The sequence below is a fragment of the Exiguobacterium sp. PvP048 genome (genome assembly GCF_040549175.1).
GTDB classification, from domain to species: Bacteria; Bacillota; Bacilli; order Exiguobacteriales; family Exiguobacteriaceae; genus Exiguobacterium_A; species Exiguobacterium_A artemiae.
The window spans coordinates 57,672-115,342 of record NZ_JBEPSU010000006.1; the positions used below are offsets into that span (position 1 = coordinate 57,672).

A 57,671-nucleotide genomic window follows, 5' to 3' on the forward strand; every position below is an offset into this window, starting at 1 on the left:
AATAAGCAGCTGATTCAGGAAAAGTTGACGCCGCATGTTTTTTGAACTTAAAAATGAAAGCGCTTACTAAAGTTAGGAGGATGTTTTTATGAACATGTTGAACCCATCCACAAATCCATCGCTATCGATCATGGAAAAAATCTCAGGTCACGAGCAGGTCGTTTTTTGTAATGATCCTGTGTCCGGTCTGCAAGCCATCATTGCCATTCATGATACGACACTCGGTCCCGCCTTAGGTGGTTGCCGGATGGCACCGTATTCGACCGTCGATGAAGCTCTCGATGATGTCTTGCGGCTGTCACGCGGCATGACGTATAAATGCGCTGCAGCCGACGTTGATTTCGGCGGCGGGAAAGCTGTCATCATCGGTAATCCGGCAACAGACAAAACACCTGAATTGTTCCGTGCTTTCGGACGATTCGTCGATTCGCTCGGCGGACGGTTTTATACCGGAACGGACATGGGCACGACGATGGACGATTTCGTCCATGCCAGCCGGGAAACGTCACGGATCGTCGGGATTCCGGAAGCCTTCGGCGGCAGCGGCGATTCATCGATTCCGACGGCAGAAGGTGTCATTTACGGTTTGCGGGCAACGGTCGAAACCTTATACGGATCCGATGACTTGAGCCGGGCCAGTTATGCCGTCCAGGGACTTGGAAAAGTCGGCTATAAAGTTGCCGAACAGTTATTGTCCGCCGGCGCGAATCTGTATGTATCCGATTTGAGCGAAGCCGTTCTCGCTGCTCTCGTTGAGCAGGCGGAAAAAACACCGGGAACGGTCCGTGTCATTGCTGCCCATGAAATTCATCTGACAGATGCCGACATCTTTGTCCCGTGTGCCTATGGTGGTGTCATCCAGGCGGCGAATATCGGACAGTTGCAATGTAAAGCCATCTGCGGATCGGCCAACAACCAGCTGGCCGACGATGCGCTGGCACTCGAATTACAGCAACGCGGGATTTTATATGCACCCGATTATATCGTCAACGGCGGCGGTCTGATTCAAGTCGCTGACGAACTGTACGGGGCAAACCATGAACGTGTCCTGTTAAAAACGAAACATATCTATGATGCGGTGCTAGAAGTGTTTAACGAGTCGCATGCAGAATCAATCACGACACTCGAAGCCGCCAACCGGATGTGCAACAAACGGATTCAGATCCGGTCTCGTCATAACAATATCTTTACGAATACGATCAAACCGAAATGGAACATCCGGAACGACTAAATGGAGGTGACACCAATGGAAACCGAATTTCCGATTTACCGAATCCTTGATGATGCAGGACACGTCCTCGATACATCTAAAACCGATTTGCTGACAAAAGACTTGAGCCTCGCCTTATTTACACATATGAACCGAATCCGGACGTTTGACCGGAAAGCGATCAATCTCCAACGTCAAGGGCGGCTTGGCACCTATGCACCGTTCGAAGGACAGGAAGCCGCACAGGTCGGCAGTGCGTATGCGTTGCAGGACAAAGACTGGGTCTTCCCGACATACCGGGATCACGGAGCAACACTGACGTTTGGCGCCAACATGGTCCGGACGTTCTTATATTGGAACGGACGCGTCGAAGGCTGTGTCCCGACGGATGAGTTGCATATCTTTCCACCCGCTGTTCCGATCGCCACACAAATTCCGCACGCAGTCGGTGCGGCATGGGCGGAAAAACGAAAAGGATCGACCCAAGTTGCCGTCGCTTACTTTGGCGACGGAGCGACGTCGGAAGGTGATTTTCATGAAGGCATGAACTTCGCCAGCGTCTTCCAGGCTCCGGTGATCCTGTTTAATCAAAACAACGGCTATGCGATTTCCGTCCCGATTCAAAAACAGATGCATTCGGAAACGATTGCCCAAAAAGCATTGGCATACGGTATGCCAAGTGTACGGATTGACGGCAATGACGTGTTCGCCGTGTATTTCACGATGCAAAAAGCACTGGAGCGGGCCCGTTCCGCTGGCGGTCCGACATTGATCGAAGCCGTCACGTGGCGCTTCGGTGCCCATACGACGGCGGACGATCCGTCGAAATACCGCGATCAGGAACGCTCCCGGGACCGAGTGGATCCTTTCGAGCGACTAGAAGCATTCATGAAGGAACAGGGCTTTTATGATGAGCAGGAGATCGAAACGATTCGGTCCCGTCATCAGGAAGAAGTCGAAGCCGCCGTCAAGACGATGGAATCCTTCCCGCCGCCTGACGTCAATGATTTATTTGACCATACGTTTGCAACATTACCGGACGATTTAGTCCGTCAAAAAACGGATTATCTGACTGCAAGGGGGAATTAACATGGCGACACCTATCAATCGGCAAACAGAGATGACGCTTGTCCAGGCTGTCACCGATGCTTTACGGACAAAACTGACGGACGATGAGACGACGCTTGTACTCGGAGAAGATGTCGGAAAAAACGGCGGTGTCTTCCGGGCAACGGACGGTTTGCAGGAAGAGTTCGGGGAAGACCGGATCATCGATACGCCGCTTAGTGAAGCCGGCATCGTCGGAACATCGATCGGTCTCGCGGTCAACGGATTTAAGCCGATTGTCGAAATCCAATTTCTCGGTTTTATCTATCCTGCTTACGAACAGATCATGACCCACGTCTCACGGATCCGGATGCGGACAATGGGACGTTACGGTGTACCGATGGTCATCCGTGCACCTTATGGCGCCGGCATTCGGGCACCGGAAATCCATTCCGACAGTACGGAAGCGCTGTTTACCTCGATGCCCGGCCTGAAAGTCGTCTGCCCTTCGACGCCGTATGATGCGAAAGGATTATTGATTGCCGCCATTGAAGATCCGGACCCGGTCCTGTTCCTCGAGTCGATGCGGAGTTACCGGGCCTTTAAGGAGCCGGTTCCGAGTGAAGCGTATACGATTGAAATCGGTAAAGCCAACTGCATCACCGAAGGGCAGGACGTGACCCTGATTGCCTGGGGAGCAATGGTTCAAGTCGCACAAAAAGCCGCGACGGAAGCCGCGACCCGTGGTATCTCCTGTGAAGTGATTGATTTACGGACCCTTTATCCGCTGGATCGTGAAACGATTTCAGCATCGGTCCAAAAAACCGGCCGGGCTGTGATCATTCATGAAGCCCAGGCAACGGGTGGTCTTGGAAATGATCTGCTTGCGCTGATCAACGATACTTCGTTCTTATATTTACGGGCACCAGTTGCCCGCGTCACCGGGTTCGACGTTCCTGTTCCATTATTCGCCCTGGAGGACCATTACATCCCGACGCCGACGCGTGTGCTTGAAGCGATCCAGCGTACGGTCGATTTTTAAGGAGTGAATGTGATGATTGAAGTAAAGCTGCATGACGTTGGTGAAGGGATGACGGAAGGTGAAATCGCGAACTATCTGGTCCGGGTCGGGGATCGTGTCACAATTGATCAGCCTGTCGTCGAAGTGTCGACCGATAAAATGGTCGCTGAATTACCGGCACCGGTTTCCGGTGTCGTTACGGACCTCATCATCCCTGTCGGTCAAACCGTCTCGGTCGGTACGGTCCTATTATTGATTGAAGCCCTTGAAACAGAAACGGCCGTAACTGCGGAACAATCGATCCAGCAGACGACGGAACAAATCAAAGTCCGGCCGCCTGTTGTCACACCGGCTGTTCCGTCAAATAATCGGCGTGTCTTGGCTACACCGTACACGCGTAAAATCGCACGTGAACATGGAATTGATTTGGAACAAGTTCCGCCTTCCGATCCGTCAGGTCGTGTGACAGAGGAAGATGTCCGGCGGTTCCTCGATACCGATACTTCCGTCGAGAAAACCGATGTCGTCGAACAGACAAGTACACTTTCCGCTAACCCGGTCGAAACGATTCCGTTCCGAGGCATCCGGAAGCAGATCGCTAAAAAAATGACACAGTCGCTCTTTACGATTCCGCATGTCACGCATTTCGAAGAAGTCGATATGACCCGCCTGCTCGCCTTACGCGAAGAATTAAAGACGGCCGATAAACCGATCAGCTTCAACGCCTTTTTCATTAAAGCCTTGATCGTCGCACTGCAAGACTTCCCGGTCTTTAACGCTAAACTTGATGAGGCCAACGAACAGATCATTCTCGAGCAACAGTTTCATATCGGCGTCGCAACCGAGACGGCGGATGGACTGATTGTGCCGGTCGTCCGTGACGCTGACAAATTGACGATGCAACAGTTGCACACGCGTGTCGCAGAACTGTCGGCCCGTGCCAAGACAGGCGATTTACGCGCTGCAGACCTGAAACCAAGCACGTTCACGATGAGTAATGTCGGTCCCCTCGGAAGTACGGGAGCGACGCCAATCATCAACTATCCGGAAACTGCTTTGATTGCCTTCCATAAAACAAAAAAACGGGTCTGTGTTGACGACCACGATCAAATCGTCATCCGTTCGATGATGAATCTCTCGATGTCCTTTGATCACCGCGTCGCCGACGGCGCAACGGCCGTTGCTTTTACGAACCGGTTCGCCGGATTGATCGAACACCCCACTACTTTATTGATGGAGCTGATTTAAATGGTCGTAGGTGAACTGACGCAAGAACGTGATTTAGTGATTCTTGGCGGTGGTCCAGCCGGTTACACCGCTGCGATCCGTGCCAGTCAATTGGGTCGAACCGTCACTTTGATTGAACAGGCACAAATCGGCGGACTTTGTTTGAACAAAGGATGTATTCCGTCTAAAGTCGTTGCTCATGCCGCAGAAGTCAAACTGCAAACGAAACATATGACTGCTCTCGGCTTCTCGTTTCATCCGACACATGATTTCAGTCAATTGGTCGAGTACCGGGAACGGACCATCCGTCAATTACGAACCGGAGTCGAAGCGCTCTGTCAGGCCAACGCAATTGAAGTCGTTCACGGAACGGCTTCCTTCTTGGCGGATGACCGGATCGGTGTCGAGCTCGGGCATCAGTTTGATACGTACCGGTTTAACGATGTCGTGATTGCGACCGGCAGTCACAGCATCAAGCAAGATGCCCCTTCCGTACTGAATGCCGAACAGTTATATCAATTGACCGAGTTACCCGAACGTCTCGTCATCATCGGACAGGACTATATCGCGATCGAAGCCGCCATGAGTTTTAAAGCCCTCGGGACGTCAGTCACACTGATTGCAGATGCATTCGATTTTGATCCGAGTCTCGACAAAGAGTTGCGGCGTCTCTTTAAAAAACAAAAAATCCAGTTGGTCACCGGTACCGTCACGGCAATCGAAGCTCAGGAGGACGTGACCGTGACTGTTGTCAAACAGGGGCAGGAAACGACCTGGTCCGCTCCTTTCCTGTTTCACTCGTTACCCCGGGTTCCGCATACGTTGGAGCTTGGGCTTGAACGAATCGGTGTGACGTTAGCAGAAGACGGAACGATTCCCGTCGATCCATTCGGACAGACGAACCGTCCTCACATTTATGCGATCGGCGATGTGACACCCGGTCCCGCTATTGCAACACGTGCCATCCACGAGGCAAAACGGACCGCTGAACATCTGAGCGGACAGTCGGCTGATACGACGGTTCCCTATTATCCGACCATCATCCGCTCCCTTCCGCCCATTGTCTCGATCGGCTTGACGGAACAAACGGCGACAGACGCCGGTCATTCGTTCCGGACCGCGCAGTTCGCACTTAACGCCAATGGAGCGACGACCATCGAAGGAGGTAGCGGATTCATCAAAGTGATTTCCGATGCGACGACCAGTCTCATCCTCGGTATTCATATGATCGGCGAAGGTGCGATCGAATTGGCCGGTGTCTTTGCTCAGACGCTTGAACTGCATGCGAAAGAAGAAGACGTCCGCTTCCCGGTCATGCCGCATCCAAGTCGAAACGAAGCCTTTACGGAAGCTATCGAAGCCTTGCTCGGACAGGCAATTCATTTACCGCCTCGTCAGCAGGATGTCTTAGCGAAGTCGTAAGTTGCAACCGGACCGTTCCTTTTCCTAGGTAACGGCCGGTTTGTTGTTTGGATTTTTAGTGCGAAGGAGGTTAGACGATGGAAGTCTACTTTACAAGGTTGAACTGGAACGACACATCCTTTCCCATTGCGGCAACGGGAACCGGACTTTGTTATGTCGGTGCGTTAAATGAACCGTCGGACTTATTTGACGACTGGATCCGAAAGCATTTACCCCGGGCTGAACTGATCGAGCATCCACGTATCATGCAACCGTATCAGGAACAACTCCTAGAATACTTAGACGGGACACGCACCCGGTTCTCGCTCCCGCTTCATTTGATCGGCACCCCCTTTCAATTGGAGGTCTGGCAGGCCTTATGTCAGGTTCCATACGGTGTGACGGTGACGTATTCAGATATCGCCCAACAGATTTACCGGCCGAGTGCGACGCGCGCTGTCGGAACCGCCATCAGTAAAAATCGTGTTTTGATCGTCGTTCCCTGCCACCGCATCGTCGGCAAAAAAGGCGACTTAACCGGTTACTGGGGCGGTCTGAACATGAAACGTCAGCTGTTGGAGATCGAACAGGTCTCGTCCTCGAAACTCCCTTTCCTGTGATTGAAGAATATCGGGAAACACTTGGTTCATACACAAAAAGGGACTGACTCAAAAGTCACTCTCTATAAAAATCAGGGTGGCGGAATGATAGTCCGCCACCCTGATTCCGTAAAAAAAAAAAGAATCACTCGCCTTCACGCCACTCCTACAGAAAAAAGCGCAAACTGGCCGGTGTCTCACCTGAGGAAAAGGCGTGAAAGAAACAGTGTTTGTTCGCTCGAAATCGCTTCCTAGGGAAAAACAAGCAGGAGCGACCCAGCAGCAAAGCGATGCGGCGCGATGCTTGTCCCAGGAAAACGATTCGAAGCGAACAAAAAAGCGGTTCTTCTCGATCAAGAGAAAAACCGCTACTTTGTCTTCAGTCTGAGGCGCCGGATTTTACTCCGACGCCCCTGCTATGAAAAAAGATAATCCCGGGTATCCCGTTGGTTCAATCGTTATTTACACCAAACCGGTAAGTCGTTTCCCAGTAGTAGGTCTGATTTGGTTTAACCAAAATATCTGGGAAACTAGGTTCATTCACTGCATTCGGATGAACCTGCGTTTCAAGACACAGTCCGAGTGAAGGACGGGAACGGACACCGCGGATTTCATAATCCGTCTCGAGTTGCGTCCCGGTGTAGAGGATGACGACGGGTTGATTGGTTGTCACTTCAAGAGACCGGCCACTTACCGGGTCTTCCAACCGAATCGGCTGTCCGGATAAAAGAAACGGATGATCGTAGCCGTTCCCTGCGGCTGCCGTTTCCGGATGACCGGATTCCGCTCCGCTTCGAATCAGTCGTCCCGTTCGGAAATCAAGAGGTGTCCCTGTCACGTCCCGCAACTCACCGGTTGGCAGTAAATCCGCTCCGACAGGCAAGTACATCTCACTTGGAATCGTCAATTGATGGTCGAGGATATCCCGTTGTAAGTTCCCCGACAAATTCCAGTACGTATGATTCGTCAGGTTTAACGGTGTCGTCTGATCCGTCGTCGCGTGCATCGTCAACGTCAAGACGACACCTTCGAGCTGATAGACTGCATCGAGTGTGACGTTGCCGGGATACCCTTCCGCTCCGTCCGGACTGAACAGACGGAGATGAAGTCGATCCGTCGCGGCCTCGACGACCTCAAAAAGCGCTTGATCAAATCCGTCGATTCCTCCGTGCAGATGATGGGTTCCATCGTTTGCTGCCAGTGGATAGAAGGTTCCTTCCACTTCCATTTGCGCTTGTCCGATACGCCCGGCGACCCGGCCGACGATGGCCCCGAAATATGGAGAATGGTCCCGGTACTCCTTTAATGTGTCAAAACCCAGGACGACACTCTCGATCCGGCCATCCCGATCCGCAACACGAATGTCATTGATGATACCGCCATAATTCCAAATCTCGACTTCGATTCCCGGTTGTGTCAGTGTATGACGAATGAGATCCGTTTCCTGAATGAATTGTGTCTGCTTCGTCATCGTCGATCACCTGCCACTTGTCGGCTGACCGTTTCAAGGAAGCGGTCAAGTCCCGCCTGTCCCTCCGGCGTTTGTTTAAAGACACCACAGTCTTCAAGACCACGGACAAATTTTGCTGCGACCGCTTGGCGGACATAGTCCGTCACGTCTTGCCCGTTGTATGCTGCTTTCAATTCCGTTGCCCATTCTTGATGCGACGGAGCTGTCGAATCAGCCGTCCCTACGATGAACTGTTCGACTTGCTCGAGTTCACTTAACAGACGGGCCGGTAACACCGCGAGTCCCATTACTTCAATCAAACCGATGTTTTCGCGTTTGATATGGTGAATGTCGGCATGCGTATGGAAGATGCCGTCCGGATGTTTTTCCGATGTCCGGTTGTTTCGTAAGACGAGATCGAGTTCAAACCGTTCGCCGCGCATCCGGGCAATCGGTGTCACCGTATTGTGGCGGACACCATCCGTCGCTGCGAGAATCTGATGATCGGTATCTTCGTACGTCAACCAGGTCTGATAGACCTCGTCCGCCGCATCGAGTAGTGCGTCAGCATCGGTACTGCTAAACCGAACGACCGTCAACGGCCAATGTAATGTTTCACCGGCCACATCCGGATGATCCGGTAGGACGAACTCTTGGAGCGTCTTCGCCCGATCCATCGCAAATTCATACCGTCCGCCCTGATAATGATCATGCGTCAAAATCGATCCACCGACGATCGGCAGGTCTGCATTGGATCCGGCAAAATAATGCGGGAACTGGGCGACGAATTCAAGTAACCGTGCAAAGGCTTGACGGTTAATGACCATGTCCCGGTGCTCCTGCGACAAGATGATGCTGTGTTCGTTGTAATAGACGTACGGTGAATATTGTAACGCCCAGGGTTCACCGCTGAGTGACAGCGGCACAATCCGGTGATTGGCACGGGCCGGATGATTGCTCCGTCCGGCATATCCGACGTTTTCGACACACAAGAGACAGGTCGGATAGGTCGATTCGACGACCTCCGTTTGTGCTGCCGCGATTTCACGAGGATCTTTTTCCGGTTTCGACAGGTTGATCGTAATGTCGATTTCACCATAGACCGTATCCGCTTGATACTGGATATTTTTGGCGATGCGTTTCGTCTGGATATAATTATTCGCTTGACTGAGCTGATAAAAATAGTCAGTCGCCTGTTGCGGATGTTCAGCGTACAACTGACGGAAAGTCGAAGTAATTTGAGACGGGCGATCGACGAACACATCCATCAATTCTGCCGCCAGCCGTTCTTTTTCATCCAGCCGCGGTGCCAGTTTCCCGGCCGTGATCTGGTGTTCAATCATCTCGTCCAAAAGATCAGGAATCGGACGCGTTCCGACGGTTCCCGGATCCACGTATGCAGCTTCCCCGAGCAAGGATAAGAGACGGTTTCTTGCGTAGACCGTATCTTCCGGTTCGATCAACCGTTGACGGACCGCCTGCTCTGTTAATTGTTTGATGAGTTCATTCATCGCCATTCACTCTCCTAACTCTCTCTTTACCGTACAGGTGTTTTGTAGCCTTGCGGACGCTGTTCATGCCAACGCCATGCATCTTGAATGATGGTGTCGATTTCTGTCCGGCGCGGTGTCCAGCCGAGAACCGTTTTCGCTTTATCAGATCCCGCAATCAATGTACTCGGGTCTCCGGCGCGTCGTGCGACCACCTGTTCCGGAATCGCATGTCCCGTTACACGGCGTGCCGCTTCAATGATTTCCCGGACTGAAAAGCCGCGGCTTGAACCGAGATTAAAGACGTCACTCGTGTTGCCTTGTTTTAAATATTCCAGTGCCAACAGGTGGGCATCGATTAAATCCTCGACATGGATATAGTCACGGATACACGTGCTATCTTCCGTCGCATAATCATCGCCGTAAATCGAAATCACCGGCCGCTGCCCGTTGGCGACTTCGAGGACAAGCGGAACCAGGTGGGTTTCCGGTGTATGATCTTCTCCGATTTCACCCGTTGCGCGTGCTCCGGCAACATTAAAGTAGCGGAGCGCGACATAGTTCAGACCATATGCCGTTTCACACCAACGCATCATCTTCTCCATCATCAGCTTCGTTTCACCGTAAGCATTCGTCGGATTCGTCGTGGCCGTCTCGAGAATCGGCATCTGTTCCTGCTCGCCGTATGTGGCCGCGGTTGATGAGAAGACAATCTGCTTCACATCATGCGCCATCATCGCTTCAAGCAACACTTGTGTGCCGTAGACGTTGTTGTCGAAATAAGCGAGCGGATGCTCCATCGATTCCCCGACTAACGAGAAGGCTGCAAAATGAACGACCTGATCGATTGTTTCCGTCTCAAACACGGTGTCAAGGAAGGCACGATCCCGGATATCCCCTTCGTAAAAACGGGCTTTCGGATGAACGGCTTCACGGTGACCCGACTTTAAATGATCGACCACGACGACGTCCTGACCGGCATCCACCAGTTGATAGACTGCATGTGATCCGATATAACCTGCTCCACCTACTACGAGTACTGCCATTTAAATGACCTCCTGTTCGACTTCTCGTGCTCCATCACCAACAGTTGCCGTATAGAACGATGCCGGATAACCGATTGTCGTCTCGTACGCTTGACCGACTTCCGTCATGAATGTCTCGACCGTTTCGTCTTCGACGATGGCAATCGCACAACCGCCAAAACCGGCACCCGTCATTCGGGCACCAAGGACTCCCGGTTGCGCCCACGCCGCTTCGACCAATGTATCCAGCTCTTTCCCCGTCACTTCGTAATCCACCCGCAACGAACGGTGTGAGGCATTCATCAGTTGACCGAATGCTTCGAGTCTCTCTTCTTTTAGAGCATCGAGCGCCTGCAACGTCCGCTCGTTTTCAGAAATCGCGTGACGTGCCCGTCGTTGCAATCGTTCATCTTCAAAAGAAATCGTTTCGAATTCATCCATCGACCATTGACCGAGTGATGCATACGGACGGTACTGTTGTAGATAGGTCAGTGCTGCTTCACATTCCGAGCGGCGTTCGTTGTATTTCGAATCGGCCAGTTCACGGCGCTTATTCGTATTCATGATGATGATCGTATAACCGGATAAATCGAGTGGTGCATACGTATAGTCAAGTGTCTCACAGTCAAGTAAGAGTCCGTATCCCGCTTTGCCCATCCCGATGGCAAATTGGTCCATGATGCCGCTGTTGACACCGATGTAGTGATTTTCAACCTGTTGACCGTATTTGACAAGTTCAATCCGGTCGACATTCAGATTGTACAGTTTGTCGAGCAAGACACCGATTACCAGTTCAAGAGAAGCGGACGAAGACAGTCCGGCCCCGTTCGGGATATCACCTTTGATTAAAATGTCGCACCCTGTATCAATCCGGTAACCGGCTTCCCGTAAGACATGAATCATGCCCTTGGCATAGTTGGCCCAGCCATCGGCAGATTGATGTGTCAAGTCATCCCCTGCGACTTCGATGATGCCGTCAGCTTCAAAGTTCAGCGAATAAAACCGGAAGACCGCATCATCGCGCTTGCGGGCAACCGCATGCGTTCCAAGCGTCAAAGCACACGGAAAGACATGTCCACCATTGTAGTCTGTATGTTCTCCGATCAAGTTAATACGACCCGGTGCAAAAAAGCGGTGGGTCGACGATTGACCGAATTGTTGTTCGAAAATCTGTTCTAATGTCTGGTCTGTCATACGATCGGCTCCTTTGACTCTGATGTAGGGATGCTGCGATGAACCGGTTGGATCCGCAGGCAACGTGCTTCATAATCGTTCGTGTAGTTCCAGGTCAAACCTTGTTGCATCAAATAAGCACCGCTCAGTTGACGATCTTCAACCTGATAGAGTGTGGTTTCCTCAAGGCCGGCTAACCGGAAACGGTAGTGACCGATTCCGTGTTTACGCATCGGGGCGACCGCCAGGATCACCGTTTGATCGTTTGATGTATACTGCATCAGCGAGGTCGTCACGCGGTCCGCTTTCAACCGGTACTGACGGCCGAATTGAACGGTTTCCCGAATCGTTTTGTACGTCGCAATCCATTCCGCCGCTTCCGCCAATTCTTCCGTTGTCCATTCGCTTAAGTTACCGCCGATGCCGAGCGTTCCCTGCATCGAAGACACAAAGCGTGTTGCAAGCGGTAAGTTCCGACCGTTGAGCCAGTTCGGACCATCCGTCACCCAGCAACTCATCATCTTCGCATTGTAGGCAAAGGAGAAATCGTGTTGGATTGTCAAGCGATCCAGTGGATCCGTATTGTCACTCGTCCAGACTTGTTCCGTCCGTTTGAGAATTCCGAGATCAATCCGTCCGCCGCCTCCGGCACACGCTTCAAAATCAACTTCCGGATGACGGACGCGCAATCCGTCAAAAATCCGGTACAGCGCATCGACATGCCGCTTCCATAATTCCTGTTGTTCTGCCGGTGTCGCACCCGGGAGAGCCGGTTCCGAAAACGCACGGTTCATATCCCATTTGATGTAATCAATGGCGTGGGTTGCGAGCAGTTCATCCATCATCCGGAATACGAATTGTTCCACCTCCGGCAAGCCGAGATTCAAGACAAACTGATTGCGTGAGGTCGTCCGACGGGCACCGGGACTGTGATAAATCCAGTCAGGATGGGTCCGGTATAAATTTGAATCCGGATTAACCATCTCCGGTTCGACCCAAAGTCCAAATGACATGTTTTGTTGTTTCACATAATCAATCAACGGCGTTAATCCGTTCGGAAACTTCTCCGGATTGACGACCCAGTCGCCAAGACCGGCCTGGTCGGAGTTCCGTTCACCGAACCAGCCGTCATCGACGACAAACAGTTCACAGCCGATGGCAGCGGCTTGATCCACCAGTGTTCGTTGACCGTGTTCCGTCACGTCAAAATAGGTCGCTTCCCAGGAATTATAGAGCACCGGCCGAACCTTGTTCCGGTCCGATTCCGGCATGATGACGTCCCGCTGGAAATCATGGGCGCGGGCACTCATTCCGGCAAAGCCGTCTGCCGCGTATCCGATATAAAATTCCGGTGTCGTAAGATGCTGACCGGCTTCAAGTCGCCAGCTGAAATCAAACTCATTCATCCCGCCCGATAGTTGGACGAATCCGAAGGCATCCTGCTCGAAGTGCATCGACCAGTTGCCGGAATAAGCGAAATGTCCGTAAATGACTTCGCCGGCTGATTCCGTTGCGCCGTGTTCCAAAGCGAACCAGGGATTTGCCTGGTGACTCGTCACACCCCGTCGGCTGTCAATCGTCTTACGTCCCGGTGTCAGCGGTGTGACTTGTTTTTGGAATTCACCGGTCCATGTTCCCGCGAAGTGGTGTAAGTTCAAGTCCGGTCGTTGTAAAATCCCCATCGCAAACGATTGGGCCGTCGTCAACCGGACGGATTGTGTTCCTGTGTTTTCAATCACGAGTGATCGCCCGATCATATCGTACGTTTCGTACAGGTCGTATTTGATACCGACCCGGAGTTCCTGTAACGAATCAAACAACCATAAGATCAATCCATTGCCGGATTGTTCGGCGCGTTCAAAAACGAACTGACTGATTCGTTGCCCGTCCTCCCGTTCTGATTTTAAAGTCGGTTCTGTGTAGACCATCTCACCAAATGGAATGAAGTCATAGACCGCAACCCCGTCCGGCGATTCAAATGAGCTGTGTGCCAGGACCGGATTCGGTAAGGCTTCATAGTCGGATGGGTACGGCAGACGCGCTCCAAAATACGTATGCAACACTTTGCCGTGCTGTCCGATTGTCACGACATGCGCGACGTGTTGTCCTTCGAGGACGAAACGCTGATTCGGCAGTTCAAGAATGGCCATGGTCGTTCTCCTCCTTACGTTGTCAGAATCAGCGTCTCGAGTGGGGCGAGCGTCACTGTTCCACTATATGTCTCGTTCGTATTCAACTCTTGATAGGCAGCATCGAGCACAACGTCCCGGCTTGCTTTCGTATCGTGATTCATCAGGAAGAGGAAATCACGTGTCTCACCATGACGGCGTACAATCTCGACTTGATCCGGTGCTTCAAACGTTTGAACACCGGCATCGAGAAACGCTTGACGGTAAATCGTATCGATCATCGCATCGTCAATCGATGCGCCGATATAGGTAATCATTCCTTTGTATTCGTTGCGTGTCACGGCAGCGACGCCGTCATAAAACGTATCGCGGTAGACAGCAAGCGGTTCGGCTGTCGTCGGTGTAATCAAATCACACCAGAGACGGGCCGGTGAGCCTTGTCCCGCGAATTTTCCGATCCCTTCCACCCGGTTTTCCTGCACGGCTTGCAACGATTCGTACTCATCGATTTCGATTCCTGCATACGGTGCGAATTTCCCTGGTAACGTTAACGGCAAGACATTGTTATGCGGGTCCTTGACGCCGGTCCGGTACGTGAAGATGACGTGTCCGCCCTGCTCCATGTAATCAATCAGTGCTTGGTCAAATGTCGGATTCGTCAGGAAATACAGCGGAACGATGATTAATTTATATTGATCCAGTTTGTCACCCGGGAACACGATATCCGTCGATGCTTGACGACGGACGGCACCGCCGTAGAACCGGACGAACTCGGTCCGGAAATCAAACGCATCGCTGTGCGGCTGATGTGTCCAGGCCCAGACATTTTCCTGATCAAAATAGACGCCGACTTCCGCTTGATAGCTGCTCGCATTGATCTCGTCACCAAACGTGTTGAGTTCGGTCATGATCTGTTTGACTTCGTTGAATTTGCGTTTCGGTTTTCCATCGTGATCGATGATACCGTGGCAAAACTCTTCCGTCCCGAACAAAGCAGCCCGGAAGCGGAAATAGACGATTGCTTCGGCACCGCGCGCGACAGCCTGATACGTCCACAACCGGATATGACCGGGACGCGGCAAGTAACCGATTTTGCTCCAGCCTTGCGCTCCACTGAGCTGTTCCATCACCCAAAAACCTTTCCCTTGTTTTGAGGAGCGGCAAAGGTCATGATCGCTCGCCATCTTCTCGAAACGGTTCGGTTCCGGCAAACCACCCCAGACCGGATAGTTATCAAAGGCGACATAATCGAGATCCTGTGCCATCTGCTGTTGATTGACGGCCATATCACTGTAAACGAGGTTATGTGTAATGAAGGCGTCCGGATGAATATGTTCCCGGAGTGCATCGACTTGGAGTTTGTTGTAATGGTTATACCCGTCGGCACAGAAGCGGTCAAAGTCGACGAGTAACGACGGATTATGTTCCTGGTAGACTTTCCGCGGCACCGGGATTTGCTCCCATGCCGTATAGGTCTGACTCCAGAAGACGGTTCCCCATGTTTCATTTAACGCGTCAAGCGTCTCGTAGCGGTTTTTCAGCCACAGCTGGAATGCAGCCCGGTCGATGTCGCTGTAAGAACGATCTGATTTTTCATGACCGTATTCGTTGTCCGTCTGCCAACCGATCACACGCGGATGTTTCCCGTACCGTTTCGCCATTTCAGTCGTAATGGCAACCGAAAACTTTTGATATGTTTCACTGTGAACCGTGTAGTGACGACGGGCTCCGAAGCTGATTGTCACGCCATGCTCGTCTGCCGGAAGAATCTCCGGATACTTGTGGCACATCCATGCCGGCGGTGTCGCCGTCGGTGTCCCGAGTACGATATCAAAATCGGCGGCACTTAAGCGTTCGATGATATCGTCCCAAAACCGGAAGTCGTAAACTCCTTCTTCCGGCTCCATCATCGTCCAGGCAAATTCCGCCAACCGCACGACGTTGACACCAAGTTCTTTCATCAAACGGAAATCTTCCTCCCATAACGCACGTGGAGTTTGTTCCGGGTAATAATCGACGCCTAAATACATTGTGCTCCTCCTGACTGAAAACAAATTATTTTACTGCACCTGCCGTCATTCCTTTTTGGAAGAAACGTTGGAAGAAGATATAGAAGACCATTGTCGGTAAACTGATTAAGACGAGTGACGCATAGATTTTACCCGGGTCACCGCCGAGTGCATCTTTGAAGAAACTTGGTGCCATCGTGACCGTTTGATAAGCCGGATCCGTCATGAACGTCAGGACCATCAAATACTCATTCCACGAGTTGAGGAACGCATAGATCAACGCTGTTGCCAGTGCCGGTTTCGCGAGCGGCAACATGACTTTAAAGAAGACTTCCAGAATCGTCGCGCCGTCAATGTACGCGGCTTCCATTAACTCATTTGGCAGCTCGTCAAAATATCCTTTAATCAGCATCAGACCGAACGGCAGGAAGAAGGCGACTTCCGCCCCGATCAAGCCCCAGTGGTTATTCAGACCGTCAAACGACCGTAATGTGAAGAACAATGGAACGATCATGGAAGCGACCGGTAACATCAGACCGGCAAGTACCATGTTGAACAACAGACGTTTTCCGGCGAATTCGAGTTTTGAGAACGCGAATGCGGCAAACGCAAGAATCGTGATCGAAATGATGATCATGAAGAAAGCGACAAAGAAACTGTTAAAGACGAATGTCGGGAAATTCGGGTTTTGCAGCGTTGCGATATAGTTTTCAAATCCGTTGACACGTAAGCTTTCCTTGAACATGACGAAGATCGGGAACAGCCAGACGATCGAAGCGAGCATCAGGACAAGGTTGATGACCCAACGACTTCTTTTAGATTCTACATTCATGGGACGTTCCTCCTTAGTTATCCATTTTCTTTTGCACACGTAACTGGAAGTACGTGATCAGTAAAGCGATTGTCAGCAGGATGATGGCAACGGCACTTGAAAAACCGACTTCTTGTTGCAGCATCGATTTACGGAACAGGTACGTCGAGATGAATTCCGTTGAAGAACCGGGTCCGCCGGCTGTCGTGATCCAGACTAAATCAAACGTCTTCAGACCACCGATGACTCCGAGAATTGATAACGTAAATGTCGTTCCTTTTAAGTTCGGGAAGACGATGCTCCAAAGCGTCCGGAAGAATCCGGCTCCGTCGATTTTGGCAGCTTCAAAGATTTCTTTTTCAATCGTCAGCATCGCCATGTAGTACATGACCATCGATGAACCTGTCCACTGGAAGATGTTGATGGCGATGACCGAATAAAGCGCGATATCCGGGTCGCCGAGCCAGTTTTGCTCCAGGCTGCCGAGACCGATTGCACGGAGAAACTCATTGATGTATCCGAACTGGAAGTCGTAGATTTGTGAGAACGCGGCTCCAAGAACAACCGGACTCAGGACAACCGGGAAGAAGAAGACCGATTTCATCGCCGTCCGCAACGGTCCCTGTGTGTGCAGGAAGTACGCGAGAACCAAACCGATGAAAGCTTGAATCGTAACCGTCAAGATCGTGAAGATGAATGTATTTTTAAGCGAGAGGTAGAAATCCGGATCACGGAACATTTCCGCGTAGTTTTCAAACCCGACGAAGACTTTATCAAACGAAATGCCGTCCCACGAGAAGAACGAGTTATAGGCGTTATAGAAAATGCCGTAATAGATAAACGCGACGACAAACAGGACGATGGGACCTACGAACGCCCAACCGACCATGTTTTGCTTCATTTTGCCTTTTTTCTTCTGTTTCGGAACGTTCGGACGTGGTGCTGCTTTCAGCGTTTCCGCTTTCGGTTTGATCGGCAATTCTTGTTGCTCTGTCTGCATAACGATTTCCCCACTTTCTTGATCTTTAAAAATCAGGAAGTGGCACGCTGGGCGCACCACTTCACTGTATCGTTCTTATTTTTTCGATTGATCGGCTGCATCCTGAACACGTTGGAGTGCTTCTTTCGGATTTTGACCCGTCGCGATGTTTTGAAGTTCCTTACCGAGGATATCGTTAAGTTTTGTATCACGGATACCACGGCTTGCTACAGCTTTAGAAAGTGTTTCGTTCAGCATTTTGTACGACTCTTTTTCCCCTTCGGATGTGAAGGCTGCATCTGAATCAATTTTGACCTCTTTGATTCCCGGTGCCATTTCGAACTCGCCCATGTAGACTTCCTGTCCTTCACCTTGGCTCATGAAGGCAACGAACTCAGCTGCACCTTCTTGTTGTTTTGATTCTTTGTTGACGGCAAGCGCCATGTCGATTGATGCGATGATTGGTTGTTCTGTTCCACCTGCAAGGTTTGGAAGTGGTGTGAAGCCAAGCTCATCTTTGATTTTCCATTTGTCTTTTTTCTCAGCTGTCGTCATCGAGTGCGCTTCCCATGAACCGATGACCCACATCGCTGCTTTTTTATCGAAGAACTGGTTCATCCCGTCATTGTATGTCGCAAGTCCGAGTGCACCTTCTTGGAAGACTTTCTTTTCAAACAGATCTTGCCAGATTTGCGCTGTCTTGACCATCTCGTCGTCTGTCCATTTCGCTTCGCCAGATAAGACTTTTTGGATGTAACCCGGTGCTACCTGGTGGCTTAAGACGTTGTAGACATCGATATCGATCCAGGCATCTTTTGCTCCGAGCATCAACGGAATGACTTTATCACCGGACGCTTTGATCTTTTTGACAGCATCGACTGTTTCTTTGTAGTTTTTCGGTGGCGTCACGCCGTATTTATCAAGCATCGTTTTGTTGTACATCAAGTAGGCTTGACCCGTAAAGCCGATTGGAACTGCATATTGTTTGCCGTCAATCGTCGTTTGATCAATTCCGAGCTCAACGAATTTATCTTTCCATCCTTTGCCGGCTGCTTTATCCATGTAAGAATCGACCGGTACGACACGGTCTTTGTATTGTTGAATCATTGGTTCTTTTAAGCCGATGATGTCTGGTCCCTTACCAGATAACATCGCGACTTGAAGTTGCTTTTCGTAATCTTCACTGTACCGTTTGAATTCGACGACGTATTTGTCTTGTGATTTATTGAAGGCATCGACGACTTCCTTACCAGCTTCAGGCTGAGGTGCCCAACCCCACCAGGAAATGATCGTTTTTCCGTCTTTGGTTGTGGCTTGTTTTTCATCTTCGCCGCCACAAGCTGCGAGAAGTGCCGATAATGTCAGAACTGATGCAGCTGCGAGAACTTTTGTTTTTTTGAATTTCATGTGAGTGATCCCCTTTGTATGTGAGTGGTCAAGCGTACTTTCTAAGCTGTTGCCCTTCAAACTTTGCGTGTTGACACCATTGTTCGATGACTTCCATGCCAATCGGCATCCGTTGGAGTTGAATCAAGACCCGTGCAATCAGTCGCAGACGATAGTCGAGCGTGTCCACTTCCGGTGTCACGAACAGATAAAATTCTCCACCGAGCGTCAAACAACCGGCTGTGCGCATGTGTTGCATCAACACCCGTAATTCGATGTATCCGTTCTCATTTTTTCGAAGATGAAGTTCTGAAGACCGAATCGTCAGTGCCCCTTGTACGGACGACATTCGAAATTGAAAGACTCCATCTTGTCGTGGCCGAACGAGAACGCCGTCCTGATCTGCAGACCGCTTATCTCCCGGCTGTTGTTCCGTCATATCTCCTGTCAAACGGTTCACGTAAAAGCCACGGATTGCTCCGTAACGCCCGAAAGCTTCACGGTAGGAAACCCATAAATCCTCTGTTTCCATCTGCGCGACGCCCCCTTCTTTCTGTTTCAGCTTAACCGGTCCCTGCCGGTCTGCATCCACCTCCACTAGTTGATGAAAACTTAGTAAATTAAATTTATTATCTAACTTTAAGAAAACTATAGCACATGCTGATTTGTTTTGTAAACGGTTTCAAAAAATATTTTTCAACGTTTATTTCCATCAAAAAAAGCCTGTTGAATCCGGTAAGCAACACCGTCATCCAACAAGCTGATTTTAAATCGTTTGGAAAATACTATTGGTCGCCAAAGCAGCCGCGCTGAGCGCCCCTTGTTTTTCACTCCAAGGAACCATCTTGACGTCGGTTTCACGTGAAGCGGTCGTCAAAGCCGTGTGCTCGACCCGTTCTTTAATTTGATCGACGATGGATGGTGCCAGTTCGAACATCGGGCCCCCGAGTAAAATACGTTTCGGATTGATCAGATGAATCGTATTCAGGACACCGATTCCGATGTATTCGCCGGCCCGGTGGTACGCGGCTTTCGCATACGGATCCCCGTCCGTCAGACGTTTTCTCAGTTCCGTCAGTGTTTTGACTTGCGGGTCAATGGCTTCAAAATCACGCAACAGCGCTTTTTCCCCAGCCAACGCTTCGAGACATCCCCGATTCCCGCAGGAACAAATCGGACCGTCCAAATCAAGCCGCATATGCCCGACCTCACCTGTAATGTGATTTTCGCCGTCAATCAGTTTCCCGTCCAGGACATACGCGCCCCCGATCCCTTCTCCGGCATACAGATAGAAAAATTGATCGACTCCGACACCTTCTCCGAATAACAATTCGAAGGAAGCGAGAGCCCGGACATCGTTTTCGATGAAGACCGGGTACGCAAAATGCTGCTCCAAATGTTCCTTTAAGGCGACATCGTGGAGATGAAAACGAGGAGCAAACAGAATCACTCCGGTCTCCGGATTGACCATCCCATGAACGGATATGCCGATGCCGTGAATCGTTCCGACCTGCTCCGTTGCCTCAATCAGTTCCTCACACAACAGAACGACGGCCTCCATTAATTCTTCGTTTGTATCAAATTTCCCCATCGTTTCCACTTCGTGAATCGTATTTCCGCTTAAATCCGCGATGACTCCGATGAAACGGTGACTTGTCGCATCAATCCCGATGACATATTGTTCTTTCGCCACGAGTTCAAGCAAAATTGGCTTTCGTCCTCCGTTTGAGACACCGAGTTCACGCTCTGTCACGAGTTGATCCGAAATCAATTCTCCGACGATATTCGAAACGGTCGGTTTCGTCAGTTTTGTTTGTTGTGCCAGTTCGACCCGTGAAATCGGTTGATGCATCCGAATCAAACGTAATACCAGTGCCCGATTGTAGGAACGCATCCACTTAGAATTTCGTGGCATCTCTTTCACCATGTTCGTCCCGCATCCCTTCCATTTTTGTCTCTATTCCTATTCTCGCATATTTTGTAAGGGATTTCATGATTAGCTAAAGATTCGTCCTTTTAACTTTTCTCAGAAAAAATCCACGGTATCCTCACGGGAAAATTAAGCTTCATCGTATGGCTGCTCAATGACAAGGATACGGCTTCCATCCGGATTTTCTGTCAGTTCCATTTCGATAATGGCTTTACCGACCAGTAAGACAATTGGCAGATTCGAATCCGTTTTCCGGAAAAATCCGACCCGTCCCTGATACGTATCCATATAGTCTGCAAATAAAAAGGTTCCATTGATATGAACCTCATCCTGATTCGAGTTGAATTCAAGATGAGGAACCTCAAACCGGGCTTCCCCATTCAAATACAACAACGGTTTTTTCCCGATCACTTCGCTTGATTCCCGCCGCATCTCAATCGCTCCTTCCGTCTCATAGTACAATCGATCGGTTCCTCTCGTCGCAATGACAATCGGATTTCCCTGATATAAGACGATTTCTAAAATTTCATCTGCTTGTTCCACGTAGTAACCTGTTGTATCCGCTGTCGCAAAACCTATCGTATAGAGTTGCATCCAGGCGACGATATCCGGTACTTCGACCGGTTTTAAAAAGAGCGCGGATACGAGATGCGCCCCTTCAGAAGTCATCACAAGATTGACATAAATATCTGCCAACTGTATCGTCCGTACTTGGGTCGAAGGATACAATTCATCATAGTTTGATACCAATACCGCTTCGTAATAGTCATCCATCTCTCGCAGTTCAAGTGGTGGCATTCGACGATCAAAGTCGGCAATCTGGATGCGTTTCATAGTTGAAGTGCCTCCTTTTAAGTGAGTTTTCTTTGTGCCCTCAGTTAAGGATTACCCAATATCTGGTTCGCTTGCACTCCCCTAAAACGAAAAAAATCACCCTGAGCTACAGGGTGATCAGTCATTTCACAAAAAATTGATACAGCAGATATAAGGCAAAGCCAATCACTACAAGGATCGTGAAAATGTTAGCTGTTCCAAAAAATACACGATTGGCCGTTTCATTCCGATCTTCAGGCTTACGATCCATTACGAGAACCCCTTTGCTAAAATCCGATTTTTTCCATCTTATACTTATAGGAATTCTCGAATGAACGGTTAAGGACCTGCTGTTTTAATTATTTTTTTGCACCATTCGCAAAAAATACGAGTGTTTCTTCTTCGTCTGTCGTCAAGTCCCGTCCGACCAGATCACGATACAGCCGGCGCATCTCCGATACATGTCCTTCTGCTTGTTTTGTCACTTCGATGATTTGGCGTAAGACGTGTACCTCTTGCTCAAACGCGTCTTTTGCCATCGCTTCGCCGTGAGACCAGACATAATAATCCGCCTCGTATTCAGCAATCGTATCTAACAACCGCGTTGTTTGATTGACCGTATAATTCCACTTGTCGGAGAAAATATCCGCATACATGGCATCTCCTAAAAATAAAACCCGTTCTTCCGGAATATAGACAAGAGCACTCCCTGGTGAGTGGTCATTCTCGACTTGCCGTAACAGACACGTCACGCCCCCGAGGTCGATTCCAAGTTCTCCCGTGAAACGAATCGTCGGCAAGATGACTTCGATCTCCCGATCCTTCCCGAACTCCAGTTTGATGGCATCCGCACAAAACGGAATTTCAATGCCTTGACGGATCCGTTCTTCCAGTGCCTCATCCGTCCATTCGTAGTCCAGCATTTTCTGCATTTCTTCCACTGTCCGGTTCGTCGCGATCGTTGGTACCGCCATCTGTTTTATACCGAAAATATGATCCCAGTGCCAATGCGTCAATGCGACGAGATCCGGTCGTCCTAGCCCCTGTTTTTCCATCTCGTCCAAAAAGAGTATCGCGTGCTGACTTGAGTTTCCGGCATCAATTACAATACTCCGGTCGTCTCCCGTAATGACGGCAACGATCGGCCGATCCGTTTCACTGACCGGCGTTTGATACCAGATCCGGTCCGTTAATTGTTTAAACTGTTGCATTTTCATCGCCTCCTGTTTGTAGTATAACGAAAAAGTCCATCCGGATGATTTCCGAATGGACCAGTCGAATCGACTTACTTCTTATTTTGCTTTTGACGGAACGGCCACCAGACACCCGGTCCGAACGATACCGTGATCGCTGGAATCAGGAGCGGTAAGACAATCAATCCGTACAGGAGCAGACCCGTGATAACGATTGTTGCAATCTGAACCAGACTCAGGACACCCGACGGCATCATCGCACCAAACGTTCCGGCAAGGATGATGGCAGCCGTGATGATGACAGATCCCATTTTCTTCATCGAAATATACATCGCTTCATTCGTCTCGAGTCCATTGATCGTTTCTTCGCGGAACCGGTCGAGCAGGAAGATCGAGTAATCGATACCAAGAGCGACGAGCATAACGAATCCGAAGAACGGAACGGCCCAGCTGATGCCGTCATAACCAAGACCGTTGACGAAGATCAGTTCAGCAATCGATACCGACGTATAGTACGTCAACAGGAGCGAACCGATCATAAACAGCGGCATGATCAATGAACGGAACATGATCGCAAGGACGATGAACAAGCTGATGATCATGATGACGACCGTCCGTGAAAAATCGGCTTTTGACGTATCATTTAAATCACTGTTGATGCTTGAGATACCGCCGTAAGCAACTTGTGCCTGTTCAAGCGGTGTAGCTTTCAGTGTGCTCGCTGTCGTTTTCTTGATGGCAGCGACCGTTTCGATCGCTTCCGGTGAATACGGATCATCATTCAGGATGACTTCGAATTTCAGACCGGTTTGATCATCAATCGTATAACGGTCAATGACAGGTTCGAAGTCTTTACTCGCTAAGGTATCTTTTGGAATGAACATCCCGGTACCGCGAATCGTTTTGGCGTTCCCCATCTCTTTCAGGAAATCGGCAGCTTTCGTTAATCCGTCTTCGATTTTACCAAGCCCTGCATTGGCAGATCCGACACCATCCGCCAGTTGGGTTAATCCGGTACCGAGTTGACCGGCTTGTGCACCTTGTGTTTCAATCCCGGTTGCCGCTTGTGCGATCCCCGTTTGAATTTGGATCAATTGACCGGATAACGCTGTCAATGTCCCGACAGTTTGCGGAATGTTTTCCGCAGATTGTAACCCTTGACCAACAAGCGTTAACTGTTGATTGATTTGACCGAGACCGTCTGCGGCCTGCTGCAGCTGTGCTGCTCCTGCCGACGCTTGATCTCCGGCCGGAAGCTGACCACTGATAGTCTGTAAGTTGCCTTCTACAGTCTGAAGACCCTGACCGACTTCACCGAGTCCATCTTTTGCATCCGTCAGACCAGATGCAACTTGCTTCAGTTGTTGATCGACATATAAATCGTCAATGACATCACCCGTCGGACGTGAGATGGACCGGACAGCTTTGACGCCATCCAGTTTGACCAGTTCGCGGCTCAACTGTTCTGCATAAGGAACCGTTTTTTCAGTCACGATGTTTTGGTCGTCCTTCAGGATAATATTGACCGGCAACGACTCACCCGCACCAAAGCCGTCTGAAATGGCATTTAATCCTTTGACCGTTTCATATTTTGCACCAATCTCATCGACGGTGTTGAACGATAGATCGTCATCATACGTGAACAGGGTCGGGATCGTCACCACAGCGACGATTGCCATCGCAAGCAATGGACGACGAATCGATAATCCACCGTACCGGGCCCACAAACGACTGTCTTGATGACTCGCCGCATTTTTTGACGGCCAGAACAATTTCTCTTTTAACGTCGCCATGAAAAACGGAACCAGTGTAAAGAGAACCAGTAACAAGACTGCGATTCCGACCGCAACGGCGACCGACGATTTAAAGATCGGGAAATCAGCGAACCCGATTGCCGAGAAGCCGACGAGGACGGCAAGACCACTGATGAGAAGAGTCCGTCCCGCTGTTTTATAGGTGTTGACGATGGCTGTCTCGACATCATGTCCGGCAGTCAACTCTTCTTTGTACCGGCTCAGAAGCAGGATACAGTAATCCGTCCCGATCCCAAAGAGAATCGCCACAAGGAAAATCTGCGTGAAGTTCGAGACGGGGAATCCGAACCAATCAACGAAAAAGGCGACAAATGATTGACTCATTAAATACGTGACACCCACCGCAAATAATGGAACGAATGGTGTGACAATCGAACGGAAAACAATTAACAACAGTCCAAAAATCAGACCGACTGTGATTAATTCCGTTCGTTTTAACCCTTCTTGTGAGCTTTTGTTCACATCGGCATTGATGAGTGATTCACCCGTCAGATAGATCGTCCGGTCATCCGGTAAGAGATCACTTCGGATATCTTCAGCGAGTGCCGTGATTTCTTCCTGTGAACCATCAACGGTAATCGGAACGAGGACTGTTTTTTTGTCTTTTGAAATCAGTTGTCCTTCCGTTTCCTTACTCTCAAACGGATTCAGGACTCCAGTCACCGGTTTATCCAGTTTCTCTAAATCTTTAACGATTTGACCGATTTCCATCCGGTCTTCTTTCGTGACGGCTTCCTTTAGCGGAATGACCAGCGAAATCGTTTCTTCACTTGCACCGGCTGCTTTTAAAATATCCGCTGCCCGTTGTGAATCCGTATCACTCGCGAGCTGAATGGCACCCGCATCTTCTGCTTGTTTCGATAAGTTTGGTGCCGCTAAAAATAATCCGACTGTCGCAAGCAACAAGACGATTACGATCGGCCAACGCCATTTGACGATTTGTCGCATTCCCGTTCCACCTCTTCTGTGTCTGTTTTTCTGAATTAATCTTCAATCTTTAAAATAGCTTTGACTTTCCGGAACGTCTCGATGAACTGTTTGATCTCATCATCGTCGACCTTGCCATCAATCAATTGTTCCAAATAACTGTAAATCGCTTGGTCCGACGCTTCGACGACTTCTTTCCCGGCTTCCGTCAAAATAATCCGTTTTGTCCGGTGATCATCTTCCGAACGTTCGACTTCGACCAGGCCGTGTTCATTTAACTTTTTCAGACGATTGGAAATCGCACTTTTATGAACTCCTTGAATGACGGCAATCCGCCCGGAAGCAATCGGTCCATATTTATCGACCAGCTTCAGCAAATGGAGTTGTTCTGGTGAATAGAGACGCCAAACCGGTGAATCAACTGATTTCAGGACACGTTCTGTCCCGTGAATCATCACCTCTTCAAATAATTGAACGGCTTCCCGCAGATTTTCTTTCATGATTAGTTTACCCCCTAAACTCATATCAGTAGTTTAGCCCCTAAACCAGATGGCGTCAACTCCAAACTGTCACAATTATCCTGACATGTAAATCCAATTTTCGTTATGATGGGAGAGAGGATTTATCTTACTGAAGGAGGGCTAAACATGACCGTCTTATTTTGGATTGCTTTAGTAATCTGTGTACTTGGACTTATTTTTACAGTAATGGTCGGACAGAGTCGAAACGAAGAAACGTACAGCAACAGCCAGACAGCCAAAAACATGTCCTGGATGTATCTAGTCTTGTTGCCGGTCATTTTGATCATCTTAGGCATTTTTTATTATTTATTAACTTAAAAACATCACTGAACATCAAACAGGCTGCTTCGATTCTTCATCGAAACAGCCTGTTTGTGTGGTATTCACTTGAGTGTTTTCGGGCGAACGATATAGATATCACACTTCGCATAACGGGTAATGTTTTCAGAGACACTCCCGATCATGATTCGTTCCATTGCATTCATTCCGACAGCGCCACAGACAATCAGCCCTGCCCCGACACGCGGTGCGATGACTTTCGGGATTAATGTTTTCGGTGATCCGCTTTCGATGACCAGTTCAACTTCCGCTACGCCTTCCTCGACCGCCCGTTTTTGATATTTATCAAGGAGTTCCTGGGCGTACTCCGTGACATTTTGATCGATGAAGCGCTGGTTCGCACGGACATTCGCAAAGGTTTGAATATCGATGACATGTGTGATGACGAGTTTTGCTTGATCGAGTTTCGCGAACTGAATGGCTTTTTCAAAAGCTAAGTCTGCTGTTTTGGAGCCGTCGACTGCTACTAAAATCGTGTGATAATGGCTATCCATCGTCGTTCACCCTTTCCACTCTGGCACGGTTACAACATCCGGTCGTTTTCGTTCTCAAGTGCCCGGTTTTCATGGTCAAGCTTCCGCTCAGCCTCAATGCCTTCCGGTTCACTCTCTAAAATACTTTGGGGTTCTGGTTTAGGACGTCTTGCCCCTTCTTCATCCGCCAACAGAACATAAGCCCCGTGTTTGACGCTTGTCACATGTCGTTCCATGTCGCCTTCCGGCAGCCCTAACGATTGGAAGGCTTCACGGGTTTCTTCTTCCGTTACCGGCTTTCCAGTAAATCGTTCGAATAACGTCCGTTTCCCTGAAACAAGCTGTGCTGCCGATTGGCCGCGTAACATCGCCATATCGGTTTTATCTTGCAGGACGATGTATAAGTCTTCTTCCAGATATCCGGCAAAGTGTAAGTCTTCAATCTGACGAATCAAATCCGTCTCATTATCATATGTTCCGATCAACTGCTTTTTCCCCATTGGTCATTTCCCCCTTTTATACTTCTATAAGGGATATACCCAAAAAAACCAAAAGCAATGACACCAACTGCCGCTTTCTTAAGAAACCGGTCTTTTTTCTTGCGCAAACAACCGGTCCCGTTTCCGAAAGACAAGAACTACCGCCACCAGGACTGCTATGACGCTCATGACTGTCACGCCTTGTTGAAAGTCCGTTAAACGTCCATTAAAGAACAGACCGACATAATACCAAATCATGACAAGACCAAATACCCAGTCAGTATGCACGAAAATAAAAAATACGATGCCGCAGGCAAATAAAATTAACATGACGGTCACCCACTCGGATGTCGTCAGCCCAAACAAATCTTCAAACCGGAAATCACGCAGAATACGAAATGGTAAAATTAATATCTGGATACTCGACCAGGCAAGAAAAACGGAAAAAGGAGAACGCATCCACGGGGAACGGTTCGGATGATGTTGTACTTTCATATAGATGATACATAAACTGATAAACGAAATCGTTGTCAATACAAGTTCCCATGGAGGACCGACGATACTACTCGCTCCGTATCCGAGCATCGTCAATATAAACCAGCCGCTGATATCAAAAATTAATGTCCGGTCAGCCGGGTACGCTTGGACAGGCCGGATACACCAAATCAGCAAAGTCGTATAGACAACACCAAACACCGCATCCGTAAACGATGCCGGCACGATGGCAAGAGGCTCTCCCGTCGGCGGTTCATACCAGACGACACGTGCTAAAAGGACAAATAAAAAGCTGATTAAATTTAACAGGCGAAGTCCGGTCAATGATTGCATTCCTGTACACCTCCTCAGGTATTTATTTCCCGGGTGTTACATGAAGAAAACAAAAAAATACCGTTTCACCGAAACCGATTTCGTGAATAAAGAATTACAAAGGGAGCGATATCTTATGGAACCTTTCATTCAACCATTTCAGTACAATTTCATCCGTGGTCAGGTCGATGCGATGATTCAGCAATTGGGTACCGTCCATGATCCCGACGTCCGGGACGCCGTCATTTACAGTGCCTCTAAAAAAATCTTTGATTTGCTTCCGGTTTTGACTGCCGAACAGGAGGCGTTATTGATGGTGGTTCGAACCGTTCAAACCGAGACGGATTCCGCCCGGTACCTCGAGGATATCCAACCGTTCGTCCAATCTTTCCCGTCGATTACCGAACAGCAACTGCAGCAACTGTTTCGAAAAACGAAAAAGTTACGGCATCCGCCCCTTCACTCAATCGATTTTCTTAAGACGACCTATTTAAGTTGGAACGACACCGGGAATAAAAAGAAATTTTTTGTCTATCCTTTAAAAGGAGAATGGATTGGAATCGAAGGCACGTATCTGCCGACGATTCAAAAAGGCATCTGTACAATCTGCAATCAATATAGTGATGTCACCCTTGTCTCCGCCCGGACGAATCAATCAGCTGATCAATACCGGGCAATCGGAAATTATATTTGTATCGACAGTGACCATTGCAATGAGCAGGTGACTAATCCGACCGCTTTGGAGAAATTACTGAGTAAGATGAAATGAGTCAAAAAAAGTCCCCGACAGTTGTCAGGGACTCTTTGCTTGATTCAGACTTCCACATGAAATTGATTTTTCCCGCGCCGCTTCGCTTCATACATCGCGACATCCGCCTGTTCGATCAAAGCTGTCCGGGAGGTCGCATGCGTCGGATAAACAGCGCCGCCAATACTTGCCGTCATGAAGACAGGCGTGTCTTTCAGAATGAACGGCCGTTCGAATAACTGAACCAGCTGTCGGCCACATGCTTCGATGTCCGATTCGTCTTTGACATCAAATAACAGTAAAACAAACTCATCCCCGCCTTGTCGGGAGATGACCGTATTATGCGGCAATTTTTTTTCAAGACGGTTGGCGATATCAATGATCAACTGATCTCCAATTTGATGGCCGTATGTATCGTTCACTTGCTTAAAATGATCAATATCGATGAAAAACAGACCGACAAATCGTTGATGAATTTCCGCCCGGCGAAGTTCCTCTTTGAACAAGCGGGCAAACAAATACCGGTTCGGTAAATTCGTCAGTGCGTCATGATAGGCCATATGCTCCATCTCTTCCAATGCCTGTTCGAGTGCTGCCGTCCGCTCCTCGACTTTCGCCTCAAGATTTTCCCGCAACCGTTGATTGTCCATCACGATCCGAACCTGCCTTGAAATCAATAAAGGAATGGCAATCATTAAACCAATCGTCAAACCATTCCAACTGACGGCTTGACGTGCCATTGTCACAAACAAAATCAACAGGAAGACATACGGTGTCACGAGACGAATCCCGTCTAGAATCCGCCGGTTGACGTTAAATCCGATCGGCTGTTCACCAACGTCGAATATCAGTCCCGCCCCGCCAATTAATAAGACGGTCGCAATCCAAATCGGATCCAACCACATCAAAGAAATCGGAAGACTGGTTCGATCCAAAATGACGTATAATAAATCCGCAATCAACTGCAGATGAAAACCAATCAATATCATCAGAAGCGGGATACTGTTTCCACGTTTCATGACACCAAAGAACAGGATCAGCATCCCACCCAGTAACAACAGATCTCCTAATGGATAACGGAGTAATAACAGTGTTTCCATGCTGAACAGTTCCGCCTGTTCCAAATACGGCGTGACGAGATAATGCCAGGAAATCGCTCCTGTCACAATCAAAATGATGAGTTCATCAAATAGGAAAAATCGTAAATTCACTTCTGAACGGCGACTGATTAAAAAATAACAAAAAGCCAGCAAATAAAATCCGATTTGCAGACTGAATATTAAATCAATTCCATCAAATATTCCGGAACGTTCCAAGTGCTGTTGGGACACGATCAATTCTAACGTTTCGCCAATCGCCAGCGACATATTTCCGAATAAGAGCAGTAAAAATAGATGTTGCGTAAATGGACGATTCGGATGACGCCGCGCCGCTAATACCAACATGATCGTCGAAAGGACAGCGCCTAGAATCATGAACAGGCTGTTCCCTGTTCTCGAAAGGTCCGATGATGTACCGACGATTCCTAACCATAACAAATGAGACATCACCCATCCGCCGATGATGGTATAGATTAGTTTATGCATCGTCCACGCCCTTTCTTTTGTCCTAGTTCGTTTGTCCTATATGTTTATCGGCAAATCTTTCTGTTTTTTAACTATCTTTCTATCTTTTCATTATATTTAAATATTCACTGAACGTCTTGTGTTTTTTCTCAGCGATTGAAAAATTATTGTAAAACAAAAACAGGTACCGGTTGCCGAAGCAATCCGATACCTGTTTGGATTAGACATTTTCCAATGCGTGCAACGGCAGGGCGACCGTAAAGGTGCTTCCCTTTCCGACAGTTGATTCGACATGAATCACACCGTCATGTTCTTTGACGATTTCCTTACAAATCGAAAGACCAAGTCCCGTACCCCCGATTCGTCGTGTATCTGAATTATCCACACGATAAAATTTATCAAACAGATGGGCAAAGGCATATTGTGGAATCCCGATACCGTGATCGGTAATCTGAATCGTCGCATTTTCTTGATCCGCGCTGACTGTAATGTCAACCTGTCCACCGTCCGGTGAATACTTGATGGCGTTGTTGACTAAATTGTTCAGCAACTGCTTAATCCGTGTTTCGTCTCCAATAATCGCTGGTCGTTCTACACTCAACACGTGAAGTTGAATATCGTGAAGTCCGTTTGACGCCTTATAGACACCAATTACTTGATCGACGATCGAATACAAATCAAGGTGAGCCATTTGGTAACGTTGTCCACCCGATTGCATCCGTTGAACATCGAGGAAATCGGTCACCAAATTCGACAGCCGTTCCGTTTCATTATGAATCGTCGACAAATATTTCTGTTGTTTTATCGCATCAATCTCCCGATTGAGCATCAATTCCGTGAATCCGTAAATCGAAGACAAGGGAGTCCGCAATTCGTGAGACACCGTCGAAACGAGTTCTGTCTTCAGACGATCCGCTTCTGTTTCCCGGGTAATATCACGGATGACGAGGATGACCCCTTTCCAGCCACCTTCAATATCGATTCGTTCTGCATATACTTCAAGATGTGCCGAATTACCACGGACATCAAATTGAACTTTATCCGGAGAAACTTCTCCAGAACGTATCAAGTCTAAGTAATCGTTAAATCGTTCGACATCATCGACGATATTACGCATCACTTCAATCACATAACTGGCCGACGATAAAGTCCGGTCCGTCGTAAATTCGGTTTGCAATTCTGGTATCAGTTCGAACAACGGACGATTGACATATAATTCATCATTTCCGTCTTCCAGATAGATAATCGCTTCCCGGATTGAGTCGAGGACCTGCTCGGTTTTTTGTTTTTCCTGTTTCATCTCGTCATACGAACGCGTCCGTAATAAGGATAAAGTCATCTGCTGAGAAAAATCACGCATGTCCGCTAGATGCTGAGACTGATACGGTGATTGGTATCGAACCATATAGACAGCAGCCATCAATTGGTTTGTTGATGGATCGTAAATCGGCAAGGCGACTTCATGTGTACTAAAGCTGTACGGTGTATCGTCCGTTCGTGAGACCCGCTTTTCCGACTGAACGACTTTCGTCCCTAACCGCATCCGGTTCAATAAGGAATTCTCATCATCCAGTAAGGATTGAATCTGTTGTATCTTCATGCCGTTCGTCGTCGCACCGATGTAAACGCCATTGTCATACAATAATAAAGCGCCATACTCGGAAGACGTAATATCCAACATTTTTTGAACAATCGCCGGGTACGATTCGACCGTTTCCCGGACAGCGAGTGCTTCCGTTAATTCGCTGCGCATCTTCAGCTTCTCTTCGTTTTGTTTCGTCGCCTGATATGCCTCTTCGAGTTCTTCTTGTTGCGATTGTAATTCTTCTTGTTGGGCCAGTAATTCTTCACTCTGTGCCTGTAACTCTTCGTTTTTATTCTGCATCTCTTCTTTGTGTAGATTGGTCGTCACAGCCATCTGATTAAAGGATGAGCGCAACATGCCAATCTCATCTGTCCGCCGCTCCATGACATCCATCTCAATCGGCTCGTTTCGTGACAGCTTTCGATTGTCCTCAATCAGGCGTAATAACTGTTTCGTCATTCGTTTCAGGAACGGATGAACAAACAGTAATATAAAGATAATCAGGACAAAGATACTCGAGATCCAAATCCATTGGGTTTTAGTGACTTCACTCCGCAAATTCATGACAGCATCGTCCTGTTGTTGTTGCAAGTTATCACGGTATTCCTCTAATGCCGAAGATGCTTTTTCAATGTCAGGCGTAACATCAAGCGAGCCGTCAGCTGTTGGCTTTAATTGACCTTGCTCGACTAATCGTTTAGCAATTGGCAAAGAAAATAAGCTGTCCCCTTGTAAAAAGTCTTCATTGATTTGATTCGCCTTTTTTTCATTCACATACGACTGGGTTAATGGAAACAAAGCTCCATAATACAAATCATATAGATTCGTCATTTGGGCGGCAAATTCTTCTTCTTCATCCGTTTTGGCTTTACGCATAAACCAGTCCGTTTCGCTTTTGATTTCCGTACGTAACTCTTGAATTTCATCAAAGCGTTCCTGGTTACCAAAGATAACGAAGCCGCGCAGCCCAAACTGGACGGTTTGCCAGTTATCCCATAATGTATCCGCACGTTGGTTTTGTTCGCTGATGACTTCGAGATCAGAGCGAGAGGATTCAATTCGTTCTTCCATATAATCATAGACAAAAAAGGAAGTAATCGAAACCAAAAATAGGACTACATAAAACACTGCCAGTAGTTGACGTCCGATTCGTCTCCGAATCCAATTAATCATGAAATATCCTCCTCATCATTCGCTTTGAATGATGCTTTTTAAAAAATAGTTTAATCAATTAAAAGTAACATATTTTCAAAAAAAATACTTTAAAAGTAAGACAACTCCTCAAAAAAAAGCAGCCTTTTTCGTTTTACCCGAAAAAGGCTGCTTTCAAGACTTATTTCTTCGCTTTTTTAACGACAACTGTTGTTTTAGTACTTGTTTGTTTCAAGTCATTTTTAAGGTAGACATACAGCTTCGCTCCTGCTTTTTGTTTGGCAATCTTCACAGAGAACGTGCCTTTAGTCGTGACTGTTCCTTTGGCGATGACTTTTTTCTTTGCATTTTGGATATAGACATGCGCTTTCTTCTCACCAGTACCGGTTACTTTCGTTTGACCAGCTGTTACCGGCTTCACTTTTGGCGCGGCCGGAGGAGCAAGAACTGTTACGACAGTGGCTTTACTCGAACGGTTGGCAATGTCTGTTACTGTAACCGCCAGACGAGTAGCCGGTGCCAATGCTTTGACTTTGACCGTGAATTTTCCTTTGCTGTCAGCAACGGCTTTTCCGATCAATTTGTTTTTTGCGTCTTTAATTGTAATCTTACCGTTCGCAATCGCGGTACCGGTGACTTTCGTCGCTCCGGCCAATACGCGGTTCACTTTCGGGGCAGCCGGAGCTTTCCCTGGCAAGACTTCCGTCCGTTCCGATGTGACATCCAGACCGTTCGTGTAATGAATCGTCAACACAGTCGTCTTTTCCTGACGCGGAATCGTCACACTGTATTTACCGGATTTAGCTGTTGTGTTTGCTAAGGTAATCGTTTCTTTCTTTTCTTTACCGTTTATCATTGTTGTCTTGATTGTCGTAATTTTGACTTTTGTTCCGGTTTTGACTTGTCCGCTGACAACAAGCTGATTGTCATAGACCGGATTGACTTTTCCGTTTAAATGCAATTGCGAGATGGCACGTGTGATGTTGACTTTTCCGTATCCCGATACCGGACTGACGAATGCCGGGAAGTCTGGTGTCCGTTCTTTCTCATAACCCGGTGGATACTCATCTTCCATATCGTCTTCTTCATCGTACCAATCGTTCGGATTCTCAAAGGCAAGCGGTTCAGCACTTGTCCGTAAGATTGTCTCGATTTGTTTTGGCGTCAATTTTGAATCGAGTGACGCAAGAATTCCGGCAACGGCTGCGACGTGCGGTGACGCCATGCTTGTTCCGTCCATATAAACGGTATTACCGTCCGGAACAAGACTTGCAATTTTTGAACCTGGTGCGACAACATCGAGTCCGATGCCGTAGTTCGAATAATCAGCAACCATACCGAGCGGATTTGTCGCTCCGACAGAAATGGCGTATTCTGAACTGGCCGGGAAACCAACGGACATATCGTATTCGTTACCTGACGCTGCGACGACCGTTACACCGCGATCTGCCGCATATTTCATCATATATGCCATCGTCCGGCTTTCACCGCCGCCAAGACTCATATTGATGATTTTTGCCCCGTGATCAACTGCATATTTAATTCCGAGTGCGATCGCATCCGTTTCCCCTTCACCGTTGGCGTTCAAAACCTTAACGGGAAGAATTTTCGCCGATTGATGGATGCCGCGAATGCCGTAATCATTTTCAAGGGCTGCTGCAATCACACCTGAGACGTGTGTTCCGTGACCGTTATCGTCGAGTGCATTTCCGTTCCCGTTCACATCGACGTAGTTCTTTTCCTGGGCAATATCAACTTTCCCTTGTAAATCCTTCAGGCGGTAATCCACCCCTGTATCAATAACTGCAATCGTGACTGGTTTCAACTTTTGACCTGCATTGTTTTTCAGGAATTTTTCGAATCCGATTCCCGCATCCGGGAACTGTTCGACGCTCGATTTTTGGTTGAGCGACCATTGGTAGTCATAGTTGATGTCACCAGTTGCTCGGTATGTCTGAACTTCTTCGACATACTCAACAGCACTTGATTTTTTCAACGATTGTTTCAGGACTGCTGCCGACTGATTTTTAACCGTCGGATCTTCCGTGACGATGACAAACTGACCTGTTTTACCAAGCGATAACTTCTCAACGTCTGTTGCCTGTGTACCGGCGATTTTCATCGTCCGCTCTGTATGACCCGGTTTCAGCTTAACGATGAACCGTGTTTTAGCTTCTGATTTCACTTGAATACCAAATGGTTTGAAGGCATCCGTCAAATTGGATCCACCAATTGTTTCAATGTTCGCCGTTTTCGCGACTTGATTGATTTCCGTTGCGATGACTTCCGGTGATGCGTCACGAGTCAACGCGTATAAACGGTTGACCGCTGCTTGATCGGTTTTCGTCAATGTGTATGATGTACCGTTGACAAGAGCAGACATGGCCGGCTTCAGTGATTTTAAATCTTCATATGCTTGTGTCCGTTTGTCTTTGTTGAACAACAAGGTTTTGACGACGTATGGTGATGCCTTGTAGTACAACGACGTTAAACTGCGTCCTTGTTCCGACTGGCTCAACACTTGTTTTTGAATCGCATGCATCAAGGCAAGCATCGGTTTTTCGTCCGATGTTTGTTTCAGTGCTTCTTCCGCCATACAGCTGATATCGCTGATTGGCTCATATTCGACAGCCAATTTGACATTATTGTACGTCAAGTTGACATTTGCTGGTTTGACCGTCTTATCTTCTTCGATTTCCGGATAATAATCGACTTTGACGTAATATGGTCCGTCCCATGCATACGGAACAGCGATTTTTGTGACGTCCTTATCGTTTGGTTCTGCATATCCGCGGTAACGGTCAAATGTCTCATCTTTTGATGCCATCTCTTGACTAGGGTAAGCCGTTACTTCGATCGGCTGATCCGTATCAATCGATAATTCAAAATGTGTCGCCGTTTTTTCAATCCCGGCTTGATGATCGACCTTATACCAATATGTATTCGTTTTATTCGTTCCTGTTTCCAGAAGCGTTTCCTGTCCTGCCTTTAATAAGACAGCTTCCGACAATTCATTTGCCGCTGCTGTTTTAACAGCTGATGGTCCGATTCCGAGCGTCAGAATCAAACAGCTCAGCATGATCCAAATCGTTAACTTTTTCACAATGTTCCTCCTCAAGATATGATCTTACATTGTGTCTAGTATAAACAATATTTGGATAAAATGGATAGTTATTTTTAATGCGGTCACCTTACATTTTCGAAAGAAAAGGGACTTTTCACGAAAGTGAAAAATCCCTTTTTAGCTGATTATTTAAATTCGGAAGCATACTGACCGTAACCTTCTTTTTCGAGGTCGGCTTTCGGCACAAACCGTAAAGCAGCTGAATTCATACAATAACGTAAACCAGTCGGTTCAGGACCATCGTTAAAGACATGTCCAAGATGCGCATTTCCGTGCCGGCTTCTGACCTCCATCCGCTTCATCCCTAATGCAAAGTCACTTTTTTCAATGATATTTCCTTTTTCTAACGGTCGAATGAAGCTCGGCCAGCCGGTTTTCGAATCAAATTTATCATTAGAAGAAAACAGCGGTTCACCGGAAATCAGATCCACATAAATCCCGTCCGCTTTTAAATCATGATACGGATTATCAAAAGCCGGTTCTGTCCCGTCTTCCTGAGTGACTTTATATTGGATATCCGTCAACTTCACTTTGATTTGTTCATCGGTCAATTTTGAATACTTCGGTAAGTCCAGTTTTGGTTGATCTTTCCAATATCGATTGATGAACTCATCACGTCCGGATGCAGCCCGGTAAAATTTATATTTCTTTTCGCTCTTCAAGTAATAGTCTTGATGATACGCTTCTGCCTCATAAAACGGACCCGCTTCAATCAACGGTGTGACAATTTTTTCATCAAAAATTCCGCTCTCGGCTAATTCGTTCTTCGACTGTTCCGCAATCTGCTTTTGTTCCGCATTTGTATAGAAGATTGCCGTCGTATATGATTCGCCTTGATCGACGAATTGACCGTTCGGATCGGTCGGATCGATTTGGCGCCAGTAGACATCAAGTAACTGTTTATAGGAAATAACAGCCGGATCAAATGTAATCAAAACGGCTTCCCGGTGTCCGGTTGTTTCCGCCGATACTTGATTATACGTCGGATTTTTCACATCTCCACCGGTATAACCGGAAATTACGGATTTGACCCCTTTTAACTCTTCAAACGGCGGCTCCATGCACCAGAAACAACCGCCTGCGAGAATCGCCGTTTCTTCTTTGGCATAGGTCAGTTCTTTGCTCCCACTCGATTTTGCCTGTTGTTGCTGAAAGACAAAGTAGCCGCCAATCATGATTGCAATCAATGCTACGACCGATAAAATCGTCAACATTCGTTTCTTCATCCCCCTCCGCCTCCTTTTTTAAGCTTACGTCGTCCATTGTCTGACGGATGTCTTTTTTCTAATGTACCTTGATTTCCCACAGTTTGTCGCCCGGTCTGCTCTCATTCGGCACATTCAAAAAAGACGATTCATCCTGTCAAAAGAGGGAAATAAATTTAAGACATCAAAAAAACCGGGAGGGGTATTTATGTTTGACTACACCGTCAGTTCCAACCATTCAACAGAGGAAACCATCGAACGTCTCAAAACAGCACTTGCCGAGGTTTCGTTTGGCGTTTTGTGGGAGTTTGATTTAGCGAAAAAATTCGCTGAAAAAGAGTTAACGTTTGATGACCAGTATCATATCCTTGAAGTCTGCAACCCGAAAGAGGCCCATCGTGTTGTATCGGCTGAACGACGAGCCGGTTACTTTTTACCGTGTAAGCTCGCTGTATATACGGAAAATGGACAAACGAAGGTCGGCATGCCGCGTCCAACGGCACTGATTGGTCTGGTCGAAGAAGACGAGTTAAAACAAGTCGCACTCGATGTCGAACGGCAACTTGTTGATGTCATTGAAAAAAGCCGTTTGTAGCTTCATCAAAAAAAGCGATACTTTGCTGACGTACAAGCAAAGTATCGCTTTTTTGTATTCTTTCATAAAATATCCATCCAAATTTTGACGGCTGTCGCTAAAATCAGGACAGCGAGAATGATTTGCAGTATTTTCGTGTTCATCTTTTTCCCGGCGATTGCGCCGAGCGGTGCCGCAATCAAACTGGCGACGACCATGACAGCCGCCGGTCCCCAATCGACCTGCCCTGTCGTAATCTTTCCGACCGTTGCGCCGATTGACGAAATAAAGGTAATCGCGAGCGACGAAGCAATCGTCATCCGGGTCGGGATTTTTAAAACGACGAGCATAATCGGAACAAGTAAGAATGCTCCCGCCGCACCGACGATTCCGGCCCCGACTCCGACGATGAACGCGCTACTCGCCGCAATTGTTTTGTTGAACCGAACCTGATCGAGCGGAATATCATCCAGTCCTTTTTTCGGAACGAACATCATGATCGCTGCCGTTAACGCCAGTATTCCGTAGACGATATTGATGGTATCTTCCGCCAAGACATTTGATCCGTAGGCACCGATAAAACTTCCGATTAAAATGGCGCCACCCATACTTACGATTAATGACTTGTTGAGATAACCGCCTTTCCGGTAAGCCCAAACGCCGCCAATCGTCGCAAAAAAGACTTGAATCGCACTGATTCCCGCCACTTCATGGGCCGAAAAGGCAGCGAATCCGAGCAACGGCGGAATGTATAACAGCATCGGATATTTGATGATTGAACCGCCGATTCCGAGCATTCCGGAAATGTATGATCCGACAAAACCGATCAGGAAGATGGTTACGATAAATCCGATTTCCATTCGATTCACTCCTTTAAAAATGGAGGACTGTCGCCAGCCCTCCTTCAACTTGAATTACCCTTTTTGGATCCAGAATTTTAAAACGCTGGCATCTTCTTCGTGTTTGACGAGCTCATGGCCGCCTGATTTTGCCCATGCCTGTAAATCGTTTTTAGCCCCTTTATCGGTTGCGTGGATTTCAAGAATCTGACCGGATTCGAGTCCCGCGATTGCTTTTTTTGTTTTAACGATCGGCATTGGACATGCAAGTCCTTTTGCATCTAATACGAGTTCTGATTTCATAATTGTAATTCCTCCTGAAGTGATTTTTTTAGTTTAGCGAACGGCACAGCGGTTTGGACCGACTTCCATCTCACGTTGTGCTTCGAGATCCGGTGTCTGTTTCCCCATGTTCGTCTCACGGATTTCCTGGTACGCATTCGGTTGCGGCGGCAAGTTTTCTGTCACCATTTTCCGGAATGTTTCTTCGTCTTCGATGTTCAAGCCATGATTGTTGGCAAGTAATACATCCAGTTTTTCTGCGACGCTGCCGTCTTCGTTTAATTCTTCGATTAACATGAAGTGAGCAGGCAGAACAATCAGATCTTTCGACAGTTCACGGTACGTGTTGTAGAGCGAGTCTCTTAAGTCACCGACCCAGTCTTCTGCGAGACCGGCTAAATCAGGACGCCCGATTGAATCAATAAACAAAATGTCGCCCGTCATGAGATAACGATTATCGACAACGAACGAAGTCGATCCGATCGTATGTCCCGGGGAATAAAGTGCCCGTACATCAATTTGTGTATCTCCTACCTGAACGTGGCTTCCATCTTCGAGCGCTGCATAATCAAATGTGACGTCTGCCGCGTCTTTTGGTGGCAACCAATATGTCGCGCCTGTTTTTTCCGCAATTTCACGTCCACCTGAAATGTGGTCGGCATGAAGATGTGTATCAAAAACATGTGTGATTTCAAGCTGACGTTCTTTTGCATAGTCGAGGTAAACATCTGTCATACGCGTTGCATCCACGAGGACGGCTTCGCCTTCCGAGATAATCATGTAAGACAGGCAGCCTTTCCCGATGCGGACAAACTGAACGACTTCTCCACGATCTGCACCGGTTTCATTTAATGATCCAAGTGAGATTGGTTCGAGGTGTTCGCTCCAGGCTTTCATTCCTCCTGCGAGATACGAGACCGTCCGCCCTGCTTCTTCCAACAAATCCGCAACGAAAATCGACGATCCTTCCTTTGCACAGACGACGAGTACGTTTTGATCGGTCGGCAGTTGATCCAGTATGTCTTCCACACCATCAAGTAAATCAAAGTATGGAACGTTCAGATAAGAAAATTGTTCGCCTTCAATTTTCCAGTCTTGAAACGCGTCTTCATTCCGGACGTCCAAGATAAACATTTTTTCACGGCGAATGATTTTTTGGGTGACTTCTTTTGTAGTCATTGCTTGTGCCATCTGTCTGATTCCTCCTGATCGTAATTTACGAATTAAACGGTTTGATTTGTGTCGTATTTCCAGTCACTCATACCCGGAACGACGTTTTGAACGTTAAATCCTTTAGCGTCGAGTTGTTGGCAAGCTAAGTCACTGCGGTTTCCTGTCCGGCAGACCACATAAATTGTTTTCGACGAGTCGAGTTCTTCGATACGTTCTTCCAGTTCACCGAGTGGAATGTTGACGGCACTCGGGATGTGTGAAAAGGCGTATTCCGCCGTTTCCCGAACATCCAGAATCATTATATCCGCGTTGCCGCAAACGGCTTCGACCGTCTCGTTGTTGACGACTTTTTGAAATGCCGGCGCTTCCTGATCATTACCGGAAGCTTTCCGGACGTAATGACGTAGAACATCGCCGTCTTCAATCGTTCCAAGGTATTGGTTGCCTGTACTGTTGGCCCAGGCCCGAAGATCAGCCGTCGATCCTTTATCTGTCGCTTGAACTTCTACGACTTGACCCGGTTCCAGTGTCTTCATCGTTTTTTTCGTCCGAACAATCGGCATCGGACATGCTAAACCACGTGCATCAAGTACGATATCTGTTTTGATTGTCTGCAAAAGTATTCGCTCCTTTTACCTCTAGGGGTATAATTAAAATTAAAAAAATTAGTTGGTTTTACCTTCGTACGCCATCATCCCGCCATCCATATTGATGACATCATAGCCTTGTCCTTCAAGATACGTTGCGGCACGGCCGCTGCGGGCACCGGAACGGCAAACCATGACGTATTGTTTTTTCTTATCGAGTTCGTTCATTTTGAATTCGACGAGACCGAGTGGAATATGAATCGCATTTGGAATTTTACCTTCTTTGACTTCATCCACTTCACGGACATCAATAATGTTAAGTTGTTCTCCGTTCTCTAGCTTTTCCTGTACTTCTTTTGCTGTGAATCGTTTCATTTGTTATTCCTCCTCGTGTTTTTTAACGCCAAGCATTCATTCCGCCTGACACTTCCGTTACTTGCGTATATCCGGCTTTTTTTAATTGTTTGACCGCTTGTTTACTGCGCATGCCACTCTGGCAGATTACGATGACTTCTTTGTCTTTCGGAATCTTATCGAGTTGCGTCGGCAAGACTTGGAGCGGAATGTTCTTAAATCCTTTAATGTGATTTCCTTTGAACTCACCCGGTGTCCGGACATCCAAATAAAACCGGGTCCGGTCGCCTAACCGTTGCTTTAAGTCGGACGCCGACAATTTGTTGACACCTTTTGTCGGGGCGAACATCCGGTAAGCGAGAAAAGCGACAATCACTAGAAATACGATGTTCAAGATATCCACTTGCATCAATCCTCCTCGAAATTAGATGAACAGGTTGACGTTTCCGTCTTCAGCATCAGCAAGATACGCTGCTACGCCGGCATATTCGATCCCATCATGCAATTCTTCTTGCTTTAAACCGAGCAGATCCATTGTCATCGTACATGCAACCAACTTCACGTCTTGTTCTTTTGCCAGTTCAATTAAATCGGGAAGCGGCATCGCATTGTGTTTTTTCATGACGTTTTTGATCATCTTCTGGCCGGCGCCACCGAAGTTCATTTTTGAGAGCGGCATTTTGTCGGCACCGCGCGGCATGAATTTGCCGAACATTTTTTCAAGTAATGTTTTATCCGGTTGAATCGGTTCATCTTTACGCATTGCGTTTAATCCCCAGAATGTATGGAAAATCGTCACCTCATGGTCGTAAGCGGCTGCGCCGTTGGCGATGATATACGCTGCCATGACCTTATCGTAATCTCCACTGAACAAGACAATCGTTGTTTTTTTAATCTCTGACATCTGAAAAATTCCTCCATCTATTTTACCCTAATGGGTATTAATCGTTGTAAATTTTTTTATCTACTTTTCAGTAATAGTTGAACCGCTTCTGCTACAGCCTGTTCATGGTTATCGTCGGTTTCGTCATTCGTGACACACTCAATTAGATTTTCACTGACGACAAGTCCAATGACACGATCAATCGCGCTTCGTGTCGCACTCAGTTGAGTGACAACATCTTTACAGGACGCTTCTTCTTTCATCATCCGGATAATACCGTGAAGCTGACCTTCAATCCGGTTCATCCGGTGAATGATTTTGTCTTCATACACTTTTTCCATGCGAAGAACACTCTCCTTTTTCCGTGTGACCTGTGTCATACCTAATGGCTACATTCCATACAATAATACCTACAGGGGTATATGTCAACGAAAAAGTTTTTAGTCGGATCCACCGTGTTGATTGATCCATTTTTGGGACAGACGGGTTGTCTCTCCTTTAAGCGTAATGAATTGAAACATCCTTGGATCAATCTGCGAATCATCATATGTCTGAAACCGTTCTGATTCGAGCAGGCTTCCCGCCAAACGTTCTGAAAGAATCGAGATTCCCGTTCCATTTTTGATTAACTGTTTAATTAACCGGTTGGAATATACCGTGATGATCCGCTTCGGAACAATTGCTTGTGTCTGCAGCCACGTTTCCAGTGCTAAACGTGCGGCTGATCCCTCTTCCCGGTAAATCCAGGTTGCCTGTTCCGGAACCAGATGATGATGACCGATGATGCGCAGTCGATCTGTCGCAAAAGGAATGGCTTCGATTTGGTGCGAGCGATGCAGTCCTTCTACCATACCTAAATCAATCTCGTAATGGAGCAAGGCCTGTTCGACTTGTTCCTGATTCATGACGCGCGCATCGACGGAAACATCCGGATAGACCAGCAAAAAGTCGTGAATCATCTCTTCTAACATCGCTTCGTAGATCGTATGTGTGGCCGCGATTCTGAGCGTCCCGCGTGTAATGCCTTCCAACTCATCCATTTCCTGCTCGAGCCGGATCGCTTGGTGCAAAATTTCCTTGGCATGCCGGTACACAATCCATCCCGCTTCCGAGATTTCAATCGTTTTATTAAAGGTATGGCGATGAATTAAACTTTGTCCAAAATGTTCTTCCAAATGTTTTAAATGGAGACTGACCGTCGGCTGTGAAATGTATAAGCGGTCCGCTGTTTTCGTAAAATGTTTGGTTTCGACCAACGCGACAAAGGTCTTCAGTTCATTAAAATTCATAGATTCACCTCATTTATTTTTCTAATCGTTACGATCAGTATAATTCATTTTCCTAATCATTACTTTCCCCGTAGAGTCATCTGTATCACTTTATAGAAAGAAGGAACACTCTTGGATTTATTACTTTTTCTTGTACTCGGAGCCGCAATCGGCATTCTATCCGGTTTTTTCGGAATCGGCGGGGGCATCATCCTGACCCCTCTTTTATTGATATTAGGATACACTCCGAGCACCGCAATCGTCTTAAGTTTACTTTTGACACTCGGTTCGACGGTGACAGGCACCTTTGCCCATCTCCGTCAAAATAACTTTCACCTTCGGGATGCTGTCACGATTGGCGTTTCCGGTATCATCGGCTCCGCTGCGATTACGCCTGTCGTCTTTTGGATGGAACGGCACAGCGGTGCCGATACGGTCATCTCCACCCTTTACATCGTCCTGCTCCTGTTGTTTGCCATCCAGTTTTTGAAACCGGCTAAAAAAGTGGTTCAGGAGACATCTGTGCCGCACGCCTCGTTTTATAAACTGGTCGCAATCGGTGCCGCTGCCGGAATCCTGTCGTCTTTGATGGGGGTCAGCGGTGGATTTTTACTGACACCACTCTTGATGGGATGGGTGCGTTTCCCGCTGAAGCAAGCAATCGGAACAAGTATTGCGGCAGCTACGTTGATTGTACTCGGCGGCGTTACGAGTTATTTCATGTCAGGTACACAGGCTCCGCTTGCTTTAGGGATTGCTCTAATCATCGGAGCACTCATCGGCTCGCCGCTTGGCGCATCATTCCTCAATCTCTTCAGCAGTCAATTCGTCAAAAAGAGTCTGGGCAGTTTTTATGCCGCCGTTGCAGCCAGCGTGTTCTTAAAAACTACGCACTATGAACAACTCTCGTTACTTCTGCTCGCCTTGTTTACGACCAGTTTGATCGGTGTATTCTTCTATCAAAAAGTAATTCAACGTCAAACAAAAGACTGCCCTTAACGGACAGTCTCTTGTTTGATTTTTTCAGGTTTTAAGACTTTCGCTTCTTTCTTTTGACGCATCCGTTCGGCGTTCATCAATCCACCGAGCATCAGGACGACAGATGACAAATAGAACCACGTCATCAGGACGATAATTCCGGCCAGTTGTCCATACAGACGGTCGTAACTGCCGAATTCCGCGTAATACGAGAAGAATTCAGAAACAGCCTGCCAGGCGATTGTCGCAAACAATGCACCCGGTAAGACTTGACGGACTGTCAACCGGACACTCGGTAGAACACGATACAGCAGAATGAAGAAGACGAGCAGGAACAATGATCCGAGTCCCCAACGGAATAAAAACCAAATCCAGGAGTAGTTCGTGACGACATCATTGACGATCGCAAAATGCGTGATGAAACGCCGCGTTAACTTTTCAGCAACCGGAACGAGAAGCGACATCGGTAAGATAATCATCATTCCGACCGTAAAACCAAAGTCCTGCAGTAACCCTCTCCAAAACGGCACTTTCCGCGTGACTTCTAGCGCATCATTTAACGAACGGACCAGTGACTGGACCGACATCGAAGCGAGCCAAAAGGCTGCCAGGAAGCTGATCGAGGCCAGTTTCAGGCCCCCGTTATCAAAAATCCCGACGACATTTTTCCGGATTAAATCATAGGTTTCCGCCGGAGCAAACGGACGGATCAAATCGAGGACGTCACCCGATGTGAACGGTAAAAAAGACACAAGGCCCACTACGAATAATAAAAATGGGAATAAGGACAACATCAGATAATAAGCAAGCTGAGCCGATTTATCAAAAAAGGCTTCGCCAAAGAATCGGGCAAATACAGGTTTTAATAATGACATAACAATTTCCTCACTTTCGAATAGTTCTCTCCTCTATCCCCCTTTCCATACACTTCCTAAACTTTTAACGTCTTTTGAACTTGTAAGTAAGCGTTTAACGATTATCGTTTGGCACAAAGCGCAAGCAAACGGTACACTGAAGCAAGAACCATCGTCGTGTTGGATAAAGAAAGGATTTACGCCGTGTCTACTTTACTCACTGAAGCCGAACGCTTTTTTCATGACTATATAGAACAATACCCGCAAGAGGCACATCGCCTGCATGAAGTGCGCGAAGAAATTTTGCGGACAGGTACGTATACGCAAACGCTTCAAGAACTGACTTATGGAGCAAAACTCGCCTGGCGGAACAGCAACCGCTGTATCGGGCGCCTCTTTTGGGAGCAACTTCACGTCATTGACGCCCGGGATGCCCTGACTGTGGAATCGATCCGCGACACCTTGTTTCATCATATGGAGTACGCGACCAACGATGGACGGATCCGTTCGACGATTACGATTTTTGATCCCGACCGGGTCCGCATCTTGAACCATCAATTAATCCGTTATGCCGGTTACGACACCCCGGACGGTATCATTGGGGATTCGGCTTCAATCGCCTTCACTCAGTTGTGTGAGTCGTTCGGATGGAGCGGATCTAAAACCGATTTCGATATCTTACCGTTACTGATTGAACTTGACGGCCAAGTCAGTCTGCATCCGATTCCGGATGAACTGGTGCTGGAAGTCACGATTCAACATCCCGAGCAAAATCTGTTTGGGGACCGGACAATCAAATGGTATGCCGTGCCGATGATTTCCGATATGCGGCTTGAAGTCGGCGGTATTTCCTATCCGTGTGCTCCATTCAACGGTTGGTACATGGGAACAGAAATCGGTGCCCGAAATTTGGCCGATACTGACCGCTACGATCTTTTGCCGCTGGTCGCCAAACAACTTGGACTGAATACGTCACGGGAGCGGTCGTTATGGAAGGACCGAGCACTCGTCGAGCTCAATTATGCCGTTCTTGATTCGTTTGAACGGAGCGGTGTGACAATCGTCGATCATCATACGGCAACGAAACAATTTGCCCGGTTCGAAAAAAATGAAGCGGCCTGTGAACGGGACGTAACCGGAGAATGGTCCTGGCTCGTACCGCCCATGAGCGGTGCCGCGACGCATGTCTTCCACAAAGATTTCGATCCGACCGTCAAACGACCGAATTTCTTCGCCCGTTCTGCTCCTGCGGAAGAACCAAGCGTTCCAAGCGGCTGTCCGTTTCATCAGGAGGTGTCCCGATGAACTACGTGGAAACACTCCGTAAACAGGTTGGACATACCCCGCTAATTCTCGTCGGTGCCGTCGTTCTCGTCGTCAAGGACGGACATATTTTGCTCGAGCAACGGAATGAAGCACAGGCCCGGTTCGGACTGCCGGGGGGTCTGATGGAATGGGCTGAATCAACAGATGAAACCGCACGCCGTGAATTGCTAGAAGAGACGGGACTTATCGCCGAAAAACTGACTTTGCTTGGTGTCTATTCCGGAAAAAATTATGTCACGACGCTTGCGAACGGCGATGTCTTTCAAAGCGTTTCGCTCGCTTACGTTGCTTCCGAAACGACCGGAACGTTGCGGATTAGCGCAGAAAGTGTTGCGTTAACGTATTTCTCTTTGAAAGATTTACCGGAGCAAATCGTCGGTTCGCATCGGGTGATGATTGAGGACTATTTAAACCAAAATTGACCTAAATTTTCATTGAGTAAATGACCATACGCCTTCTTCAGTAAACGAAAGAAAGGCGTTTTTGGTTTTAATTTTTATTTTTTAATTTCTCAACAGCTTCATATGTTATAAAATGGAATTAAAATATGATGACTTGGAGATGTATTATGAAAAAATTACTTGTATCCGCTTGCTTATTTTCGGTTTTGAGTATTCAACCTCTACATTCTGAAGCTGCCTCTTACTCTAAAAAAATCAAACAAGACTTTACTATCTATGATCAGGCTAAGAAAAAGTATACTGTTTCAATGCGTTCATCTAAAGCAAGTTGCCACAAAGCTACTTCAAATGATATTTGGTGGATTAAAGGTAAGGACGAGTTATGTAGCGGAAAATTTGTTCTTTATTTGAACGGGAAATCTACCAATTACAAATATACGTATACCAAATCAAATCCTTATGTATTCAGTACGACAGATGCCAAAACAAGTGCCGTTCTCAAAAACAAAACAGGATACCCTACTGTTTTTTCGCTGACAAACAAAGAAACTTATTCGTTTCTTAACCTAAAAACATACACAGTTTTAAATAAAAAACTCACAAAACAAAGTAACACTCTAACGTCGTATGCAATCAAACCAAAGATGAACGGCAATTTAGTACAGGCTCCTATTTATGATAATGGTGGTTATGGATTCGGTTACGTCTTTAATGACCTTACAGTAAGCGGTACAAAATGGATTGATGAACGTTCACACGATTACATCTCACAAGATCCAAACAGTAAAAGATATAAAAATGGTGTAAGCGAAATGAAAAAATATCAAAATTCATTGAGTTATTTTGTAAAATAACTGTTAGGGGAAGAATTGAGGTTTTTTAATGATGAACAAAATCATGCTCGTCATGCTTGGTGGTACAGGGATCTTATTTGCGATCTTTGCCGTCATCGTCATGATCAGCTTATGGATGTAACAAAAGACGGGATCTACAGAGTCGCCTCAAAGGCCGTTCTGAAGATCCCGTTTGTTTAGACACTGATTGGTTTTTGCATGATGAATTGTTTGAGGTCCCGTTGTTGCCACCCGGCTTTAAGTAATTCTTCCCACACCTGCTGATTCGTTGATTGTAGATGGTAGAGTTCGCCTGCCAATCGGCGTGTCGCTTCGGTCGCGACACGGGCCACTTCTTCCTCATCTGTCAAAATGGCAAAAATTGATTCATTGACTGCGGCAATAAAGGCACCATCAAGTTCGTAGTAACGGGCTTTCGCCAGTTTCATAACACCCGGATCCTGTTGCCAAATGTATTCGTCCTGCTGTATGTACCGCCGTTCAAAAGCCACTTGATCAATTTCAACAAGCGGTTCAACCTGTCCCGATTCTTCTTTATGAAAATAACCGAGTTCACTGACAGTTTGATAACCGAAACTCTTGTATAAGGTAATCGCCGGATCATTACCTTGAATGACTTCAAGCATCAAACAGTCGACATTTAACGACTTGGCATAACTCAGTTGCGCATCATACAAGGCTTTGGCAATTCCAAGGCGCCGGTACTGCGGATCGACCGCCAGTCCGCCGCAACGCATGACCGTTTTTTTCTTGATCGTCTTCAGCCCGTTCAGCCAAATCGCGACCGGTCGTTCGCCGTGATAGGCAATAAAAGAATGCTCCAACTGATTGAAGTCCCGTTCTAAAATCCGGGTTTGAAATACTTCGAGTGACAAACCCAGGGGAATGATGTAATCGCTGAACCCTTCCTTCATGACTGAATACGCCGTTTCTACATCAGGTGCCCGTTTAATGTGAATCACTTCGGATCGCCCCTTTCTCTACAATTGTTCGCCTTTTCGGCTGTTCATTCCTGCCGGCAGCAAACAAAAAACCATCCAAAAATAATCCTGGATGGCATGAGTGTTTATTGTTGTAATTTTGAACGTGATCTTCCGTATCCGAAGTAGACGAGCAGACCGATCGCTGTCCAGATGAAGAAAGCAATCCATGTGAATGTTTGAAGGTTCAACATCAACATGATGCAGGCAAGGACGGAAAGAATCGGTAAGAATGGAACCCATGGCACTTTGAACGCCCGCTTCAGATCAGGACGCGTTTTCCGTAAGATGACGACGGCAATTGAAATCAGAGCGAATGCTGCGAGTGTTCCGATATTGATCAATTCTGCCAGTGTACCGAGCGGAACGAATCCTGCGATCAAACCGGCTGTTGTTCCAAGAATCCATGTTGCTTTGACAGGCGTATGTGATTTTTCATTCACGTCTGAGAAGATTTTCGGCAATAATCCGTCACGGCTCATCGCGAACAGGAGACGAACCAGACCAAATGTCATAACGAGGATAACGGTCGTCATACCGACGATCGCACCTAAGTCGACGAAACCTGCGACCCAGTCCTGACCTGCTACTTTTAAGGCTAACGAAACCGGGCTGTCGACCCCTTCAAATTGTTTGAATGGTACGATTCCGACCATGATGGCGGATACGACGACGTATAGTACGGTAACGATGGCAAGTGATCCTAAGATTCCGATCGGCAAGTTACGGCCCGGATCTTTTACTTCTTCTGCTGCTGATGTAACAGCATCAAAACCGAGGTATGCGAAGAAGGCGATGGCTGAAGCCTGTAAGACACCACTGATACCGAACGGTGCGAACGGTGTGTAGTTGCCCGGTTCGACGTACCAGATGCCGACGACGATGAACAAGACAACGACCGCTACTTTTACAAGAACCATGATATTGTTGACACGTTTTGTTTCTTTAATACCCATTGAGAGCAACAGCGTGATGACCATCAAGATCAAGAACGCCGGTAAGTTGAAGAATGTTTCGCTTCCCGGTACAGCACCTGGTGCTGCCGTTAACGCTGTCGGCAGACTGACACCGAATCCGGATAATAGTGATTGGAAATAACCGGACCAACCTGTCGCTACGGCACTTGATGCCAAACCGTATTCCAGGATGAGACACCAACCGATGATCCAGGCAACCAGTTCCCCGATTGTGGCGTAGGTGTACGTGTACACACTACCCGAGACGGGAATCATCGATGAGAATTCGGCGTAACAGAGAGCCGCTAATGCACAGACGATAGCAGAAATAATAAAGGCAACCGGTAATGCGGGTCCTGCATACAACGCTCCTGTTCCGGTCAGGACAAAAATCCCTGTTCCGATAATTGCACCAATCCCAAGTAAAACTAAATCAAAGCCTGATAAATGCCTTGCCAGTTTGGAATGGCTCTTTTGATCCATCATCACACTGACATCTTTCTTACGAAGCAAACTCATAAAACACCCTCCGAACTTTCTCTTTTTTCTGAATATTCAAATCATTTTTCTAATTGACCTTTTCATCATAACAAAGGATGTCAGCTTTTATAAGAAAAAGTTTCTGTTTTTTTTCACAAATTGGTCAAACCAGTTTTGTTATTTTACTACAATACAAATATGTAGATATGCATTAACGTACTAAAAACTCCTCCACCGCTCGGTGAAGGAGTTTTCGTTTTCGTTTTCGTTACGGACGATCATTCGGGTGATCTAAGTTCGGACCACGGTTCGTGTCCGGACCGATCGGGTAATCGTCTTGTTGTGCTAAATCATTTTTAGGAAGTGCCCCTTTTGGTGTACCGTGTGTCGGGTTCACGTTCGAAGAAGATGATGGTTTAGACGCTTTTGGTGCTTGATCTGGTGTGACGTCATCTGCTGCTTTTGACGCTGCACCTTTTGCTGCTTCTTTTAAGCTTGGCTTCGTCGAAGCAGACGATGTGTTGTTTGACGGCAGGTTCGATGTGTCGATATCTGCATTCTCTGCTTTTTTCTGGAGACGGTCGAGGTAACGTGATGCATTATCACGGCCACCTAAACCAAACGCGAGTCCGAAAGCAAGAGCAACAGCACCGAGAATCAAGATGAACGCTGAGTTAACGATTGTAGCAGCAACACCAAGTTGATCAAGTGCCATGAAGACAGCAAGAGCAAGGATGGCATATTTCGCGACGCTTGAAAGAACTTTTAAATCCGAGTTAGCAAACAGGCTGTCCATCGTGCGTTTCACCAAGTTGCTGATGATGATACCGATGGCCAAGATGATGATCGCTGTCAAGACGCTTGGAAGGAAAGCAAGAACCGCGCGACCAAGATCAACCATGAAGTCAAGACCGATTAAGTTGAAGGCTTCAACGACGAACAAGACGACGATGACGATTTCAACGAGTGATCCAACGATTGATGATGGTGATGTCGATGCATTGTTTGCATCCCAGTTACCGATTTTCAAGTGGCGTGTTAAGTTGTTGAAACCGAGACGTGACAAGAGATCTGCAACGAATTTCTTAACGAAACGACCGACATAAAGACCGACAAGGATCAAGACGACACCGATAATGATGTTCGGAATCATACCAAGAACATCGTTTAACATGTTGATGGCTGGTCCTGTAATACCTTTGATGTTGAGCTGGTCAAGTGCCGAAATCGTGATCGGGATTAAGATCAGGATGAAGACGACTGTCCCTAAGATTGAAGAAAGTGATTTTGTATCTTTTTGTTCGTTTGTACCGATGTTGAAGCGTGAAGCAAATTTGTCTGTACCGACTGCATGCAGGAAGTTCGTGACGATATCGCGAACGATTTTCGCAACGAGGAATCCGACGAAGAAGATCGCTGCTGCAGCAATCAGACGCGGAATGAATCCAAGGAACGACGAGAGTAATTGGCTGAACGGCTCAGAAACACTTTCAATGTTGAGCGCACCAAGTACACCTGGTAGGAACAGTAACAAGACAAGATAGAAGACGATTTCGCCTGCGATCTTCGGATAGTTCGAAAGATCCGTTTGACCTTGAAGCATTTTGTTCGAACGGACTTTTTCGTTCGACATCAACTTCGTTCCGCCTTTGACGATGATCATGCGGAGTACAACCGCGATGACGTAAGCAAAAAGAAGAATCAATGCTGCTTTCAGGATATTCGGGATCGCTGCGAGCAATGTGCTCATCGTATCCGCAAGTGGTCCTGCGATGATGTTCAAGTTCAAGATGTTAAAGACTAGGATAAGAACAAATACCATCAAGACCCAGAAAATGACTGTCCCGATAATTTTTTCAGGTGTCCACTTTTTCTTTTGTGGTGGTGTACCTTCTTTTTGTGGTGACAACTTATTAACGACACCAGACTTTTCTAATGCCTTTTGAATACCGTTTGCGATCAGTTTCGCAATCAGCCATCCAATCAGGAAGACGATAAGTGCTCCTAAAATGTTTCCGAGAGTCCCTAGAATCCCGTTGACGTCAAATGACGTCGTGTTCCAAAAGTTTTTCATCCTGCCACACTCCTTCATCTCTAAATAGTATATTTCCGACACTTCTTTAATTTCCCCAGCTAAAGGAATTGCTAAACCACTTTTAACCTGAAAGTGGCATTTTGTGAATAGTATTTAAAAAAATGGATGATTCTGATTAGAACCATCCATTTTGGAAAAGCTATTTTTTTTAGTATCGTGGTGTCATTTTTCTGTTAACGCCTGTCGGTCAAGAACTGGCTGAAGAGCAGCATACCCGCCGTCAATATTGATGACATTCTTCATGCCCAGTGATTGTAAGACACTGACTGCCATTCGTGACCGGACACCGGAGGCACAGTGGACTGCGATCGGACGATCGACCGGAATTTCTTTGTAACGCGAGGACAGTTTACCAAGTAAAATCCGTTTCGCCTGCTCATAATGGCCCGCATCCCATTCTGTCTTATTGCGGACATCGAGGACAACCACTTCACCGGCTTCCGCTGCTTCAATTGCTTGTTCGGCACTCCAGTCCGGATACTGTTCCGTCAATTGTTCGGGTGACAAATCCGCTATATCCACCAATGTGACGAACCGGTCGAGACCGATCGACTGTAAATCGGTCTGGATTTCTTCCAGTAAACGGGACTCGGCAATCACGGCAATATCATGATCAAAGTCCAGTAGCCAGCCGGCCCACGTGACGAATTTTGAATTGTACGGAATGTTGAGCGCCCCCGGCACATGTCCCGAAGCAAACGATTTTCCGCTACGTGTGTCAACGACCTGCATTGTATTGACAAGCGTTTCCAGTTCAGTCGCCTCGGCGACACGTGGTTTCGAAAGCGTAGGTGTGGCGACAATTCCTTTTTTGTTGACCCGCTTCATCATCGCAAAATAGTTCGGCGGTTCCGGTTGGTCTGTCGTCAACTCTTTGACGAACGCCGTTTCGTCTTCGACTTGAAGAGCCCAGTTGGTCTGTTTTTCATACCCGACTGTCGTCGTCGGAACCGCACCGAGGGCTTTCCCGCACGCACTGCCGGCTCCATGACCCGGCCATACTTGAACGAAGTCCGGTAACGCTTTGAATCGTTTAAGTGATTCAAACATCTGTTTTGCGCCGACAGCTGTCGTCCCTTGAATACCGGCTGCTTCTTCGAGTAAATCCGGGCGACCGATATCGCCTACAAAAACAAAGTCTCCTGTAAAAATGCCCATCGGAACCGTTTGATCGCGGTCATACAGTAAAAATGAGACATGTTCCGGCGTATGTCCCGGCGTGTGCATGACTTCAAATGTCACGTTCCCTACTTTAAAACGATTTCCATCCGTCACAAGTTTGGCATCGATGTCAGCTGCAAATTCGTATTTCCAGTCGGCATCACCCTCGTCAGACAGATAAGCCGTCGTATCAAACCGTTCAGCAAATTCCCGTGTGCCGGATACAAAATCCGCATGGATATGCGTTTCCGCTGTCGCGACGATGTGTAATCCTTCTTTTGCCGCTTCTTTAAGATATCCTTCGATGTCACGCGACGGATCAATGACAATCGCTTCACCCGTCATCTGACAACCGACCATATAAGAAGCTTGTGCTAATTTTTCATCGTAAAAGTAACGTAATAACATGGAAGTTCCCCCTCAAATTGTTGAAATGAATTATTTCGTAACGTCGCCTTCCCAGCTCATCATGCCGCCATCTACGTTCGTGACGTCAAAACCGGCCTGTTCCAAATACATTGAAGCGTTCATGCTGCGTCCCCCGGACAAGCAGATGACATGTAACGGCCGTCCTGCATCCAATTCATCCGTCCGCTCTGACAGTTCGGATAACGGAAGATTTTTGGCCTGCTTGATATGACCGACTGCGTATTCATCCGTTTCGCGGACATCAATCAGTTGAATCGTTTTTTCTTGTTGCAATATCTCTTCTAATTCGTTTGTTGACATGTTTTTCATCTTGTTGGCTCCTTTACTGAATAAGTTTCTGCCATTAATATACCCCCTTAGGTATATGAGTGCAAGAAAAAAGATTCAAAAAAAGACAGCATCCCCATCAGGATGCTGCCGTTGATTTGTTTGCAGTTGAAATCAGCTGTTGTTACACGACTTCTTTTTCCGAGAACTGACTGTTGTAAAGATCGGCATAAAAGCCGTTCGCTTCGAGCAAGGCTTCATGTGTGCCCTGTTCAATGACCCGCCCTTGATCCATGACCAAAATCAAATCCGCATCTTTAATCGTCGACAGACGATGGGCGATGACGAAACTTGTCCGTCCTTCCATCAAACGTTTCATTGCCTGTTGAATAAAAATCTCCGTCCGCGTATCGACGCTTGACGTTGCTTCATCGAGAATCATGATCGGTGGATCGGCGAGGACTGCCCGGGCAATCGTCAACAACTGCTTTTGCCCTTGTGAGATATTTGATGCTTCTTCATTTAAGACGGTATCGTAACCGTCCGGCAACGTCCGGATAAAGTGATCGGCATGAGCCGTTTTCGCGGCTTCGACGATGTCTTCTTCCGTCGCCCCGGTTTTTCCATAAGCGAGATTGTCACGAATCGTACCGTTAAAAAGCCACGTATCTTGCAGGACCATACCGAACGTCGTCCGTAAATCTTCGCGAGACATCTTCCGTGTATCGATCCCGTCGATGCGGATGACACCACGGTTTAACTCATAAAACCGCATCAATAGGTTGATTAACGTCGTTTTCCCGGCACCAGTCGGACCGACGATTGCCACCGTCTGACCCGGTTTGACATCGATGTTCATGTCTTCAATCAACAGCTGTTCGCCGTAACCGAAGTCAACATGCTCGAAGGCAACCGCGCCGTCGGCTTTTGTTAAGTGATGCGTCGTTACTTCCTTGACTTCCTCTTCTTCATCCAACAATTCAAAGACCCGTTCGGCAGCGGCGACCGTCGACTGAACGATGTTCGCGATATTGGCCGTTTGTGTGATCGGTTGTGTGAATTGGCGTGTATAGGTGATGAACGCTTGAATATCTCCGATCGAGATGCTGCGCTGAGTGACTAAAATCCCGCCGACGACACTGATCAGAACATAGCTGATGTTCCCGATGAACATCATCATCGGCATGATGATTCCGGAGATGAACTGGGCTTTTCGTCCCGCTTCATATAACTCTTCATTCACGGCATCAAATTGTTCGACCGCTCTGCGTTCATGACCAAACGCTTTGACGACCGGATGCCCCGTATACATCTCTTCGACATGACCATTCAGTTGTCCGAGTGTCCGTTGTTGATCGGCAAAGTATTTTTGCGACCGTTTCAAAATCGGACGAATCGCAAAAATCGAGATTGGTAACGAGACGAGCGAAATCAACGTCAACAGCGGACTGATTGTCAGCATCATGATTAAAATGCCGACAATCGTCACGATCGACGTGATGAACGACGTCACACTTTGTTGCAATGTACTTCCGATCGTATCGATGTCATTCGTGACCCGGCTGAGCGTTTCCCCGTTCGGTCGGCCGTCATAATACTTCAGCGGCAACCGCTCGAGCTTCTGATTTACATCTTCCCGTAAATCATAGACTGTTTTTTGCGCGATGCCCGACATCAGATACTGTTGCAGATAACTGAACAGACTGCTGACGACATACAGTCCCGCGAGCAACAACAGGATCTGTCCGATTTTCGTAAAGTCGATTGCTGCTCCCGGTACACCCTGGAACTTGGCATAGGCGCCTTCAAACAGTTCCGTGATCGCCGTCCCCATGATTTTCGGTCCGGCAATCATGAAGATCGTACTGAGAATCGCCGCGACAAAGACCGCTATGAGAGCGTTCCGGCGTGGTTTCAGGTAACCGAGTAACCGGCGGAACGTCGCTTTAAAGTTTTTCGGTTTTTCGCCCATCATCATCATGTTCCCGCCGCCGGGACCTCCACCGGGAGGGCCGCCGGCAGGTCGTTTCGTATTACTGGTACTCATGCGATTTCCTCCTCGGACAGTTGAGATTTAACGATTTCCTGATAGACTTCGTTCGTTTCGTACAGTTCATCGTGTGTCCCGATTCCGGCCACACGTCCTTCTTCCAGGACAATGATTTGATCGGCATCCATGACGGTACTGACGCGTTGCGCGACAATCAGAACGGTTGCGTCTTGCGTTTCCTGTTTCAAAGCTTTCCGTAACGTCGCGTCGGTTTTGAAATCAAGCGCCGAGAAGCTGTCATCAAAGACATAAATATCCGGTTTCCGGACCAGTGCCCGAGCAATCGACAAGCGTTGTTTTTGACCACCGGAGACGTTGGAACCGCCTTGTTCAATCATTGATTCATATCGGTCCGGCATCCGTTCAATGAAATCAGTTGCTTGAGCGACTTGTGCCGCATGCCGGATTTCTTCGTCCGTCGCATCCTCTTTTCCGAACCGGATGTTCTCCGCGATTGTTCCCGTAAACAGCAACGCTTTTTGCGGGACAAAGCCGATTTTCGAACGCAATTCTTCCTGCGGGACGGCTTGGCTGTCGACGCCGTTGACTTGGATGCTGCCTTCCGTCACGTCATAAAAGCGCGGAATCAAATTGACGAGCGTTGATTTTCCGGAACCGGTTCCACCAATCACAGCCGTGATTTCACCAGGTCGGGCAGTAAAGCTGATATCGGACAGGACCGGTGCCTCGGCTCCCGGATAACTGAACGTCACCCCGTCAAAGACAAGCGTACCGCGTTCTTGATCCGCAGAAGCCGTTCCGGCATCGACCATCGTCGGCTCCATTTCAAGGACTTCATTAATCCGTTTCGCCGAGACGGCCGCCCGGGGAATCATGACGAACATGACGGACGCCATGACGAGAGCAAACATGATTTGCATGACGTATTGAATGAACGCCATCAAATCCCCGATTTGCATCCCGCCGTTATTAATCCGGATACCGCCGAACCATATGACACCGACGACCGTCAAGTTCATCACGAGCATCATGACCGGCATCAAAAAGGCCATGATTTTATTGACCTTGATCGAGACGTCCGTCAAATCGGCATTCGCTTTTGTCAGCCGGACTTTTTCCTGGGATTCCCGGTTAAAGGCCCGGATGACACGAATCCCGGTCAGGTTTTCCCGCAAAACGAGATTCAAGCGGTCGAGCCGTTTTTGGACTTGGCCGAACAACGGGACCCCTTTCCAAAGAATCAATAAAATCGAAATGACCAACACCGGCATCGCCGCGACAATGACA

The 57,671-nt window shown here is 47.7% G+C and carries 54 protein-coding genes (2 of these 54 cut by a window edge); 14 read left to right on the top strand and 40 right to left on the bottom strand.

Going from position 1 to position 57,671, the window contains the following annotated elements; genetic code table 11:
- The 7 genes from ABIC15_RS11500 to ABIC15_RS11530 all read left to right on the top strand — a co-directional run.
- Positions 1 to 45, top strand: the end of a protein-coding gene (locus ABIC15_RS11500) for a thioesterase family protein (protein ID WP_012369295.1). The gene continues 351 nt to the left of window position 1, outside the view; only the last 45 of its 396 coding nucleotides appear in the window; its start codon lies beyond the left edge, outside the window; the stop codon is at positions 43 to 45.
- Positions 46 to 88: 43 nt separating this feature from the next.
- On the top strand, positions 89 to 1,231 hold the full coding sequence (locus tag ABIC15_RS11505; RefSeq protein ID WP_012369294.1) for a Glu/Leu/Phe/Val family dehydrogenase: 1,143 nt from the start codon (positions 89 to 91) through the stop codon (positions 1,229 to 1,231).
- A 15-nt stretch (positions 1,232 to 1,246) separates the two neighbouring features.
- Positions 1,247 to 2,299 carry a pyruvate dehydrogenase (acetyl-transferring) E1 component subunit alpha gene (gene pdhA / locus ABIC15_RS11510; RefSeq protein ID WP_354020750.1) on the top strand — a complete coding sequence of 351 codons (1,053 nt, stop codon included), beginning with the start codon at positions 1,247 to 1,249 and terminating at the stop codon, positions 2,297 to 2,299.
- 1 nt (position 2,300) lies between these two features.
- Entirely contained in the window at positions 2,301 to 3,299 is a 999-nt protein-coding gene (locus ABIC15_RS11515; RefSeq protein WP_012369292.1) for an alpha-ketoacid dehydrogenase subunit beta, read from the top strand.
- Between the two features lie 12 nt (positions 3,300 to 3,311).
- Positions 3,312 to 4,526, top strand: coding sequence for a dihydrolipoamide acetyltransferase family protein (locus ABIC15_RS11520; protein WP_354020751.1), 1,215 nt, complete (start codon positions 3,312 to 3,314; stop codon positions 4,524 to 4,526).
- Positions 4,527 to 5,927, top strand: coding sequence for a dihydrolipoyl dehydrogenase family protein (locus ABIC15_RS11525; protein ID WP_354020752.1), 1,401 nt, complete (start codon positions 4,527 to 4,529; stop codon positions 5,925 to 5,927).
- Positions 5,928 to 6,004: 77 nt separating this feature from the next.
- A complete protein-coding gene (locus tag ABIC15_RS11530; protein ID WP_354020753.1) occupies positions 6,005 to 6,526 on the top strand; it encodes a methylated-DNA--[protein]-cysteine S-methyltransferase in 522 nt (173 codons plus the stop codon).
- A gap of 430 nt (positions 6,527 to 6,956) precedes the next feature.
- Here the strand turns inward: ABIC15_RS11530 and ABIC15_RS11535 are convergent, their stop codons facing one another.
- From ABIC15_RS11535 to ABIC15_RS11610, 16 genes are all read right to left on the bottom strand, one after another.
- The gene (locus tag ABIC15_RS11535) at positions 6,957 to 7,976 is read right to left on the bottom strand and encodes an aldose epimerase family protein (protein WP_354020754.1); all 1,020 of its coding nucleotides are present in this window, start codon (positions 7,974 to 7,976) and stop codon (positions 6,957 to 6,959) included.
- A complete protein-coding gene (locus ABIC15_RS11540) occupies positions 7,973 to 9,472 on the bottom strand; it encodes a UDP-glucose--hexose-1-phosphate uridylyltransferase (protein WP_354020755.1) in 1,500 nt (499 codons plus the stop codon). The genes ABIC15_RS11535 and ABIC15_RS11540 overlap by 4 nt, the downstream gene beginning before the upstream one ends.
- A 20-nt stretch (positions 9,473 to 9,492) precedes the next feature.
- Complete coding sequence (galE, locus tag ABIC15_RS11545; RefSeq protein WP_354020756.1) at positions 9,493 to 10,491, bottom strand: UDP-glucose 4-epimerase GalE; 999 nt, start codon at positions 10,489 to 10,491, stop codon at positions 9,493 to 9,495.
- On the bottom strand, positions 10,492 to 11,664 hold the full coding sequence (locus ABIC15_RS11550) for a galactokinase (protein ID WP_354020757.1): 1,173 nt from the start codon (positions 11,662 to 11,664) through the stop codon (positions 10,492 to 10,494).
- The gene (locus ABIC15_RS11555; RefSeq protein WP_354020758.1) at positions 11,661 to 13,793 is read right to left on the bottom strand and encodes an alpha-galactosidase; all 2,133 of its coding nucleotides are present in this window, start codon (positions 13,791 to 13,793) and stop codon (positions 11,661 to 11,663) included. The genes ABIC15_RS11550 and ABIC15_RS11555 overlap by 4 nt, the downstream gene beginning before the upstream one ends.
- A 14-nt stretch (positions 13,794 to 13,807) precedes the next feature.
- A complete protein-coding gene (locus ABIC15_RS11560) occupies positions 13,808 to 15,802 on the bottom strand; it encodes a beta-galactosidase (RefSeq protein WP_354020759.1) in 1,995 nt (664 codons plus the stop codon).
- A gap of 25 nt (positions 15,803 to 15,827) precedes the next feature.
- Entirely contained in the window at positions 15,828 to 16,613 is a 786-nt protein-coding gene (locus tag ABIC15_RS11565; RefSeq protein ID WP_012369282.1) for a carbohydrate ABC transporter permease, read from the bottom strand.
- A 13-nt stretch (positions 16,614 to 16,626) separates the two neighbouring features.
- On the bottom strand, positions 16,627 to 17,592 hold the full coding sequence (locus tag ABIC15_RS11570; RefSeq protein ID WP_012369281.1) for a carbohydrate ABC transporter permease: 966 nt from the start codon (positions 17,590 to 17,592) through the stop codon (positions 16,627 to 16,629).
- A 75-nt stretch (positions 17,593 to 17,667) separates the two neighbouring features.
- Positions 17,668 to 18,978 (bottom strand): ABC transporter substrate-binding protein, encoded by a 1,311-nt coding sequence (locus ABIC15_RS11575; RefSeq protein WP_131503376.1) that lies wholly within the window; start codon positions 18,976 to 18,978, stop codon positions 17,668 to 17,670.
- Positions 18,979 to 19,006: 28 nt separating this feature from the next.
- Positions 19,007 to 19,489, bottom strand: a complete 483-nt coding sequence (locus tag ABIC15_RS11580; protein WP_354020760.1) for a hypothetical protein — start codon at positions 19,487 to 19,489, stop codon at positions 19,007 to 19,009.
- 234 nt (positions 19,490 to 19,723) lie between these two features.
- Positions 19,724 to 20,872 carry an ROK family transcriptional regulator gene (locus ABIC15_RS11585; RefSeq protein WP_354020761.1) on the bottom strand — a complete coding sequence of 383 codons (1,149 nt, stop codon included), beginning with the start codon at positions 20,870 to 20,872 and terminating at the stop codon, positions 19,724 to 19,726.
- Positions 20,873 to 21,016: 144 nt separating this feature from the next.
- On the bottom strand, positions 21,017 to 21,721 hold the full coding sequence (locus ABIC15_RS11590; protein WP_131503373.1) for a hypothetical protein: 705 nt from the start codon (positions 21,719 to 21,721) through the stop codon (positions 21,017 to 21,019).
- 121 nt (positions 21,722 to 21,842) lie between these two features.
- Positions 21,843 to 21,971, bottom strand: a complete 129-nt coding sequence (locus ABIC15_RS11595) for a hypothetical protein (protein WP_255508417.1) — start codon at positions 21,969 to 21,971, stop codon at positions 21,843 to 21,845.
- 88 nt (positions 21,972 to 22,059) lie between these two features.
- Positions 22,060 to 22,911, bottom strand: coding sequence for an MBL fold metallo-hydrolase (locus ABIC15_RS11600; protein WP_188005105.1), 852 nt, complete (start codon positions 22,909 to 22,911; stop codon positions 22,060 to 22,062).
- 74 nt (positions 22,912 to 22,985) lie between these two features.
- Positions 22,986 to 25,655 carry an MMPL family transporter gene (locus ABIC15_RS11605; RefSeq protein ID WP_354020762.1) on the bottom strand — a complete coding sequence of 890 codons (2,670 nt, stop codon included), beginning with the start codon at positions 25,653 to 25,655 and terminating at the stop codon, positions 22,986 to 22,988.
- Positions 25,656 to 25,690: 35 nt separating this feature from the next.
- Positions 25,691 to 26,134 (bottom strand): MarR family winged helix-turn-helix transcriptional regulator, encoded by a 444-nt coding sequence (locus tag ABIC15_RS11610; protein WP_026829386.1) that lies wholly within the window; start codon positions 26,132 to 26,134, stop codon positions 25,691 to 25,693.
- 147 nt (positions 26,135 to 26,281) lie between these two features.
- Here ABIC15_RS11610 and ABIC15_RS11615 point away from each other — a divergent pair, with 147 nt between their 5' ends.
- On the top strand, positions 26,282 to 26,473 hold the full coding sequence (locus ABIC15_RS11615; RefSeq protein ID WP_012369273.1) for a hypothetical protein: 192 nt from the start codon (positions 26,282 to 26,284) through the stop codon (positions 26,471 to 26,473).
- Positions 26,474 to 26,538: 65 nt separating this feature from the next.
- On the opposite strand, the gene ABIC15_RS11620 is transcribed toward ABIC15_RS11615, so the two are convergent.
- The 3 genes from ABIC15_RS11620 to ABIC15_RS11630 all read right to left on the bottom strand — a co-directional run bounded on the left by ABIC15_RS11620 (position 26,539) and on the right by ABIC15_RS11630 (position 28,274).
- Complete coding sequence (locus tag ABIC15_RS11620) at positions 26,539 to 26,988, bottom strand: universal stress protein (RefSeq protein WP_354020763.1); 450 nt, start codon at positions 26,986 to 26,988, stop codon at positions 26,539 to 26,541.
- Between the two features lie 29 nt (positions 26,989 to 27,017).
- On the bottom strand, positions 27,018 to 27,467 hold the full coding sequence (locus ABIC15_RS11625) for a general stress protein (protein ID WP_131503369.1): 450 nt from the start codon (positions 27,465 to 27,467) through the stop codon (positions 27,018 to 27,020).
- Between the two features lie 78 nt (positions 27,468 to 27,545).
- Entirely contained in the window at positions 27,546 to 28,274 is a 729-nt protein-coding gene (locus ABIC15_RS11630) for a hypothetical protein (protein ID WP_214855591.1), read from the bottom strand.
- Between the two features lie 115 nt (positions 28,275 to 28,389).
- Between ABIC15_RS11630 and ABIC15_RS11635 the strand changes: the two genes are divergently transcribed.
- Positions 28,390 to 29,022, top strand: a complete 633-nt coding sequence (locus tag ABIC15_RS11635) for a FusB/FusC family EF-G-binding protein (protein WP_165871670.1) — start codon at positions 28,390 to 28,392, stop codon at positions 29,020 to 29,022.
- A gap of 44 nt (positions 29,023 to 29,066) precedes the next feature.
- Here the strand turns inward: ABIC15_RS11635 and ABIC15_RS11640 are convergent, their stop codons facing one another.
- From ABIC15_RS11640 to msrB, 4 genes are all read right to left on the bottom strand, one after another.
- On the bottom strand, positions 29,067 to 30,587 hold the full coding sequence (locus ABIC15_RS11640; protein WP_354020764.1) for a diguanylate cyclase domain-containing protein: 1,521 nt from the start codon (positions 30,585 to 30,587) through the stop codon (positions 29,067 to 29,069).
- A 199-nt stretch (positions 30,588 to 30,786) separates the two neighbouring features.
- On the bottom strand, positions 30,787 to 33,324 hold the full coding sequence (locus ABIC15_RS11645; RefSeq protein WP_131503365.1) for an ATP-binding protein: 2,538 nt from the start codon (positions 33,322 to 33,324) through the stop codon (positions 30,787 to 30,789).
- Between the two features lie 160 nt (positions 33,325 to 33,484).
- Positions 33,485 to 36,406, bottom strand: coding sequence for a S8 family peptidase (locus ABIC15_RS11650; RefSeq protein WP_354020765.1), 2,922 nt, complete (start codon positions 36,404 to 36,406; stop codon positions 33,485 to 33,487).
- A 146-nt stretch (positions 36,407 to 36,552) separates the two neighbouring features.
- Positions 36,553 to 37,653: a peptide-methionine (R)-S-oxide reductase MsrB gene (msrB, locus tag ABIC15_RS11655; protein ID WP_354020766.1), complete on the bottom strand. Its 1,101-nt coding sequence runs from the start codon at positions 37,651 to 37,653 to the stop codon at positions 36,553 to 36,555.
- Positions 37,654 to 37,840: 187 nt separating this feature from the next.
- Here msrB and ABIC15_RS11660 point away from each other — a divergent pair, with 187 nt between their 5' ends.
- The gene (locus tag ABIC15_RS11660) at positions 37,841 to 38,227 is read left to right on the top strand and encodes a DUF302 domain-containing protein (RefSeq protein WP_354020767.1); all 387 of its coding nucleotides are present in this window, start codon (positions 37,841 to 37,843) and stop codon (positions 38,225 to 38,227) included.
- Positions 38,228 to 38,289: 62 nt separating this feature from the next.
- On the opposite strand, the gene ABIC15_RS11665 is transcribed toward ABIC15_RS11660, so the two are convergent.
- The 9 genes from ABIC15_RS11665 to ABIC15_RS11705 form a co-directional block, all read right to left on the bottom strand.
- Positions 38,290 to 39,066: a sulfite exporter TauE/SafE family protein gene (locus tag ABIC15_RS11665; protein ID WP_354020768.1), complete on the bottom strand. Its 777-nt coding sequence runs from the start codon at positions 39,064 to 39,066 to the stop codon at positions 38,290 to 38,292.
- Positions 39,067 to 39,120: 54 nt separating this feature from the next.
- Positions 39,121 to 39,348, bottom strand: coding sequence for a sulfurtransferase TusA family protein (locus ABIC15_RS11670; protein ID WP_012369262.1), 228 nt, complete (start codon positions 39,346 to 39,348; stop codon positions 39,121 to 39,123).
- A 33-nt stretch (positions 39,349 to 39,381) separates the two neighbouring features.
- A complete protein-coding gene (locus ABIC15_RS11675; protein ID WP_354020769.1) occupies positions 39,382 to 40,518 on the bottom strand; it encodes an MBL fold metallo-hydrolase in 1,137 nt (378 codons plus the stop codon).
- A 32-nt stretch (positions 40,519 to 40,550) separates the two neighbouring features.
- Positions 40,551 to 41,117 carry a sulfurtransferase TusA family protein gene (locus tag ABIC15_RS11680; RefSeq protein ID WP_012369260.1) on the bottom strand — a complete coding sequence of 189 codons (567 nt, stop codon included), beginning with the start codon at positions 41,115 to 41,117 and terminating at the stop codon, positions 40,551 to 40,553.
- Between the two features lie 48 nt (positions 41,118 to 41,165).
- Complete coding sequence (locus ABIC15_RS11685) at positions 41,166 to 41,462, bottom strand: rhodanese-like domain-containing protein (protein ID WP_012369259.1); 297 nt, start codon at positions 41,460 to 41,462, stop codon at positions 41,166 to 41,168.
- Between the two features lie 22 nt (positions 41,463 to 41,484).
- Positions 41,485 to 41,850 carry a rhodanese-like domain-containing protein gene (locus tag ABIC15_RS11690; RefSeq protein WP_012369258.1) on the bottom strand — a complete coding sequence of 122 codons (366 nt, stop codon included), beginning with the start codon at positions 41,848 to 41,850 and terminating at the stop codon, positions 41,485 to 41,487.
- 15 nt (positions 41,851 to 41,865) lie between these two features.
- A complete protein-coding gene (locus ABIC15_RS11695) occupies positions 41,866 to 42,345 on the bottom strand; it encodes a DsrE/DsrF/DrsH-like family protein (RefSeq protein WP_014969361.1) in 480 nt (159 codons plus the stop codon).
- A 56-nt stretch (positions 42,346 to 42,401) separates the two neighbouring features.
- Positions 42,402 to 42,665, bottom strand: a complete 264-nt coding sequence (locus tag ABIC15_RS11700) for a metal-sensitive transcriptional regulator (RefSeq protein ID WP_012369256.1) — start codon at positions 42,663 to 42,665, stop codon at positions 42,402 to 42,404.
- Between the two features lie 99 nt (positions 42,666 to 42,764).
- On the bottom strand, positions 42,765 to 43,613 hold the full coding sequence (locus ABIC15_RS11705; protein WP_131503354.1) for a LysR family transcriptional regulator: 849 nt from the start codon (positions 43,611 to 43,613) through the stop codon (positions 42,765 to 42,767).
- Between the two features lie 111 nt (positions 43,614 to 43,724).
- On the opposite strand from ABIC15_RS11705, the gene ABIC15_RS11710 reads away from it, so the two are divergent.
- Positions 43,725 to 44,591, top strand: a complete 867-nt coding sequence (locus ABIC15_RS11710; RefSeq protein WP_354020770.1) for a sulfite exporter TauE/SafE family protein — start codon at positions 43,725 to 43,727, stop codon at positions 44,589 to 44,591.
- Here ABIC15_RS11710 and ABIC15_RS11715 read toward each other — a convergent pair.
- Complete coding sequence (locus ABIC15_RS11715) at positions 44,588 to 45,445, bottom strand: YihY/virulence factor BrkB family protein (protein ID WP_012369253.1); 858 nt, start codon at positions 45,443 to 45,445, stop codon at positions 44,588 to 44,590. The two genes, ABIC15_RS11710 and ABIC15_RS11715, sit on opposite strands and share 4 nt — an antisense overlap.
- A 183-nt stretch (positions 45,446 to 45,628) precedes the next feature.
- Here ABIC15_RS11715 and ABIC15_RS11720 point away from each other — a divergent pair, with 183 nt between their 5' ends.
- The 3 genes from ABIC15_RS11720 to ABIC15_RS11730 all read left to right on the top strand — a co-directional run bounded on the left by ABIC15_RS11720 (position 45,629) and on the right by ABIC15_RS11730 (position 48,005).
- Positions 45,629 to 46,729 (top strand): nitric oxide synthase oxygenase, encoded by a 1,101-nt coding sequence (locus ABIC15_RS11720; protein WP_012369252.1) that lies wholly within the window; start codon positions 45,629 to 45,631, stop codon positions 46,727 to 46,729.
- Positions 46,726 to 47,172, top strand: a complete 447-nt coding sequence (locus ABIC15_RS11725) for an NUDIX hydrolase (protein ID WP_214850567.1) — start codon at positions 46,726 to 46,728, stop codon at positions 47,170 to 47,172. The genes ABIC15_RS11720 and ABIC15_RS11725 overlap by 4 nt, the downstream gene beginning before the upstream one ends.
- Positions 47,173 to 47,318: 146 nt before the next feature.
- The gene (locus ABIC15_RS11730) at positions 47,319 to 48,005 is read left to right on the top strand and encodes a hypothetical protein (protein ID WP_012369250.1); all 687 of its coding nucleotides are present in this window, start codon (positions 47,319 to 47,321) and stop codon (positions 48,003 to 48,005) included.
- A 176-nt stretch (positions 48,006 to 48,181) separates the two neighbouring features.
- Here the strand turns inward: ABIC15_RS11730 and ABIC15_RS11735 are convergent, their stop codons facing one another.
- From ABIC15_RS11735 to ABIC15_RS11765, 7 genes are all read right to left on the bottom strand, one after another.
- The gene (locus tag ABIC15_RS11735) at positions 48,182 to 48,967 is read right to left on the bottom strand and encodes a GNAT family N-acetyltransferase (protein ID WP_290829363.1); all 786 of its coding nucleotides are present in this window, start codon (positions 48,965 to 48,967) and stop codon (positions 48,182 to 48,184) included.
- 104 nt (positions 48,968 to 49,071) lie between these two features.
- A complete protein-coding gene (gene bcaP, locus ABIC15_RS11740; protein ID WP_114597024.1) occupies positions 49,072 to 50,460 on the bottom strand; it encodes a branched-chain amino acid transporter BcaP in 1,389 nt (462 codons plus the stop codon).
- 229 nt (positions 50,461 to 50,689) lie between these two features.
- Entirely contained in the window at positions 50,690 to 52,495 is a 1,806-nt protein-coding gene (locus ABIC15_RS11745; RefSeq protein WP_354020771.1) for a mechanosensitive ion channel, read from the bottom strand.
- Between the two features lie 183 nt (positions 52,496 to 52,678).
- Entirely contained in the window at positions 52,679 to 54,085 is a 1,407-nt protein-coding gene (locus ABIC15_RS11750) for an MBL fold metallo-hydrolase (protein WP_354020772.1), read from the bottom strand.
- A gap of 30 nt (positions 54,086 to 54,115) precedes the next feature.
- Entirely contained in the window at positions 54,116 to 54,415 is a 300-nt protein-coding gene (locus tag ABIC15_RS11755; RefSeq protein WP_354020773.1) for a rhodanese-like domain-containing protein, read from the bottom strand.
- 142 nt (positions 54,416 to 54,557) lie between these two features.
- Positions 54,558 to 56,420, bottom strand: coding sequence for an ABC transporter ATP-binding protein (locus tag ABIC15_RS11760; RefSeq protein ID WP_354020774.1), 1,863 nt, complete (start codon positions 56,418 to 56,420; stop codon positions 54,558 to 54,560).
- A protein-coding gene (locus ABIC15_RS11765) for an ABC transporter ATP-binding protein (RefSeq protein WP_354020775.1) crosses the window boundary here: on the bottom strand, positions 56,417 to 57,671 show its 3' portion. Its footprint extends 470 nt past the window's final position; the window shows 1,255 of its 1,725 coding nt (coding positions 471–1,725); its start codon lies beyond the right edge, outside the window; the stop codon is at positions 56,417 to 56,419. The genes ABIC15_RS11760 and ABIC15_RS11765 overlap by 4 nt, the downstream gene beginning before the upstream one ends.

Coding starts and splice junctions, on each gene's coding strand:
- ABIC15_RS11505 (WP_012369294.1), top strand. CDS start 89: ATGAACATGTTGAACCCATCCACAAATCCATCGCTATCGATCATGGAA.
- pdhA (WP_354020750.1), top strand. CDS start 1,247: ATGGAAACCGAATTTCCGATTTACCGAATCCTTGATGATGCAGGACAC.
- ABIC15_RS11515 (WP_012369292.1), top strand. CDS start 2,301: ATGGCGACACCTATCAATCGGCAAACAGAGATGACGCTTGTCCAGGCT.
- ABIC15_RS11520 (WP_354020751.1), top strand. CDS start 3,312: ATGATTGAAGTAAAGCTGCATGACGTTGGTGAAGGGATGACGGAAGGT.
- ABIC15_RS11525 (WP_354020752.1), top strand. CDS start 4,527: ATGGTCGTAGGTGAACTGACGCAAGAACGTGATTTAGTGATTCTTGGC.
- ABIC15_RS11530 (WP_354020753.1), top strand. CDS start 6,005: ATGGAAGTCTACTTTACAAGGTTGAACTGGAACGACACATCCTTTCCC.
- ABIC15_RS11535 (WP_354020754.1), bottom strand. CDS start 7,976: ATGACGAAGCAGACACAATTCATTCAGGAAACGGATCTCATTCGTCAT.
- ABIC15_RS11540 (WP_354020755.1), bottom strand. CDS start 9,472: ATGGCGATGAATGAACTCATCAAACAATTAACAGAGCAGGCGGTCCGT.
- galE (WP_354020756.1), bottom strand. CDS start 10,491: ATGGCAGTACTCGTAGTAGGTGGAGCAGGTTATATCGGATCACATGCA.
- ABIC15_RS11550 (WP_354020757.1), bottom strand. CDS start 11,664: ATGACAGACCAGACATTAGAACAGATTTTCGAACAACAATTCGGTCAA.
- ABIC15_RS11555 (WP_354020758.1), bottom strand. CDS start 13,793: ATGGCCATTCTTGAACTGCCGAATCAGCGTTTCGTCCTCGAAGGACAA.
- ABIC15_RS11560 (WP_354020759.1), bottom strand. CDS start 15,802: ATGTATTTAGGCGTCGATTATTACCCGGAACAAACTCCACGTGCGTTA.
- ABIC15_RS11565 (WP_012369282.1), bottom strand. CDS start 16,613: ATGAATGTAGAATCTAAAAGAAGTCGTTGGGTCATCAACCTTGTCCTG.
- ABIC15_RS11570 (WP_012369281.1), bottom strand. CDS start 17,592: ATGCAGACAGAGCAACAAGAATTGCCGATCAAACCGAAAGCGGAAACG.
- ABIC15_RS11575 (WP_131503376.1), bottom strand. CDS start 18,978: ATGAAATTCAAAAAAACAAAAGTTCTCGCAGCTGCATCAGTTCTGACA.
- ABIC15_RS11580 (WP_354020760.1), bottom strand. CDS start 19,489: ATGGAAACAGAGGATTTATGGGTTTCCTACCGTGAAGCTTTCGGGCGT.
- ABIC15_RS11585 (WP_354020761.1), bottom strand. CDS start 20,872: ATGCCACGAAATTCTAAGTGGATGCGTTCCTACAATCGGGCACTGGTA.
- ABIC15_RS11590 (WP_131503373.1), bottom strand. CDS start 21,721: ATGAAACGCATCCAGATTGCCGACTTTGATCGTCGAATGCCACCACTT.
- ABIC15_RS11595 (WP_255508417.1), bottom strand. CDS start 21,971: ATGGATCGTAAGCCTGAAGATCGGAATGAAACGGCCAATCGTGTATTT.
- ABIC15_RS11600 (WP_188005105.1), bottom strand. CDS start 22,911: ATGCAACAGTTTAAACAATTAACGGACCGGATCTGGTATCAAACGCCG.
- ABIC15_RS11605 (WP_354020762.1), bottom strand. CDS start 25,655: ATGCGACAAATCGTCAAATGGCGTTGGCCGATCGTAATCGTCTTGTTG.
- ABIC15_RS11610 (WP_026829386.1), bottom strand. CDS start 26,134: ATGAAAGAAAATCTGCGGGAAGCCGTTCAATTATTTGAAGAGGTGATG.
- ABIC15_RS11615 (WP_012369273.1), top strand. CDS start 26,282: ATGACCGTCTTATTTTGGATTGCTTTAGTAATCTGTGTACTTGGACTT.
- ABIC15_RS11620 (WP_354020763.1), bottom strand. CDS start 26,988: ATGGATAGCCATTATCACACGATTTTAGTAGCAGTCGACGGCTCCAAA.
- ABIC15_RS11625 (WP_131503369.1), bottom strand. CDS start 27,467: ATGGGGAAAAAGCAGTTGATCGGAACATATGATAATGAGACGGATTTG.
- ABIC15_RS11630 (WP_214855591.1), bottom strand. CDS start 28,274: ATGCAATCATTGACCGGACTTCGCCTGTTAAATTTAATCAGCTTTTTA.
- ABIC15_RS11635 (WP_165871670.1), top strand. CDS start 28,390: ATGGAACCTTTCATTCAACCATTTCAGTACAATTTCATCCGTGGTCAG.
- ABIC15_RS11640 (WP_354020764.1), bottom strand. CDS start 30,587: ATGCATAAACTAATCTATACCATCATCGGCGGATGGGTGATGTCTCAT.
- ABIC15_RS11645 (WP_131503365.1), bottom strand. CDS start 33,324: ATGATTAATTGGATTCGGAGACGAATCGGACGTCAACTACTGGCAGTG.
- msrB (WP_354020766.1), bottom strand. CDS start 37,653: ATGAAGAAACGAATGTTGACGATTTTATCGGTCGTAGCATTGATTGCA.
- ABIC15_RS11660 (WP_354020767.1), top strand. CDS start 37,841: ATGTTTGACTACACCGTCAGTTCCAACCATTCAACAGAGGAAACCATC.
- ABIC15_RS11665 (WP_354020768.1), bottom strand. CDS start 39,066: ATGGAAATCGGATTTATCGTAACCATCTTCCTGATCGGTTTTGTCGGA.
- ABIC15_RS11670 (WP_012369262.1), bottom strand. CDS start 39,348: ATGAAATCAGAACTCGTATTAGATGCAAAAGGACTTGCATGTCCAATG.
- ABIC15_RS11675 (WP_354020769.1), bottom strand. CDS start 40,518: ATGGCACAAGCAATGACTACAAAAGAAGTCACCCAAAAAATCATTCGC.
- ABIC15_RS11685 (WP_012369259.1), bottom strand. CDS start 41,462: ATGAAACGATTCACAGCAAAAGAAGTACAGGAAAAGCTAGAGAACGGA.
- ABIC15_RS11690 (WP_012369258.1), bottom strand. CDS start 41,850: ATGCAAGTGGATATCTTGAACATCGTATTTCTAGTGATTGTCGCTTTT.
- ABIC15_RS11695 (WP_014969361.1), bottom strand. CDS start 42,345: ATGTCAGAGATTAAAAAAACAACGATTGTCTTGTTCAGTGGAGATTAC.
- ABIC15_RS11700 (WP_012369256.1), bottom strand. CDS start 42,665: ATGGAAAAAGTGTATGAAGACAAAATCATTCACCGGATGAACCGGATT.
- ABIC15_RS11705 (WP_131503354.1), bottom strand. CDS start 43,613: ATGAATTTTAATGAACTGAAGACCTTTGTCGCGTTGGTCGAAACCAAA.
- ABIC15_RS11715 (WP_012369253.1), bottom strand. CDS start 45,445: ATGTCATTATTAAAACCTGTATTTGCCCGATTCTTTGGCGAAGCCTTT.
- ABIC15_RS11725 (WP_214850567.1), top strand. CDS start 46,726: ATGAACTACGTGGAAACACTCCGTAAACAGGTTGGACATACCCCGCTA.
- ABIC15_RS11730 (WP_012369250.1), top strand. CDS start 47,319: ATGAAAAAATTACTTGTATCCGCTTGCTTATTTTCGGTTTTGAGTATT.
- bcaP (WP_114597024.1), bottom strand. CDS start 50,460: ATGAGTTTGCTTCGTAAGAAAGATGTCAGTGTGATGATGGATCAAAAG.
- ABIC15_RS11745 (WP_354020771.1), bottom strand. CDS start 52,495: ATGAAAAACTTTTGGAACACGACGTCATTTGACGTCAACGGGATTCTA.
- ABIC15_RS11750 (WP_354020772.1), bottom strand. CDS start 54,085: ATGTTATTACGTTACTTTTACGATGAAAAATTAGCACAAGCTTCTTAT.
- ABIC15_RS11755 (WP_354020773.1), bottom strand. CDS start 54,415: ATGAAAAACATGTCAACAAACGAATTAGAAGAGATATTGCAACAAGAA.
- ABIC15_RS11760 (WP_354020774.1), bottom strand. CDS start 56,420: ATGAGTACCAGTAATACGAAACGACCTGCCGGCGGCCCTCCCGGTGGA.